The organism is Vreelandella neptunia, from assembly GCF_000712975.1.
Taxonomy (GTDB): Bacteria; Pseudomonadota; Gammaproteobacteria; order Pseudomonadales; family Halomonadaceae; genus Vreelandella; species Vreelandella qaidamensis.
In genome coordinates this window covers 1-57,671 of record NZ_JHQL01000003.1, presented here as the reverse complement: position 1 = coordinate 57,671, position 57,671 = coordinate 1, and the positions used below count along the sequence as shown (strand labels likewise).

Here is a 57,671-nt window from a genome sequence, read left to right as displayed (position 1 = left end):
CCCACACAGCTACTGCTGGCGCAGGCCCTATTGATAAAGGCACATCGCTTGGGCGCGGCTATCGCCACGTATTAGGACGCTTGTTGCAGCACCCTGCTTGGGTATTAGTATTTGCGGTGCTTTTCATTGTGCTGCTGTATACCGGCTATGCACGCTTCAATCATGGTGTTGATTTCTTTCCCAATGTAGAACCAGACAGCGCTCAAGTGCTGGTACGTGCCCGCGGCGATTTTTCCGCCGAAGAAACTGATGCCATCCTACAGCGGGTAGAAGCTCGCTTGGGCAGTATGGGAGAAGTTGAAGCCCTTTATGCACGCTCTTTCGCGGTACCCGACCAGCAAATAGGCAATGATGTCGTGGGGATACTGCAGTTTCAGTTTATCGACTGGTATCAACGTCGTCCGGCCCGCACTATTTTGGCGGATATGGCCGAGCGCACAGAGGACTTGCCAGGCATTACCCTAGAGTTTCGTGAACAGGAGATGGGGCCTGGCGGCGGTAAGCCGATTGTTCTGGAAGTCAGCGCTACTGATCCAGACATCGCCAACGCCGGCGTTGACCAAATTACTGCCCTAATGCGCGAGCTAGGCGGTTTTATCGACATACAGGATAACCGCAGCCTGCCGGGGGTGGAATGGCAAGTAAAGGTTAACCGAGAAGCCGCAGCCCGCATGGGCACCGACATCACCACTATTGGTAGTGCTGTGCAACTGCTAACCACTGGCCTTCAAGTCGCCAACTATCGCCCGCCCACGGTTACCGATGAGGTGGATATTCGCGTGCGCTTGCCTGAGCACTGGCGCACACTGAATCAGCTTGAGCGCCTGACGATTAACACGTCACGTGGTCAAGTGCCAATTGCTCACTTTGTGGAGATTACACCCGCCCCCAAAGTGGGCACCCTAAATCGAATTGATGGACGTCGCGCCATTACCGTTGAGGCAGATTTAGCACCTGGCTATTTAGCGGACGAGCGGTTGCGGGCACTACTGGATGCAGGACAAGGCCAGCTTGCCGATGGCTTGATGGTTAATGTGGCGGGTGAACAAGAGGATCAGCAGGAATCCATGCAGTTCTTGATTAGTGCTTTCTTGGTTGCGATTGGATTAATGGCGCTGATTCTGGTGACACAGTTCAATAGCTACTATCAAGCAGCACTAGTGCTATCGGCCATTGTGTTTTCCACCGCGGGCGTTTTGATGGGGCTACTTATTACTGGCCAAGCGTTTGGCATTGTCATGGTCGGCATGGGCGTTATCGCCTTGGCGGGTATTGTGGTGAATAACAATATCGTCTTGATCGACACCTATAACGAACTGCGCGGCCAGGGTATGACCCCAACAGAAGCAGCATTAGAAGCAGGCACCCTGCGCCTGCGTCCAGTGCTTCTCACCGCCATTACCACCGTGCTGGGATTAATGCCCATGGTGCTGGGCATCAACGTTAACCTCTTTGCCCCCGCATTAGGGTTTAACGCCCCTTCCGCCCAGTGGTGGACACAAATGTCCAGCGCGATTGCAGGAGGCCTTACTTTCGCCACTGCCCTGACACTCTTATTAACCCCCTGCATGCTAGTGATAGGCGGTAGGCTAAGGCGCGAGGTGTGAGACCAAATCGGGGGTTAGCAGCCTCCCGCGGCCGCTACGCAGGCGACTTCATCTGCTGAGGGCTGTGGGCGGCGTGAAGGCGGGCAATTAGCTGATCTTCCAGGGCGAAGCGTTCTGCTAAACCTTTCGCTAAGCGGTCAATCCAAGCAGGCAGACGCACTAGATTCTGTTGACAGCGCACCGGTGAGGCAAAGTCTTCATCAAACTCCAGCACCATGGCCGTTGACATTTCTAAACGCTCGAGAAGTTTTGCAGCAATATGCAATGCGTTCTCGTCGTCAAATGCCTTGGCTTCTTCAGCAAGCTGGGGATAAATTTCGAAGTGCCCAGCGCTGATGTAGTCCATCAGCAGTTCACTAAAGGTATCAATGCGTGCTTTGCTAATCACTTCTAGTTCGGCATCGCAGGCTTCCTTCAGTTCAATAAAACTGACCAGTAACGAGCGACGCTGATCAAGCCAGCGATCAATCAAATTGTGCACGCCTCCCCAGCGCTCCAGGGCATTTTTGCAATCTTCGAGCATGGGGCCTTCTCCTTGCTTGTAGCCGCCTTTAACAGGGTTAGACTCGCGCGTCCTTAGTCACCTGTCAATCCTGGCGGGTACGATTTACTTAATAAAAAGATACCAATCAACCGGCTCTAACCTTAGCACTTTTTTAATATTTCTTTACACCCCATAGAATACGTAGAGGTGCGATAGCAAGCAATAAAAAGCCGATTAAGGTCCAGGCAGGCAGTGACAGTCCCAGGAACATAAAGTCGATTTCAGCGCACTCTCCTGAGCCCGTAAGCACCATAGCAACCACTTCCTGCATGGGCAGTATATCCATCATATACTCAAGACCAGGCCCACACGTCGGCACTTCATCGGCGGGCAACCCCTGAAGCCATACATGCCTACCTGCAATAAAAGCGCCAGTGCCCGCTGCGGCTAGTCCAAGCACACCATAAATAGCTTTGCCTAGTGCACCGTTAGGGTTATGAAGGGCGGCAATAGCTAATACTAACCCAGTAGCTATGACCGCTACCCGCTGAAAAATACACAGCGGACAGGGTTCCAGGCCCATAATATGCTCAAGCCCTAAGGCAACTGCCATCATCAATACACAAAAGACAAACCCCGCTAACGCGATGGGGCGTACAGCTAATGAGGTCATTGACCATCCTCTGGTGAAATAGCCGACAGCACTCTGGATTCACGCGCTTTGGCAAAATAAGTGCTTAGAAACTCACTAAAGCTCTCTTGATCAGCCGCTTCAATATCGTGCTGCTGTTGGTGTGAGGTTTCGATTAACTGAGCAAGTAGTGCCTCACGAGAACGCAGCATGGGCGTAGATTTAAGCTTGTTGGCCTGCTCTTGAGCTAAGTGCAACAGCGTATCGCTAAGTGAGCCATTGCCCGCTTCAAGACGCGTCAGCAATTGCGCTGAGGGAGTCAGCGATGGATCTTTCAGCAGTGGTGCCAACCCAGCCAATGCCGCGGCATGAGGAGCGTCTTCTTCTACCGCGTCTAGCAGACGTGCTACCTCGGCCATTTCAGCAAAGATTTGCTCACCCCACTCGCGAACAGACGTTGCTTTGCCGTTGTGCACCAGGCTTAACGCAGGGTCACGCCCACGCTCTACCACTAAGCGACGATTGTCGTCTAAGCGGTCGCACTCTTCGTCTGAAATCCATGGGCTATCGCTTAATAGACACCACATTAAAAATGTATCCACAAAACGCATTTGGTCTTCAGTGACACCCAACGGATCAAATGGATTGAGATCCAGGCAGCGCACTTCGATGTACTCTACCCCTCGCGCTTCAAGCGCCTGACTGGGCGTTTCGTTATGCTTAGCAACTCGTTTGGGGCGGATATCGCTATAGTATTCGTTTTCAATCTGCAAAATATTGGCATTCAGCTGCTGCCACTCATCGCCGTTCTTCACGCCCAATTTTTCATAATCTGGCCACGGCGTTGAAATAGCGTGCCGCAACGTATTAACGTAATTAGACAGCGAGTTAAAGCAGATCTTAAGCTGTGACTGCACTTTGTTCTGGTAACCCAAATCCGACATACGCAACGTGGTCGCATAGGGGGCGTAATAAGTGTCATCGCTCAGCGACTGAAGTTTTTCTGGCACGTTGCCTGTCGGTAAAAAGCTTTTATCGATGGCGGGTGATGCACCGAATAGGTAAAGCAGCAGCCAGCTATGCCGACGAAAATGCCGAATCATGCCGAAGTAGCGCGTAGAGCGGTAATCGTTAAAAGGGATGTTGGTGGCTTTTTCAAGCTCACGTAAGGCGTGCCACATATCTTCTGGTAGCGATACGTTGTAATGCACTCCAGCAATAGCCTGCATAATACGGCCATAGCGCACATCTAGCCCTTTACGGTAAACATGCTTCATTGTGCCCACATTGGAGCTACCGTAGTCGGCAATCGGGACGCTATCGTTACCGGAAAGTCGCGACGGCATACTGCCTGGCCAGATCCACTCGTTTTCTAAGTGGTGATAAGTAAATGTGTGCAGGTCGGATAAAAAGGCCAATGCTTCCTTTGGCTCTGAATACACTGGCGTGATGTATTCCAGTAGTGCTTCGGAGTAGTCCGTAGTGATATGTGGGTGGGTTAATTTCGAACCCAGCGCGTACGGATGCGGTGTTTGAGCAATATGGCCGTTAGCGTCAACGCGTAGGCCCTCTTTTTCCAAACCGCGACGCAGGCGGCCTAAACGCCCTAAGCGCGCACTGGGAAGCAAACGGTCTACCTGAGCGGTCAGCGCAGATGGCACAGTGAGAGGTTCAGACAAGGTGAACACTCCTTGTTAGTAAGGCCTGCTTAAAGCAGGCCTTGTTGAATTCAGTTGGCTTCGCCATGTGGTTTATTACGTTTTTTACCGAGAATAGAAAGCAGGATATGGCGGCAACCGTTAAATATTCAAGACGCGCGACTATTTGCCCTGCTTTGCTTTAAGCAGGGCTGCGCCGAGCGCGCCCATGGCAGCAGGTGCTTCGCTGGGCTTTCCGCCTTGGCGTTGACCGCTCTGTCCGCGACCATTCTGCCCAGCACTAGCCGACCGTTGGCTACTACGCACAGGCTTGCGAGGCTCGTCGTTGGTGGAACTTGATGCTGTTTGCGCCTGCTCTGGCTCATCATCCAAACGCATTGAAAGGCCTACCCGCTTGCGGGGGATATCTACGCTCATCACCTTAACAGTAACGATATCGCCTGCTTTCACGATGCTACGTGGATCATCAATAAAACGATCCGACAGCGCTGAAATATGCACGAGTCCATCTTGGTGAACGCCCACATCGACGAAAGCTCCGAAGTGGGTCACGTTAGTAACCGTTCCTTCCAGCACCATGCCTAACGTCAGATCTTTAAGTGTTTCGACGCCTTCACGGAATTCAGCCGCTTTAAACTCAGGGCGCGGGTCACGGCCAGGCTTATCCAGTTCTTTGAGAATATCGCTGACGGTAGGAACACCAAAACGCTCATCGGCGAAATCGGCGGGTTTCAGTGCTTTTAGCGTCGCACTATCACCAATCAGCCCTTTAATATCACGGCTGTTCTGCTTGGCGATACGCTCTACCAAGGTGTAAGCCTCGGGGTGAACGGCACTGGCATCAAGCGGATTTTCGGCATTACTGATACGCAAAAAACCAGCACACTGCTCAAATGTTTTTGGCCCAAGACGACTAACTTCCAACAGCTCTTTACGGCTTTTGAAGGCCCCTTGAACGTTACGTTGGGCAACAATATTTTCAGCAATGGCAGCACTTAACCCAGCAACGCGAGAAAGCAGCGCACTAGAGGCAGTGTTGAGATCGACCCCCACCGCGTTAACACAATCTTCTATCACGACTTCTAGACTGCGTGAGAGCTGCACCTGGGAAACATCGTGCTGGTACTGACCAACGCCAATAGATTTCGGCTCAATCTTTACCAGCTCTGCCAGCGGGTCTTGCAGGCGTCGGGCAATAGAGACAGCACCACGTATGGTGACATCAAGATCCGGCAGCTCGCGAGAGGCGTATTCCGACGCTGAATAAACTGACGCCCCTGCCTCAGACACCATCACTTTACTTAACCGGTGCTCGGGTGCTAGTGCTTTCAGCAGATCGCCTGCTAGCTTGTCAGTTTCACGACTGGCCGTGCCATTGCCCACGGCAATCAGCTGAACACCGTGCTGCTTAACCAATTTAGCGAGCACATTAAGCGATTCATCCCAGCGATTCTGTGGCGCATGGGGGTAAATCGTCGCTTGGTCGATAAACTGCCCAGTCGCATCCACCACCGCCACTTTGCAGCCGGTTCTTAAGCCTGGGTCAATAGCTAAGGTGACCTTCTGCCCAGCAGGCGCTGCCAACAAAAGATCTTTCAAATTAGCAGCAAATACGTCGATAGCGGTTAGCTCTGCCTGCTCGCGCAGACGTCCCAGCAGCTCGGTTTCAAGCGCAGTGTAGAGTTTTACACGCCACGTCCAGCGCACAACTTCACTCAACCATTTGTCGGCGGGACGTCCTTCATCGCTAATTCCTACTTGTTTGGCAATAGCCACTTGGGCTGGGTGAATCGGCGCGTCCTCTTCACCAGGCAAGCGAATTGACAGGCTTAAAATGCCTTCATTGCGGCCACGGAACATGGCAAGCGCACGGTGTGAAGGTACTTTAGCGAGCTTTTCGTCATGTTCAAAGTAATCAGAAAACTTCGCACCCTCCTGCTGTTTGCCATCAAGCACGCGGGCGCTTAATTCGCCCTCTTGCCATAACCGTTCACGAAGACGACCGATTAGCTCGGGGTCTTCAGCGAAGCGCTCCATGAGAATTTGCTTAGCACCATCCAGGGCAGCTTTGGCATCTTCAATGGCGGGAATATCACCTTCGGCAGGACGCAGGTACTGCGCTGCTTCGCTTTCAGGGTTAAGCGCAGGGTTGTCCAGTAGGGCATCAGCCAGTGGCTCTAGCCCTGCTTCACGGGCGATTTGTGCTTTAGTGCGGCGCTTTTTCTTAAATGGCAGGTATAAATCTTCCAGGCGCTGCTTGGTTTCGGCTGCCTGAATGGACGCTTTTAGAGAGGCATCCAGCTTGCCTTGCTCATCAATAGCTGACAGTACAGCGTCACGGCGCTCTTCCAACTCGCGCAAATAGCGCAGTCGCTCATCTAACTGACGCAGCTGACTATCATCAAGGGCGCCTGTTACCTCTTTACGGTAACGGGCAATAAATGGCACGGTAGCGCCACCATCCAGAAGCTCTACCGTGGCGGAGACCTGTTCAGGTCGTACGTTTAGCTCAGTGGCTAAGCGTAAAATAATACGTTGTTTGACATCCATAACGTGCAACTAACTCATGCAGCATTCGAGGTGCCGACAAGGTACCACAATCGCACGTTACTGGCATGAATTGGCCACAGTGGGAAAGGCTGCCCGGAAATACACCCACCACCCTGGCAGCGCTACATGTTGCACCTGCGACTGTGCAGCCGCCACGTCGCACGCCAACCCACCCGGCACCGCAGCATTCGTGGGAGAGCCTTACGCGGGCACAAACCGTAATGCGTCGCCGTTGTTGCACCAGCGTAAGCCAGTGGGCTCTGGTCCATCACCAAAGACGTGGCCTTGGTGGCCGCCGCAGCGGGCGCAGTGGTATTCAGTGCGGGGCCATATCATTTTGAAATCTAATTTGGTCAGTAGGTGGCCTTCGACATGCTCAAAAAAGCTCGGCCAACCAGTGCGCGAGTCATACTTCATTGCACTAGTGAACAGCAGCAGATCGCACCCTGCACAGCGGTATTCGCCTTCCCTTTCTTCTTCATCAAGAGGGCTGGAAAACGCATACTCGGTCCTTTCTTTACGCAGCACGTTGAACGCTTCATCGGATAAGCGTTCACGCCATTCGTCTTCGCTTAACTCAAGCTTTTCAAGACCTGGAGCTGCCTCAAGATTCAAGCGAGGGAAGCCAAACGATACGCCAGGAATAACACCCACTAGCCCGGTCAAACCAGCAAGACCTAAAAAGTGTCGACGCTTCATCCATAACTCCCATCAAAAAAGTAAGGGGACTAAATAATAAAAATGGGGCAGCGCTTTCGCGCTGCCCCACTCTGACTACTTAGTTGTCCAAACGTTCGACAACTTCCCCTCAGATGTGCAAATTAGGTTAACTGCGGGCCTGCTTTGATAATTGCGTCATTAACACCTTCAAACTTCTTGAAGTTATCAACGAATTTGGTAGCAAGGTCTTGCAGGTGACGATCGTAAGCATCTTTGTCTGCCCACGTTTCGCGAGGATTGAGCAGGCTAGAGTCTACACCTGGCACCGCTACCGGCACTTGCAGGTTTAAACCTTCAACAAGCTTGGTTTCAACATCGCGCAGCATGCCAGACTGAATAGCGCTGATAATAGCGCGCGTCGTCGGGATAGAGAAACGCGAGCCACCTTCGCCGTAGGCACCACCTGTCCAACCGGTGTTGACGAGATAAACCTGAGCATCTTTCTTCTCAACCCGCTTGATAAGCAAGTCAGCGTATTCACGCGCCGGACGCGGGAAGAAGGGTGCACCAAAGCAAGTAGAGAACGTAGCGGCCAAGCCTTCTGAAGAGCCCATTTCAGTCGAGCCCACTTTCGCGGTGTAGCCAGACAAGAAGTGATACGCAGCGGCTTCTTTAGAAAGAACCGACACGGGCGGCAGAACACCGGACATATCGCAGGTCAGGAAAACAATGGCATTCGGCTCGCCGGCCAGATTTTCCGGTACGCGCTTCTCAACGTGCTCTAGTGGGTAAGCAGCACGGGAGTTCTGCGTCAGGCTGTCATCGGCGTAATCAGGCTCACGACGATCATCAAGAACAACGTTTTCCAGCACGGTACCAAACTTAATGGCGTTCCAAATAACCGGCTCGTTCTTCTCAGAAAGGTCGATACACTTGGCGTAGCAGCCGCCTTCCATGTTGAACACAATGCCATCGCCCCAGGCGTGCTCATCATCACCAATCAGGTAACGAGCCTGATCTGCAGACAGTGTGGTTTTACCAGTACCCGAGAGACCGAAGAACAGGCAGGTTTCACCGTCTTCACCCACGTTCGCAGAGCAGTGCATCGGCAATACGTCGGCTTCTGGCAACAGGTAATTCTGCACCGAGAACATGGCTTTCTTCATTTCACCAGCGTAGCGCATACCGGCAATCAGCACTTTGCGCTCGGCAAAGTTGATGATGACACAGCCATCAGAGTTGGTGCCGTCGCGACTTGGGTCACACTCAAAACCCGCTGCGTTCAGAATCGTCCACTCTTCTTTAGCCGCAGTGTTGTAAACCTGCGGACGCACGAACATAGTGCGGCCAAACAGATTTTGCCAAGCGGTTTCAGTGGACACACGGACGGGCAAGTAGTGCGTGTTATCGCTGCCTACATGCAGCTCAGCCACGAAATGCTCACGGCTACCCAGATAATCTTCTACACGAGCCCAAAGCGCTGAGAATTTTTCAGCATCAAACGGGCGATTCACGCTGCCCCAGTCGATGCTATCGCGAGTGGATGGCTCGTCGACGATATAGCGATCTTTAGGTGAACGCCCTGTGCGCAGGCCGGTGTTTACCACCAGCGCACCGTTAGCCGACAGGCGGCCTTCACCACGGGCCACGGCGCGCTCGATAAGTTCGGCGCTGCTAAGATTAACGTGGGCTTGGAGAGCGGCTTGAGTCGTGGTCATGTCGATTCCTGGGTCTCGAATTTACCGGGCGTCGCCGACGCCTTGAGAAATCATCTCAGCCCGGTATTGTTTCCAATAACTACGGGCTGAGTGCGCTGAAGTCCGGCGCATTATGGCAAAAAGAACGCCCACAGGAAACGGGGCTTTGACCAAATATCTTGTAGTTAAACTACTACACTGGCACTACATTTTGTGTTGCAGCGCAGTATTTATTTCAAACATACGTTTAACACGTAACTCATATGCTTTGCTATGACTAGTGCCGCGCGCGACACAGCCCAATTTCTTTGCGAACATCTACGACTACAGAATCAGTGAATCACCGGCGGTGGTGCGTCTGGGTTTTCTAATAAAATTTCAATATCCGCGGCCGTGTAGTGATATTTCGTGTGGCAAAAGTGGCATTGGGTATCGATTGCTCCCTCTTCACGCAAAATATCGCGCAGTTCCTCTTCTCCAAGCGTGTATAACGCATGGCTCATTCGCTCCCGCGAACAGGTGCAGCCAAAGCGCAGCGCCTTCGGCTCAAATACTCTCACTGTTTCTTCGTGATAAAGCCGATACAGCACCTCGCGCTGCTCCAGCCCTAAAAGCTCTTCCGCTTTAATGGTGTCGGCAAGATGCACGCTACGTTCCCAGGCATCGACATCTTGATTTTGTGACGCATCGGGCAAACGTTGCAGCAGCAACCCACCTGCACGGACACCATCAGCCGCCAGCCATAGGCGCGTGGGTAGCTGCTCTGACTGGGCGAAGTAGGCTTCCAGGCAGCCGCCTAGCGTATCGTGGTCAAGCGCAACAATACCCTGATAGCGATGCCCTTCCCGTGGGTCGAGAGTAATCATAATTTGGCCTTCGCCCACCAGCTCTTTAAAGTTGGCATGCTCGCTGGGCAATACCGCGTCTTCAGCAATGCGTGCAATGGCACGCAGCTCGCCCCCGGGGTTGGACTCTGCCATTAATAGTGCGAGCGACCCTTGGCCACGCACCTCAATGCTCAGCGTGCCATCTAGTTTTACAGTGTCGGTCAATAAAGCAACCGCAGCCAGTAACTCACCTAGCAGCTCATTAACCGCTGGCGGGTAGGCGTGGCGATCAAGCACTTCATGATAGGCCGTGCTAAGCGTGACGATTTCACCACGCACATTGGTTTGGTCAAACATAAAACGTTGGATTTGATCAGACATAAGGAAACCATCAGAGAAATAGGTCAAAGAAACAGGTCAAAGAAACAGGCCGAAGCAACGGTTCAAAACAATAGTTTAAAGCGACAGGTAGAAAAAGAGAGAGGAGAGCCTACCGGCATAACGCATAAGCGCGTGCTTAATCGCCTTGTTGGCGCTGAAAACGCTGGATATCACGGCGCTGTTTTTTATCAGGACGTTTAAGCGGGTGCTGCATTGCCTCATTGGTAAGGCGGCGCGCTTCGGTCTCTTTAGCACGACGCTGTACACTGTCTTCAGTTTCAGCGTAAAGCTTACGCGCTTCTGGTGCACCGCGACGCTGGTCAGAAAGCGAGACTACTTCCACCTCAAAAATGTCCCACCCCTGAGGAACACGAATGATCGCCCCTAGCTCAACATTTTTGCTAGTTTTTGCGCGGCCACCATCATAGTGAACTTTGCCACCTTCTATGGCTTTTTTAGCCAGGGCACGGGTTTTAAAAAACCGCGCGGCCCATAGCCACTTATCTAAGCGAACGCTCTCGCTCATTAACGCTCTCCTCGCTGCCCTGGCAGGTTGTTTGGCAGCAGTTGGGCAAATCGGTCTAGGGCGATAAACGCTTGCAGCTCTTTCTCAGGCCGCTGGCTATCGGGCTGCTTGATGCCTAGCAAGTGTTTGATACCAAATTCATGGGCACTTTCGAGCACGTTGGCGTTGTCATCGATGAATAGCGTACGCGCCGGGTCAAATGGCTCACGTTCTTGAAGCGCAAACCAAAAGGCTTGCTCTTCTTTGGCGGCCCCGACGTCTTCTGATGAGATGATGGCATCGAGATAGTTTTCCAACCCTGTCAGCGGCAATTTAAGCGCAAGGCTGGCACGGTCAGCGTTGGTGGCCAATACCACGCGGGGGTGGGCTTGCTTCAGCCAGGTTAAAAAGTCGAGTGCATCACTGCGCAGGCCAATAAGATGCTGCACTTCACGCTTCAGTGCCACAATATCGACGCCAAGCTCACGGCTCCAGTAGGCGAGGCTGTACCAGTTCAACGTCCCCTGCTCACCAATAATACGGGCACGCAGTGTTTCTTGGCTCGCGATATCCAGTTGATGAAGTTCAACATAGCGTTTTGGCAAGTGCTCTAGCCAGAAATGGCTATCGAAATGCAGATCCAGCAGCGTGCCGTCCATATCAAGTAGGACAGTATCGATCTCGCGCCAATCAATCATTGCCGCTCCAGTCTGAAAGAATAAGCATGCTATTGTAGCGTAACCCGTTTTTTGCAGCCACGGAGGCATGATGTCTAACTACGAATCATCACCTGACGACACCCATACCGGCTACCCACGAAAGCCACAGATTTTAGCGCGGGAGAGCGTCGCCAAGAGTCGTTTATTCCATATTGAATCGCTTGATTTACGCTTTTCTAATGGCGAAGAGCGCCAGTTTGAACGCTTAACTGGCGCTGATCGTGGTGCGGTTATGATCATTGCCATGCCCGATCCAGAACACGTGCTGCTTATTCGCGAATATGCCGCTGGCTTTGAAGATTATGTGCTGACGCTGCCGAAGGGTCTGGTTGATCCTGGTGAGGATGTTGTCACCGCTGCCAACCGTGAGCTGATGGAAGAGTGTGGCTTTGGCGCGCGCCGGATTGAACCACTGGTGGAGCTTTCGTTAGCGCCCAACTACATGCGCCACCGTATGCAGGTGCTGATGGCTACCGATCTTTACCCCAAGCGCCTGCCAGGCGACGAGCCAGAGCCATTAATAGTTGAAACCCACGCCATTGAAGAACTACCGGCACTGTTATTACGCGACGACTTCCACGAAGCCCGCGCCATCGCCGCACTCTATATCGCAAGAGATAAGCTACGCGAAGAGAAACGCGATAACGCAATGGATTTGTTGTAAAACCGCGCTGCCTTTGCGGGTACGCTGACGCTCACACCGCACTACAATACCTATAAATTCAGTGGGTTATGTAGCGCGTGGTAACGAAGATCGCGAGGAACGAGCGCAGGCGGCACCCGCAGAAGGCGGCGGAACGACGCCCAGTGGCAGAGAATTTCTCCCAACACTGGGCCGCCGCCGGTGCTTACAAATGGTGTTTACAAATGGTGCTTAAGCGGTATCCAACGCCGTTGGCGGTGGCTGTCTAGGCCAGCTTCTAACAGCACCATGCTGCGCAGCGCGTCTTCAATATCCACGGGCAGCGGTGTTTTATCGCGTATCGCCGCGGCCACGCCGTGATAATAAGCGAGATAGTCACCCGCCTGTGTGACGTGCTCGTGGCTTGCCAGCGGCGCATCTTCACCGTCGCCTTCGCGTAGGGTCAGCGTACCTGGCGAGTCCTCACCCCACTTAGACGTTGGTGTTTCTCCGGCTTTTAAGCGGTCCTCTTGAGGATCTAAGCCGTATTTAAGGTAGCTGCCTTTTGTTCCATGAATACGAAAACGGGGTGTTGATTCAGCCATCAGGGTGCCAGCACTGAGGCTGACGCGGCAACCGTCGTACTCCAACAGTGCCAGAAAATCATCATCAGCTTTAGCGCCGTCTCTGCGCACACCTAGGTCTAGTAGAATAGCGTTCGGCATTCCGAACAGCTCGCAGACTTGGTCAAGCAAATGCGGGCCTAGGTCATACCAAATACCACCACCGGGCATGGCTTTTTCGCGCCAGCGATCGCGCACCTCTGGCCGAAAACGATCAAAACGCGACTCAAACCCAGTGACACGTCCTAGCGTACCGGCTTCCAGCAGCGCTTTAACAGTGAGAAAGTCGCTATCCCAGCGGCGGTTATGAAATACAGATACCAAACGCTCTTTATCAATCGCTAGCGCTTTTAGCTGTTTGGCTTCTGAGAGCGTCACGGTAAAAGGCTTATCCACCACCACGTGTTTGCCCGCCATCAACGCGGTCTTAGCTAACGAAAAGTGGGTGTCGTTAGGCGTTGGAATAACGATAAGGTCAATATCGCTACGCTGACACAGCGCCAGCGCTTGGCGTTCAACCTCGACATCTAAATCAGCCTGCACTTTGGCGGCATTACTGGAGGATACTGCGACTAAATCAAGGCCTTCCGTTGCCTGAATGAGCGGCGCATGAAACGTTTTACTTGCAAATCCATAGCCAACGAGGCCAACGTTAATAATTGCCTTCATGGCATTCCTTAGTCGTGTTGACGGTTTGCATTTGGGTATGGCTCAGCCTGTGTAAGCGGTCACAGACTGAGCCAGCATAGCGACTAGTCGAGTTTGGAAAGATCGCGAACCGCACCTTTGTCCGCAGACGTTGCCAGTAGCGCATACGCTTTTAGAGCGGGTGTGACCTTACGCGGGCGCTGTTCAACGGGCTTCCAGGCGTCTTTGCCTTTGGCTTCCATGGCTTCACGGCGTTTTGCCAGCACGGAATCAGGTAGCTGCACATTAATCGTGCGATTCGGAATATCGATCAAAATGGTATCACCCTGCTCTACTAGACCAATCGCGCCACCCGCCGCAGCTTCAGGAGAGATATGGCCAATAGAAAGACCAGAAGTGCCGCCCGAAAAGCGGCCATCGGTCAGCAGTGCGCAGGCTTTACCCAGCCCTTTGGATTTTAAATAGGAGGTCGGATAGAGCATTTCCTGCATGCCCGGGCCGCCTTTAGGACCTTCGTAGCGAATCACCACGACATCGCCCTCTTTGACCTTACCATCCAATACGTTGGCTACGGCCTGGTCTTGGGACTCCACGACGTGGGCTTTGCCTTCAAACACGAGGATCGAGTCATCAACGCCTGCGGTTTTAACCACACAGCCATCGAGAGCGATATTGCCGTACAGTACCGCTAAGCCGCCTTCTGTTGAAAATGCATGGGCTAGGTCGCGAATACAGCCAGTAGCGCGATCACCATCGAGGCTTGGCCAGCGGGTGCTTTGCGAGAAAGCGGTTTGGGTCGGCACACCACCAGGGCCTGCTTTGAAGAACTCAACTACTTCAGCGCTTGGCGAGCGCATAATATCCCACTCTTCCAACGCTGCTTTTAAGCTATCGCCATAAACCGTTGGTACCGAGGTATCCAGTACTCCAGCACGATCTAACTCACCCAAAATCGCCATAATGCCACCGGCACGGTGAACGTCTTCGATATGGTATTTCTGGGTATTGGGGGCCACTTTACATAGCTGTGGCACTTCCCGGGAAAGGCGGTCGATATCCGACATAGTGAAGTCGACTTCTGCTTCCTGGGCTGCTGCCAGCAGGTGCAATATCGTATTCGTAGACCCCCCCATGGCGATATCTAACGTCATGGCATTTTTGAACGCAGCCTTATTGCCAATCGCACGTGGCAGTAGGTGGGTTTCTTCACCTTCGTAGTAGCGCTTGGCCAGTTCCACAATGCGGTGGCCAGCGTTTTCAAATAATCGCCGACGATCAGAATGGGTAGCCAGCACGGTACCGTTCCCCGGCAGCGCCAGCCCTAGCGCCTCCATCAAACAGTTCATCGAGTTGGCGGTAAACATACCCGAGCAGCTTCCACAGGTGGGGCACGCACTACGCTCAACTTCGGCAAGGGTTTCATCGTCAACGCTGTCGTCAGCCGCCATCACCATGGCGTCAACCAAGTCTAGACCGTGATCTAATAGCTTGGTTTTACCCGCTTCCATGGGTCCACCTGACACGAAAATCACCGGAATATTGAGACGCATAGCCGCCATCAACATTCCTGGGGTGATTTTGTCGCAGTTGGAAATACACACCAGCGCATCGGCACAGTGGGCATTACACATGTACTCAACGCTATCGGCGATGATGTCGCGGCTGGGCAATGAGTAGAGCATGCCATCGTGGCCCATCGCGATACCGTCATCTACCGCGATAGTATTGAACTCTTTCGCTACCCCACCTGCTTTTTCAATTTCACGTGCGACCAGCTGGCCCATATCTTTTAAGTGGACATGACCCGGCACAAACTGGGTAAACGAGTTCGCCACCGCAATAATGGGTTTGTGAAAATCGTCGTCTTTCATACCAGTGGCGCGCCACAAAGCGCGGGCACCGGCCATATTGCGGCCAGCGGTGGTCGTACGGGAGCGATACTCGGGCATGGTGTCCTCTACATCTTTATCATGGCCTACCGCATTCTTGGCGGCAGGCAAGTGAATCCAGCGGCCTTAGATTGTGGCATGAGCGCAACGCGTAGACTAGATGGTGAGGGCAACCGCAGCGCCCTGCTCAGCGGTTATCCACCAAAATCAAAACGTTTCCCATTGCTGTGAGTCATCTTGATTAGCCAGGCCTCGCGCTGCGGAGCTGTTGCGTGAAGGCAAGCGTAGCGATGCTTTACGCTGCGCTTGATTAACCTGCTGTAGCTTTTCCCGAGCAACCTGAATATTTTCTTCCTGCGCGCCTTCCAAACGGAAAGCACCCACCACATTCGCTAGCTCAAACGTTTCTAGGGCTAAATTATCAGCAGACGCTGCAATCGTTTGTACCTTGGTGGCATTTTGCTGAGTAACGCTGTCCATTTCCGCAATCGCTGAATTAATTTGACCAATACCGCTGCTTTGCTCGCTAGATGCGGTGCTAATCGACTCCATGAGCTCGCTAACACGACTAACCTGCTGCATGACATCGTCGATAGCACGTTCAGCCTGCTCGACAGCACCGCGACCACTACTAACTTCTTGGGTTGTGCTATCAATCATCTTACGAATTTCTTGGGCTGCTGTAGCACTACGGCTAGCCAAGTTGCGAACCTCGCTAGCTACAACGGCAAAACCACGACCATGCTCGCCAGCACGAGCGGCTTCAACAGAAGCGTTCAGCGCTAGAATATTGGTTTGGAAAGCAATTCCATCAATGACGCTGATCATTTCGGTCATTTTTTCAGCACTTTGGGCAATACGCTGCATTCTTGCCACCAACTGCTGCATTTGTTCACGGGTGTCGCGAGTGCTCGATGTATTCTGCATCGCTAACTCAGTTGCTTGACGGGCACTCTCGGTATTTTGTTGTACCGTCGAGGTCATCTCTTCCATGCTAGACGCCGTTTGCTGCAACGAGGAGGCTTGCTGTTCGGTGCGTGATGCTAGCTCCTCATTTTCTGCAGCAATTTGCTGAACTGCGGGAGTGACGACGGACACGCGATGCTCAACTTCCCCTACAATGCTGGCAAGGCTAAAACGCATGGTATCCAGCGAGTAAAGCAATGCGCCTAATTCATCTTTGCCTTCTCGACGTTCACGAGCAGCTAGATTACCTGCCGCAATTTGGAACGTAATATGACGTGCACCTTCTACGCTGCGCAGTACTGATCTTAAGATAATGCTGCTAAGCCCCACCATCAGTAATAAACCAATAGCCACCAGCACCACTTGGGCAATCAACATTTTCTGGCGGCCCTGCTGCGCCAGTTCAACCAGCGCCTGAGCATTGGCCCGCTCATTACTCACTAACTGGCTACTGCCTTCTCGCAGCTGCTCAGTGGTGGGCTGTACGCCATCATTAAAGGCTTCGAAAGCCGCAAAACCATTGGCGTCACGGATAGCGCTAAGCGTGGTGTTCACGCTGGCACTCCAGGCAGAAAGCGTGGACGCAAACGATTGCTGACGCTCGGTGCTAGCGTTGCTGTCGGTGCGGTAGCCATCCCAAAGCGTTTGGATTGACAGGGAGTACTCGTCAACAGACCCAGCAACCGCGTCTATGTCAACACGGCGAGGGTTGCGAACGGCGGGTTCTAACAGGGCCACCACCTGCCCTACTTGACGTTCAAGACGTTGAAGATTAGCAACCGCCTCAAGCCCCGTCCGATTTAGCGACTCCAAGCGCTCGCCAGAGACCATTAAACCGTACATGCCTAAGCCTCCGGCTAGCCCTAACAAAACCAGCGACGTGACCACCATACCGGTTAGCTTGGCTCTTAAACTGGTAAACTGAAAGCTTTTAAGAATGCCCCCTAATCCGCGACGTTTAAGTACGCCTTGCGCCAATACATAGTGGCGAGACTTACCCTTCTCTCGGATTTCTTTATAAACCGTTTCAGCTAGCGCAATACTGCTGGCCGTTGTCTTACGACGTACCGAGGTGTACCCCACAATGCGATCACCATCCCGGAGCGGAGCGACGGTAGCATTCACCCAATAGTAGTCACCATTTTTACGGCGGTTTTTAACCGTTCCTTGCCACGTCGCCCCTGACTGAATTGTTTTCCAGAAATCAGCATAGGCTGCTTCAGGCATATCAGGGTGGCGAATTAAACTATGGGGCGCTCCCATTAACTCATCACGGGTGTAGCCGCTTATCTCTACAAACGCCGCGTTCGCGTACGTTACATTGCCTTTTAAATCAGACCGTGAGATCAGTACAACTTCGTCATCAAGCGTGTACTCACGCTGAGTGACGGGTTGGTTATTGCGCATTCAGAAACTCCCAGGGGCTTTTTTAATTTTGATTTGCTTCTATTATCCCGTGTTGCAAGGGAATTTAACCACTAAATAACTATGCAAAAGCGCCGCACTCTTCGGTGCGGCGCCTTAACTAAACGGTTGTTTTTTTACGTTCGATTGAAGAACCTACGTGAAAACCACATTGGCAACATCACGATAGCGGTTCGCAAAATGCACCGTCATTCCCTCTTTCAAATAATCGGGAAGCTCTTCATAATCGCGTTTATTGGCTTCTGGAAGTATCACTTCAAAAATATCGCTGCGGCGTGCGGCGATAATTTTCTCCCGAATTCCCCCCACCGGTAAGACTTGACCGGTTAAGGTCAATTCACCCGTCATTGCCAAGGGGCGATTAATCGCCTGATGCTTAGCCAGCGAAAGCAATGCCGTGGTCATCGTGACCCCTGCCGACGGGCCGTCTTTGGGCGTTGCCCCTTCGGGCACGTGAAGATGCACAAACGCTGAGTCAAAGAAGTCGGCATCGGCACCATACTCTTGCAGGTGGCCCAGCGTGTAGCTGTAAGCAATATTGGCGGACTCTTTCATCACATCGCCAAGCTTGCCGGTAAGTTTAAAGCCACGATCCAGCGCATGGACTTTGCCCGCTTCAATAGGCAGTGTTGCGCCTCCCATGGAAGTCCAAGCAAGACCGGTAACAACGCCTTCGCCTTTCAGCACTTTCTCTTTGCGGAAAAGAGGTGCTCCCAGGAATTCTTCCAGGTTTTTAACCGAAATTTTTACCGTTTCTACCTGCTCTTCGAGAAGCTTCACTGCTGCCTTACGAACAATACGATGCAGCTGCTTTTCAAGCTGGCGAACGCCTGCCTCACGGGCATAGCCATCAATCACCTGCTTGAGCGCGGCATCCGTTAAGTTAATACGTTTTTTCGGCAAATTGTCGCGTTTCAGAAGCTTTGGCCATAGATGATGCTTAGCGATCTGTAGCTTTTCTTCTGTGATATAACCTGACAGACGGATCTGCTCCATACGATCAAGCAGCGGCCCTGGGATCGAGTCCAGCGTATTGGCGGTGCACAAGAACAGTACTTTGGAAAGATCCATGCGCACATCGAGATAGTGATCCAGAAAGTCGACATTTTGTTCGGGATCTAGCACCTCAAGCAGTGCTGATGCAGGATCACCCTGGAACGATTGGCCTAACTTATCAATCTCATCGAGCATGATCACTGGGTTTTCGACTTCAACTTCTTTAAACGCCTGCACTAGCTTGCCGGGCATTGCGCCCACGTAAGTACGGCGATGCCCTTTAATTTCAGCCTCATCGCGCATGCCACCTACCGAAAACCGATAGAACTCACGGCCTAATGCTTCAGCAATAGAGCGTCCAATCGAGGTTTTACCGACCCCAGGCGGGCCAACCAGCAGTACAATCGAGCCACCCACGTCGCCTTTAAAAGTTCCTTCGGCCAGAAACTCAATAATCCGCTCTTTCACGTCTTGTAAGCCATCGTGATCGCGGTTGAGGACTTCCCTGGCATGGGCCAAATCGAGCTTATCCTGGCTGGTAACGCCCCAAGGTAACGAGGTTAGCCAGTCAAGATAGTTACGAGTAGTGCCGTACTCTGGCGAGCCGGTTTCTAGCACGCTGAGTTTATTAAGCTCATCATCGATACGCGCTTGAACGCGCTCCGGTACCACCAGCGACTCTAGGCGGTTCCTAAACGTATCGACATCGTTTTCGCGGTCGTCTTTTGAAATCCCCAGCTCTCGCTGAATAACTTTAAGCTGCTCACGCAAGAAGAATTCGCGCTGCCGTTCCTGCATTTGAGCATTGACTTGCTCGCTGATTTCACTTTGCAACTGGGCAACATCGATTTCTTTGCGTAGCAGGGGGAGTACTTTATGCATTCGCTCAGCCACTGACAGCGTGGCCAATACATCCTGCAACTCAGGGCCTTTGGCAGACGTTATAGCAGCTGCGAAGTCTGTCAGAGGGCCAGGTTCATGTGGGCTGAAGCGGTTCAAGTAATGCTTTAGCTCTTCGCCATAAAGAGGATTAATCGGCAACAGCTCTTTGATGCCATTAATGATCGCCATTGCATAGGCACGGGTTTCTTCATTTTCAGCATCTACTGGCTCTTTAGGATAGCTGACTTCCACCAGATACGGCGGCTCTTTAGACAGCCAACGCTGAATTTTAAAACGCTTAACCCCTTGCGCGATAAACTGGATTTGTTGATCTTCGCTTTGGAGTTTATGCACTTTAACTGCTGTGCCAATCTCGGGAAAATCATCATGATTTAGAGAATCAACGCCCTGCTCGCCAACAAAGGCAACACCAATGGTGTGATGAGGTGTGTTACCCACGCGGCGCATGGTTTCTTCCCAGCGCTCGCGGTTGATAACCAGCGGCTGTACCTGAGCAGGGAAAAATGGTCGATTATGAATCGGCAACAGATAGATACGCTCTGGAAGCATATCGCTGGCGGGCACTAGCGAATTAACTTTCTCACCGTCTGAACGATGATCTTCACTACCATCATTAGTACGCGGATCGTCAGTACGTGGTTCTTCACCGTGCTCTTGATGCGCGTCGGACTCTTCATCCGTCAGCCAATCTAAGTGCTCGTGATCGCGGTCGTAGTCCTGGTCGCTCATGCGCCTCTCCCATAACAATAGCTAGCGGATCAGTCCGCTTAATAATGTTTAAGGGATGTGGGCACACAGTAGAAACTTCAACCCTTAACACCATTAGAGAGGGCTGATAGAGAGGGCTGATACAAAGCTATAAAGCAAAGAGACTAGAGACTTATTGAGGCCAAAGTTGAGGCATAGGACGCCCATTAACACGCAATTCACCACGAATCACGTCAAACTCCAATTCTCGCGTACCAAGGGGAAGCCCTAGCCAAAGAGCTGCCACGGTAGGTGCATCGTACCAGGTAAAATCACCATCAACACGATCTAGCCAGCGGGCGCGCTCTTCTGGTGTAGTCAACTCTGTTATAGTCAGCTCATCAAGCCGACGCGCATCAAAAAAGAGTGCGCCATCCGCATTAACAGTGATGCCTAGGAGTGGGCTCTCGATCGCCACTGTTGTAATGTCTAAGCGAGGTGAGTCATGTAACACCCCCATCAAATTGGGGGCCAAACGAACCAATAACCCTTCCGCCATGGGAAGACTGGCATCACCCCACGCGGCTTCCTGGCGCAGTTGTAAGAACGTTTCGCGCACGGCATCTGCATTTAAACGTGAAAGTTCCGCGTGTATTCGGCCACTTAATAGCGGCGTATCAGGAGCCTCACTAGGAACGCTAACTTCGCCAATGATTAGCTCGCCATTGAGACGAAGCTCTTGTTCATCGAGCACCATGTGGCTGTGAACATCGAGTGGCGAAAGGTGAATATCATAAGCAGGATAGTGAAGCGATAACGACTCAACATGCAGGTGGTCGCGTTGAGCAAAATGATAGGCATCGTCAATATAGGTATAACGGCTTTCAAGGGAGGAAGGCCCCATCGTCAGCTGAGCGGGGCCATCGGTTAACGTGAGCTGATCAAGCAGCGCGCGCAACCGCCAATCACCAAATACGCCCTCCAGACGCATTCTGGCTCCACGGACCGATAATTCACGGCCGTTTTGTTGAATCACAAAGGGAGCCAGCGCTAAACGCAGTTCGCTATGGCCGCTTACCGTGTGGTAGCGCCCTTGCCAACGTGGAATGGACGGTGCAGAGACTTCGCCCACGGCTTTTTGCAAAACGCTGTCTAAACGGGGCAGAAGCGTTCCTTCAACATCAGTACTTAATGCGCCATGACGCGCACGGTAAGTGAGTTCTAGTCGCCATGGCCGCCCTAACAAGGGCGATAAAAGCAGCTTTCCCTGAGACGTTAGCCACCCTTGGCGGCTCTCCGTCCGACTAACTCGCCACTCGCCTCGTGCTTCTAAATCTTCTAATGCTTGGCGAAGGCTGCGTTCAAACAAAATACTCGATAGCAGTTGCGCCACCATCCACGCCACCGCCAGGGCCGCGAGAATAGGGACGATCAGTCGTTCCTTGCGCATGCGATCTCCTTGAACACCCCCTCGATTGGAGACGTTCGCCACCGACGTTGCGTAATCAGTTTTTAGTAATTATCCGAATCCATTCATTATTATATAAGTAATTCATCTGCTTTCTTGTACTGCCTGCTTATACTGATAGATTTTTTAATGCAGCCAAAACCATAAATGCATCGTACTCCACGCATAGATACCGGCCATGACATCATCAATCATAATGCCAAATCCACCGGCAACACGCCGATCAGCCCAGCGGATAGGCCATGGCTTGAACACGTCGAAGATACGAAAAACAATGAACCCCCAGAGCGCTGCTTCCCATGAAAAGGGTACGGCCGCCATGGTGATCCAGTAGCCAACAAATTCATCCCAAACAATACCAGAGTGATCGTGCACACCTAAGTCATGGGAGGTTTTATCGCATAACCAAACCCCAACGACAAAGGCGGCAAATACAATGCCGAGATACCAGCTCAAGGGCAGGTCGGCCATCATCCAGTAGAAAGGAATAGCCGCTAGCGTCCCGAAGGTGCCTGGTGCCCAGGGCACTGCACCACTGCCCAGACCAAAGGCAAAAAAATGGGTTGGCCGACGCCAAACGCTCGCTGGTGCTCGGTTCATGGCGCTTCCCCGCTAAAATGCTGCCATCCTTCGTAGTCACTGGCATCAACACCAGTCACGCCTAGCGTTTCTGTACAGCGGCCTATTACAGTTAGTGACAGGCCAAGGTCAGAGAGTCGCTGCTGAGCAATAGCGATATTGCGTGGTGAAAGTGTCACCAGTAGCTCGTAGTCGTCCCCCCCCGTTAGCGCGGCTTTTATCGCACCATCGTGGCCTAACGTCTCATGTAACCCATTCGCTAACGGCAGTGCATCTAGCGCTAGTGCACAACCCACTTCAGACGCGTTGCGTAAGTGCGACAAATCTGCCAGCAAGCCATCCGAAACATCTAATGCTGCGGTTGCAAGACCGCGTAATGCCACACCTGCTGCTAAACGAGGTTGTGGCAACAAGTAGCGGGTTAGCAGCGGGTGCGAAAGATCGCGTTCACCCTGGCGCCAAAGGGCTAGGCCACCGGCTCCCCCGCCAAGCGCACCCGTCACCGCAATGACATCTCCCACGCTTGCGCCTGAACGGGTCAACGCATCACCTGTTGGCACTTCGCCCATCACCGTGACACCAATGGTCAATGCCCCAGAGGTGACATCCCCTCCAACCAGGGCGGTGGAATGTTGCTGGCAAAGCGCATGAAATCCTTTCGCGTACCCTGCTAACCACTGCTCAGCAGCATCGCGATCAACAAAGGCACTCTTATCCAGCGTTAGCGCCATCAGACACCACCGGGACGTTGCTCCCATCGCGGCTAAGTCGCTGAGTGCCACTGCCAAAGCACGGTGCCCTATCGCATGTGCTGGGGCATCGTGGGGGAAATGGACATTACTCACCGATGTATCAACGCTAACCACAAGCTGCTGACCTGCTTGGGGCACTAAAAGCGCTGCATCGTCGCCATTTTCAAGCGCTATACCGGCTGTCGCGTGCGCCTCCTGCGGCGACATGAAGTAGCGCTGAATCAGTTCAAATTCGCCAAGCACAAAGGCCCCTTAAACGTATTATCAGAAGGCTTGCCTTACAGACGGCGAGCACTGACCTCGGCACTTCGTAAGCGATTTGCCAGCTTATCGAGAATACCGTTTACGTATTTATGGCCGTCGGTGGCACCAAAAGATTTGGCCAGCTCAACGCCTTCGTTAATCACTACGCGATAGGGCACTTCCATCCGCCGAGACAGCTCGTAGGCGCCCAAACGAAGGATAGCTAACTCAACGGCGTCAAGATCTTCTAGGCGACGGTCGAGCAATGGGGCAATTTCACGGTCTAACTCTGCTTTGAAACTGACCGTATTATGCAGTAATTCATGGAAAAGCGCTTTGTCAGCGATTTCCATTACTTTTACCCAGTTTTCGTAATCTTCTAGGTCATCATCCGCTACTTGGCTGCGAAACTCAGCTTCGATAGTGGTGATTGATTTACCCGTCATTTGCCACTGGTAAATCCCTTGAACCGCCAGCTCACGTGCGGCGTGGCGCCCTAGCTGTGCAGCAGAAGGCTTACGCTCACGACGTTCACTCATTGGTTATCTCCTAACGGCAATGCGCGCAGCAACGATACCATTTCCATCGCTGCCATTGCCGCTTCCGTACCTTTATTACCTGCTTTGGTGCCCGCTCGCTCGATTGCTTGTTCGATTGACTCAACGGTCAACACCCCGTTTGCCACCGGTGTATCAAACTCAAGCTGGAGGTGGTTAATGGCGGTATTACAGCCACCAGCCACATATTCAAAATGCGGCGTGCCTCCACGAATAACCGCGCCCAGCGCGATAACAGCATCGGGCTTCATGACTTTAAGCACGCGCTTTACTGCCAGCGGTAGCTCCCAAGCACCGGGGACGTGGACAAGGTGAATATTGTCCGCATCAACGCCATGGCGCGTCAGGCTATCGATAGCGCCTTCCACCAGGCTATCCACCACATGGTGATTGAAACGACCTACAACGATGACATAACGGCCATCGACATCTACAAAAGTACCTTCAACTTGCGAAAGGGATTGCATCAATTTATTCCTGCTGAGAAGTTGGCTCATACGCCGTGTCATTAGGTCCCAAGCGCTCAACCACTTCGAGATCAAAACCAGAGAGCGCCGAGAATTTCCACGGTGAGCTGAGTAGCCGCATTTTACCTACCCCTAGGTAGCGTAGGATTTGCGAGCCAGTACCAATCGTTAAATAATTACCTGAACCGTCTGAATCGCTGGTGCGCGGTTGACGCACGCGGTCCAGAAAAATATCCAGTTGATCTTTTAAATCCTGATGGGGACGACCATCATCAATCAGCACAAAGACACCCGAAGGTGCATCCGCGATCTCTTTCAGGGCACGATGAGCATCCCAACGGCACTGCTCACCTTTCATTAACCCCACAATATCACGTAGCGTATCCGCTAAGTGAACACGCACAGTAGTGGGCTGTTCTGGGGTCGGTTGCCCCTTAACCAAGGCTAAATGATGAGCGCCCTGTATGCGGTCACGGAACACATGCAGCGCCAGCTCCCCATGGGCCGTCATCACGCTGGTGGTTTCGACCGGGTCAACGGTTTGCTCATTAACGATACGATAGTGGATTAAATCGGCAATTGTGCCAATTTTAATACCATGCTTTTTGGCGAACACTTCAAGCTCAGGACGACGTGCCATACTGCCATCGTCATTCATGATTTCACAAATGACGCCGCTGGGGTCACATCCGGCTAGCGATGCCAAATCACAGGCGGCTTCGGTATGCCCTGCCCGGCGCAAAACACCACCCGGCTCGGCCATCAGCGGAAAAATATGGCCGGGCTGTACAATATCTGTCGGCTTGGCATTTGCTGCCACTGCGGCTTGTACCGTGCGGGCACGATCGGCTGCGGAGATGCCGGTGGTCACCCCTTCGGTCGCTTCAATGGAGAGCGTAAACTTAGTGCCAAACCCAGAGCCATTGTCACGCACCATCAGCGGAAGGTTAAGCTGTTCGCAGCGCTCACGCGTCATGGGCATGCAGATAAGTCCGCAGGCATAGCGTGCCATAAAGTTGATATGCTCGGCCTGCACTTTTTCGGCCGCCATGATGATATCACCTTCGTTTTCGCGATCCTCATCATCCATGAGAATCACCATTTTGCCCTGGCGGATATCTTCCACCAGCTCAGCGATAGGGGACAAACCCTCTGAAGAGGAATGCGCCATGGAATCTCCAAAATAAGTGGTCGCAATACATGCGATTTCGCGCGTCAGGGTACCTTGCTCTGGCCCTGTGCGCTAGTCAGTGCGAGGTTCAGCGATTATTCGCCAATCACTCCCAACGGCGCGAATTTCTTTAATAGTCAAACGTTTTTGGTCAGCCATACGGGTCATACCGGGCAACGCAAATAGTGGTCGAGCTTCACCCCCCAACAGCGTTGGCGCGACAAACAACTGCAGCTCATCCACCGCGTTCGCCTCTAACAGCGCGCCTGCTAAAGTAGCACCGGTTTCAACGAGCAGTTCGTTTATCTGCTCATGCTCAGCTAGCCAGCTCAGCATGTTGGCGAGGTCGATTCGACCTTCTTGATCCGCAGGCATTACCTTAATAAGCGCACCCGCAGCTTCCAGCTTTTGACGTTTTTCGTCACTGTGATGTTCGGTGGTAATAATCAACGTGCGCCCTGGTTCACGAAGGCAGGCTGCCGCTAGCGGTAGACGCAGGCGTGAATCTAAGATGACACGCAGCGGCTGGCGCTGACTGACCGCCTCTGCATTATCAAGCGCCAGCTGTTCCGCGCGCACTGTCAGCCGTGAATCATCCATAATAACGGACTCAACGCCACTTAAAATAGCGCTTGATCGAGCGCGCAGACGCTGCACTTGGCTACGCGCCTCTGGCCCAGTAATCCACTGCGACTCTCCTGACCCCATGGCAGTACGACCATCAAGACTCATGGCCATTTTTAAGCGTACAAAAGGACGTTTGCGCTGCATACGCGAAATAAAACCAGGGTTTAATCCACGTGCATCCTGCTCTAACAGGCCAAACTCCACCTGGATACCCTCATCCCGTAGCCGCTGGATACCGCTACCGCTAACGCGGGGGTTAGGATCAACCATGGCCACGACCACTCGTGCAACGCGAGCATCCGCTAACGCAACAGCACAAGGGCCTGTGCGTCCCGTATGGGAGCAAGGCTCCAACGTGACGTAGGCAGTGGCACCTTCCGCTTTTATACCCGCTGCGTTAAGCGCATGAATTTCTGCATGAGGCTCTCCGGTACGCAGATGGAACCCCTCACCCACCACTTGCCCTTCAGTGTGTTGATCGTAACGGACAATAACGCAGCCCACTCGAGGGTTAGGGTCGGTTGTATAAAGACCCTTAGCCGCTAGTTGCAAGGCACGCGCCATAAAGTGATAGTCAGCGCTAGTGAACCCTTCTTCCATCGGCTCTTTTATCGACTCTTTCATCAACCCTCTCCGCGATGTGGGTCGCTGGGGGCGGATGCAAGATGATCACCAGGATCTTGAGAAAGGCGGTCTATCTCAGCGCGAAATTCGTCTAAATCTTGAAATTTACGGTATACCGATGCAAAGCGGATATAGGCGACCTGGTCGAGCTTGCTTAACGCTTTCATGACGGCTTCACCGATATCCCGCGCGTTGACTTCGCGATCTCCACGGGCACGAAGCGATTGGCGAATACGCTCAACGGCAGCTTCTATTGCCTCGGCACTGACTGGGCGCTTTTCAAGCGCACGCAACATGCCTGCCCGCAGCTTACTCTCGTTAAACGTTTCCCGTGAGCCATCGGATTTCACAACTCTCGGCATGATGAGTTCTGCGGTTTCATAGGTAGTAAAGCGTTCTTGACAGCTAGCGCATTGGCGACGACGGCGCACCTGGTCACCGTCGGCTACCAGCCGCGAGTCGGTCACTCGAGTATCATTAGCACCACAAAAAGGGCAATGCATGGCAGTCAACCTGTTGTCAGTACGTGCAGCGTGTCAGCCTGTGCAGAGAACGGCACTTATCGGCATATTATGAACTATTGTTAGCAGTAAAGTCGCCACGCGCTACAACGATATGCAGTAAAGAGGCACTTGCAAGCAAAAATAGTCGCTTTATTAAACGCGGCGTTAACCTAGCATTGTAACGATTTGGCACACAAGCTGCAGCGTTTGTCGTAGGTTGTTTAAGAGGACACTCCATGACCCCATTTGAGCAGACGGTCTACCACTTCCTTTCGCACCTCTACGGCCCCCGCGCCAGCGAGGTACAGCGCCGCCTTGGACAGCACATTGAGCACTTTCGTCACGTATCAACGGCTCCACCCGTAACAGAAATTACCGCGGGAGAAGAGGATCATGCACCAACGTGGAGCGAAAAAGATCAGTGGATCATTAGTTACGGTGATTCCATTGTGGCAGATGAAGCTCCCCCTCTTGCGGTACTGAATGAATTTCTTCAACGCTATCTGGGTGAGCGCATTAGCGGCGTGCATGTGCTGCCCTTCTTTCCATGGAGCAGCGACGACGGCTTCTCAGTTATTCATTACCGAGAGGTTAATCCAGAGCTGGGTAACTGGGAGCACATACGCGAACTGGCCAGCCACTACGACGTGATGGCAGATTTAGTGCTTAACCACGTGTCTCGCGAATCGCTCTGGTTTGTTGATTATTTAACCGGCAGCCTGCCAGGCCGCGATTACTTTATTGAGGTTGAACCGGAAACTGATGTTTCCCAGGTAATTAGACCACGCAGCAGCCCCTTGCTCGTGCCTATTTCTACGCGTCGGGGAACCCGCCATGTATGGGCAACCTTCTCGGAAGATCAGATCGACTTAAATTTTGAAAATCCTGACGTATTGCTAGAATTTGTTGGCATTTTGCTGTTTTACCTCCAACAGGGCGTGCGTATCATTCGCCTGGATGCTGTGGCATTTTTATGGAAACGTTTGGGAACATCGTGCATTCATCTTCCAGAGACACACACCGTCGTGCGTTTACTGCGCGCCATTGTCGATGAAATATCACCGGGCACGCTGCTAATTACCGAGACCAATGTTCCTCACGCAGAAAACATCAGTTACTTTGGCCTGGAGCGACTTGCCAATGGCGCACCCGACGAAGCCCATATGGTTTATCAGTTCGCATTGCCACCGCTGCTGCTACATACGCTCACGCGCGGTGAAGCGACCACTCTGCAGTCCTGGCTTGCTAGCCTGCCGGTACTGCCTAAGCAGTGTACTTATTTAAATTTCACTGCCAGTCATGATGGTATTGGCGTGCGTCCTTTAGAGGGCTTGCTTCCTGACCATGAGCGAGATGCGCTGCTAGAACTGATGCATCGCTTTGGTGGCTTTGTCAGTATGCGTAGCAATCCTGATGGCAGCGATACGCCTTACGAAATCAATATCACCTGGTTTGAAGCCATGCGCGGCACACGTCGAGGGCCAGACCCTTGGCAAATTGCCCGCTTCCTTTGCAGCCAAGCCATCATGCTTACGCTTCAGGGCATTCCCGCCCTTTATATCCATACCTTGACAGGCACCCTTAACGATGTCGAAGGGGTAGAGCGCAGCGGCCGCTTACGTTCAATTAATCGCCGCCGCTGGCAGCGTGATGAGCTAGCGCTATTACTCGAAAGCCCCTCAACACCGACCCACGATGTGTTTCATGCACTTAGTCGTCTGCTCGAACAACGCCGGTCAGAACCCTGCTTCCATCCCCATGCTGCGCAGCGCGTGCTGCCCACGCCCCCAGAGTTACTTGCTATTGAGCGAGGCCCCCTCAGTGACGGCCGCCGTTTATTAGCCCTATTTAACGTAACCGATACACTGCTGCCATTAGATAAGGTGGGAGAGGCGCTTGAACGAGCGCTTAGCCATCATGCGTGGCGTGCTTTAGACCAACAAAACGCTGGTGAAGAGACTGCGTTACCACCTTACGCCATACGATGGATGGTAACGGATGCTTGAAACATGCGTTGCGGCATAACGTCTCAGCAGCGGGCAATATAATCGTCAAATAATCTACGGCTGAGATACTGCAGCATTAATCATTAACTAAAACGGTTAACTATGCTGCAGCAGAGTATCGCCATTGGCCCCCTGGGGTTCAGTCTTCATCAGCTTGTGTTGGTCATGGCTTTTTTGATGGCACTTTTAGTGGGGGCGCTACTAGGGCGGCGGCACAATGTCGCGGTGAGCGACACACTCATAACGGTGTTTTTTATCGCCTTTATTGCCGCGCGAGTAGTATTTGTTGTGCGGTACTGGGGCGCATATGATGGCATTATTGCTCGGTTTGACATTCGAGACGGTGGCTTTGATTTAACAGGCGGTATAATTGCCGGTCTTGGCTATGCCAGCTGGGTGCTGTGGCGCTCTTCTCGTCAGCGCAGGCCTTTAAGTGGCGCTTTGCTGGCGGGCGGCCTAACCTGGGGTCTTATCGTTGGTAGCACCGCCTTAATTGAGCAACAGTCGCGCCCTCTCCCAAACACGCCGCTAGTCGACCTAAGTGGCCAATCTACCAATCTACCTCAACTTGCTCACCAGACGCAGCAGCCTATCGTGGTTAATCTTTGGGCAAGTTGGTGCCCCCCTTGTATTCGTGAAATGCCTGTTTTTGAAGAAGCGCAGAACGCCGAACAAGGCATTACCTTTGTATTCGTAAACCAAGGGGAAGATGCCCAACACATCGAAGCGTTTATGCACCAGCATGATCTTTCACTGGATAATGTGTGGCTTGACCAACGCAATGCACTGGGAGAAGCGACGGGGGCTCATGCCATGCCGACCACCCTTTTTTACAGCGCGGAAGGAAAGTTGCTTAACACCCATTTTGGTGAACTCTCCCGAGCCACCCTTCACCAAGGTTTGGAACGTTTACGTTGAGACACCCTCTTACATGGGCCCATTTCATCAGCGGTTTACCTTGCTTAATTTTTATATAAGGACCTCCCCATGAACTACTTTTCCCTGACACGTTTAAGCAGCTTGTTACTATTAACAAGTATTGGCGCCACATCGGTTGGCTATGCCGAAGAACTACCTGCACCAGTGCAAGCGTTAGCCAACCAAGGTTTAACAATTCACGGTCAGTTTGAGGCACCAGGGGGCATGCGCGGTTACGGTGCTAGCGTCCAGGGTCAGGATATGGCGATTTATTTAACCCCTGATGGCGAACATGCCGTTGTCGGTACGCTGATGGACAGTCAAGGCAACGACCTTACCGAAGCACAGTTAGACGAACACGTTCGAGCTCCTTTAGAAGCGCAAACCTGGGAACTGCTAGAAGAGAGTCACTGGATCCAAGATGGTGATAAGGATGCTCCGCGGGTGATCTACACGTTTACTGATGCCAACTGCCCCTACTGCCGCCAACTTTGGGAACAAAGCCGCCCCTGGGTAGAAGCAGGTGACGTGCAACTGCGTCATATTATGGTCGGTATTTTAGCGCCAAATAGCCCTGCCCTAGCAGCCACGCTGCTAGGCGCAGACGACCCTTCAACCGCGCTACATAACCATAGCAAAGGCGATTCGCTTTCAGCGAGCGCACAGCCAAGAGATATTGAAGAGCAGGTATATGCCAATAACCAGCTGTTTGAGGAGTTAGGCCTTTACGCTACGCCTACCAGCGCATTCCTACGCGAAACAGACAACGGTGATGTACGTATTGATAGGATTCAAGGCCTGCCAAGCGAAGAGCGCATGATTGAAATGATGGGTAGTGAAGCGCCTTAGTACCGTCCATGACACCGTCTTAGGGCTGCGGCTAGGTACGGCTGCTTCCACTCAACGTTCTCTTCGTAACCAGTAGCCCGTGGTGTTATCACACCACGGGCTACTGGTTTCCCTGATACGCGTATTGCGATGCTTAGAGCGCAGCCCGTCAGGCCGATTATTCGTCAGCTAAGCTTTCGAAACGGGGCATGCCTACGTTCCAAGGCTCGATGTCGCCTTTCTCGCCGAAATTGTCATGGTCACCAAGTACATGACCATCATTTTCACGGGTTTGCCCGTAGAGCGAGCGTTTGTGGAAAGTAGGCCCGAAGCGCTCAGCGGTTTCGACAATATCTCCCGTATAGCGAGGGTCTTGCGGGCGCTCTTGGCTACTCATGTAATAGGCAATATCCCAAGCATCTTGATCGCTTAGCGAGCGCGGTTGACCGAGCGGCATATTGTTGTAAATGAACCCTGCGGCAGTATCTACCCTAACAATGCCTGCGCCCCAGTTATTAGAGCCATCCCCCCAAGGCGCTGGAAAAACGTACTCGCCGTTTTCATAGTGCCCAGAGCCGTCTTCTTGGTGGCAAATGGCACAGTTTTCCTGATATGCGACTTCGCCACGCGCGTAATCAGGGGCTTCAGCTGGCTCATCTGGCGCAGGAAAGCCACGGCCATAAATTGGCTGACTGGGGTACATAGGCGCTCCCGTAGCCAGCCATTGATGATAAGCACTCAGCGCAAGCATCTCGTCACTGCCGTACTCAGGCGGCGTACCATTCATCGAGTAAGCAAAGCAGCCAGCAATGCGCTCTTCAAGGTTGTTAACGTGTTGGTTTTTACCCCTGAAGTCAGGAAGCGTGACCGCTGCTGCCCACACCGGTGCACTAAACGGTTGACGCCCTTCACCTAAGTGACAGCTAGAGCAGTTCATATCGTTATAAACATTTTCACCACGCAGTTGCTGGGTATTGGTGAATAAGTCGTAGCCATAACGAATGACTTTTTTCAGCTCTGGGTGAATATCAGCCTCTTCCAGGTCTGCCATGGTCGGTGGAACGTGAACTAGCTCGCCTTCTTGCGGGGCAGGAAAGCCAAGCTCCACTAACCCTTGGTAAGGCATTTCATCCGTTGTGGCTGCCTCATTGGCAGCGAAGGCACTGACCACGATACCTGTGGCTAATGAACAGCCTGTTAGCGCTAACACGAGACGCTTTTTATGCAAATTCATTGTGCTGTCTCCCCTTCTTCACTGTCGGTTTGAGCGCTAACATCCTGGGTGGCATACCATGCAGACACCGCTTGGATATCCTCATCACTCATACGCTTAGCAATAGCCCCCATCAAATTCTGAGGATCATTACTGCGCTCATCATTTTGCCAAGCATGCAGCTGGTTGCTTATATAGCCTGCATGCTGGCTTGCAATGCCGGGGAACTCTTCACCAACGCCCGTGCCACCCGGTCCGTGACAGCTTTTACATGACACAATATAAGCATCCCAATCTCCACGCTCAGCCAGTTGTTCGCCACGAGCTAATAAAGCCTCATCAGCATCATCCCCCCCTTGGCCTGGCGTTATGGGCATTTGGCTATAGTAAGCGGCAACATCCGCTATTTGCTGGTCATTGAGCATGTTAGCAAAGGGCATCATGGTAGCGTTTTGGCGCCGCCCCTCTTTAAAATCATGTAGCTGCTTAGCGATGTAATCAGCATTAAGCCCTGCCAAACGCGGCCATGACTCACCACCAGGTATATTCATTCCGCTGCCGTTAGCTTGGTGGCAGGCAATACACGTCGCCGCGGCAGCTTGGCCGCGTTCTGCATCACCCGTTTCGGCAAAAACGCTGCCAGCAACGGTGCTGGCACCGACAAAGCTGGCCCCTATCAGCAAGCTAAACTTGCCCCACTGTTTTTTATTCATATTTCCCCCTGACTGCCGGTCGTTATTTGTTTATCTCGTGGTTATTTCCATGCTCACTTACTACGTTCTGGCTGTTATGGCTAAGCGAACGCTATCCAATCGCCTCTTCCTGTCCCCTCAGTCACCGCCAGTAGGGGTAGGCAACGAAGAGGTGAATAAAATAGGGTCAGGCAAAATAGGGATAGATAGGTGAGCGCTAAAGCCGCCGCTCTCAACGTTTTCAAAGCTCACCCAGCCACCAAAACGCTCAACAATTGCCGCCACAATCGCCAAACCCAAACCACTCCCTTGCTGCTTGCTGACACGCCAAAAGCGTTGGGTTAATTGTTTCAGTGTAGCCTCATCTACACCGCTTCCCTGATCATGCACGGTGAACGTTACGTGACGCTGATCAGGGGAAGGCTGCACGGTGAGCACCACAGGCAAATCATCTGCGCCATGGTGCAGCGCGTTATCCAGTAGGTTACGCAGGGCGGTTATTGCTAATTCTCTCGGCATGGCTACGCACACATGGGGAACGTGAGCGGGAGGCTGGCACTGTCCTGCGGTTGCTACACTGTCGGCGATAGCGAACTCTACAATCTCTGCCACCTGGCTTGGTTCGCCGTCGTCAAAGCGCATACGCCCCTCAACTCTTGCCAATGTCAGCAGCTGATCCAGCGTATGCGCTAGACGAACAACCCCCGCCTCGGCACAACGGAGCGCTTCTTTGGCGACGTCACCTTCTGCACGCTGCGCGACCTGGAGATGAGTTTTAATCGCGGTCAAAGGAGTACGCAGCTCATGTGCGGCATCATTGGTAAAACGCTGCTCGCGAACGATGGTTTGCTGGATTCTCACCAGCAGGCCATTGAGCGTATCGATCAGCGGTTTGATCTCTTTCGGTACGCCATAGGTAGACACTGGTGCCAATGCTTCCGGATGACGACTGGCAAGCGATTCACGCAGCCTTGATAGCGGGGCCAATCCACGCCAGACCACTACCCACAGCGCAATCAAACTGCCTGTCAACGCCACGACAAACGGCACAACAGCGACGCGAAACACATCGCTAAGCAGCATGTCCCGCTCATCCATTCGATCGGCGGTAGTAATGACGAGATCGCCTCGCTCATAAGTAAAGACACGCCATGTCGTATCGCCTTCTTGACGATATGCATGACCACGCTCACCCGGTGCCAGTATGGTGTCCATATTGGCATGGGTGCGGGCGATAATATCGCCACGCGGTGAGTGAACCTGGCAGGCTAACCCCTCAATAGGGGGAATAGACAGTGAGCGCGTCTGACTCTGTTCCCAAACATCTTCAGGCAGTTGAAGCACCAAGCCCGCTACCATTCGAGCGGATTGGGCAAGGCGCTGGTCTAGTGTTTCCACAAACTTTTTTTCTAAATCACTGAGCAACCAAGCGGCGGCAACGCCCCACAGCAACGCTAGCGACACCCCCAGGGTGAGTAATAGGCGAGCACGCAAACTCATTGCTGCCCCTTATGGGGTGAGCCTGGAAGATGAACCGCCTCAGGTTTGCCTAACCGATAGCCCAACCCTCGCACCGTTTCAATAACTCCACTGCCGAGTTTTTTACGCAGATGGTGGATATGCACGTTTAGCGCATTGCTCTCTACATCATCACTCAGCCCATAAAGACTATCTTTAAGCTGATCGGCAGAGAGCACGCTACGCGGCGAATGCAAAAAGGCCTCCAAAAGCACCAGCTCTCGCCGCGATAGCGTTACTAGATGACCAGAAACTTTTACTTCACGCGCATTAGGATCTAGCGTTAACGCGCCATGGACCGTTAGGCCCTGGCTACGACCAGATACTCGCCTAAGCAACGCATGGAGGCGTGCCACTAACTCATCAAGATCAAAGGGCTTTACCAAGTAGTCGTCGGCCCCGCACTGCAATCCATCGACGCGGTCTCGTATCGCATCGCGCGCTGTCAACATTAATACCGGAGTGGCAATACCCTGCTCGCGCCACGATTGCAGTAACTGAAGACCATCACCATCGGGAAGGCCACGATCAAGAATGACTAGATCGCTGGTAACTGACTGCATGGTTTGTCGCGCGGCTTGAATCGTGGAAACATGATCGACGACAAAGTCGTACATCATCAAACCGGAACGTATTCCTGATGCGACAAGCGGGTCATCTTCAATGAGCAAGACGTGCATAAGCGGTTTTCCTTTTATTGCAGCTAGCATGGCAAATACACATTAACCCAGCATTAAGCTAGCGGGCTGTGTCATCAATCTGTTTATAAAAACCAGCTATAAAAACCAGTTATAAAAACCAGCTATAAAAACGCCCTTGTCTGGGCAGACAAGGGCGATAGTAACGGACGATATGTGATGCTTTAGCTGATACGTTTTGCGATAAACCAGCCTGCTACCATCGCAATCAATAACGCCAGTAGAGGTATAGACAACCCACCTACAGACGCAATAGCAGGGCCAGGACAATAGCCAGAAAGGCCCCAGCCGATGCCAAACAGCGCTGCGCCGCCCAACAATTTACCATCGAGTGTTTGCTTCGTAGGCAATTGAAAACTGCCGCTAAATAATGGCTCACCACGAGCAAAGACAACCCGGTAACCCACGAATGCGGTAACGACCGCCCCCCCTAGCACAAACATCAGTGTGGGGTCCCAAGCGCCAGCCACATCTAAAAAGCCAATCACTCGCGCTGGGTCCGTCATGCCAGAGATCGCAAGCCCAAGTCCAAAAAGCAACCCCGCGAGGTAGCCAGCCGCAATTTTCACGACACCCCTGTTTTTCACGGCATGAGTACGCTTACTTATCTCGCTCATGCGCCACCTCCGATCACATGGTGCGTTACATAAACGGTCGCTATCGCGACAAGTAGGAATACGCCGGTGGCGGCCATGGAACGGGTTGATAGACGTGCCAAGCCACAAACGCCATGCCCACTGGTACAGCCGCTACCAAGCCCAGTACCGAGGCCTACTAGCAGCCCTGCCACCAGCATCAGCGGTACACCCCCTGCTGGTGCACCAATCACTGAACCGGGGGCATCGGCTACATTACCTAACCCACCACCTAGTGCCATGACTAGCAACGGACCACTGATCAGTCCAACCAAAAAGGCCAGCCGCCAAGCGCTGTCGCCCAGAGGGCGCTGGGTTATTAAGTTTCCGATGATGCCGCTAATGCCAGCGATGCGCCCTAAGGCTCCCATCAGCCATACCGCTGATAGCCCTATCAACACACCACCAACGAGCCCTTGCAGGCTTGCCATCCAGTCCACGGCTTACACTCCTTGCCTGTAATTAATGCTTGTTTTTGCAGGTTGAGATACCCAGCAAAGGATACAGCGGGCAAAAATTAAATAGCCCTGTGGCAAGCGGCACAATGCCAACCCACCCCCACACGCCAATAGTGCCGGTGATTGCCAGCACAATTAGCACTAGACCGACAACGATTCGCGCCACTTTATCGATACCGCCAACATTTGCTTTCATCTTTAGCTCCTTAATAATAAAAATTAGTTTATAAATCAGTTAAAAGCGGTTGATGGGTACTTTCAGGTAGACCTCGCCGTTATCCTCGGCAGGCGGCATTTCGCCTGCGCGCATATTGACCTGTACTGACGGGATAATGAGCCTAGGCATACCCAGCGTGGCATCCCGTTCTGTGCGCATTTTTACGAATTCGTCTTCGCTGATGCCTTCGTGCACATGAACATTCGCCTCACGCTGCTCTTCAACACTGGTTTCGTGTTGGTAAACGTCTCGACCTGGTGCTTTATAGTCATGGCATAAAAACAGCCGTGTTTGCGCCGGTAGCGCCAGCACTTTTTGGATAGAGCGGTATAGCGTGCGTGCATCACCGCCGGGAAAGTCACAGCGGGCGGTACCATAATCTGGCATAAACAGTGTGTCGCCAACGAAAGCCGCATCGCCTATTACATACGTTAGGCAGGCAGGCGTATGGCCCGGAGTATGCAGAACGTAGCCCTGAAGATTGCCAATAGTGAAGGTGTCACCTTCATTGAATAGGGCATCAAACTGGCTGCCGTCTCGAGCAAACTCGGTGCCCGCATTAAACGCTTTACCAAAAATTTCCTGCACATCGACAATACGTGCGCCAATCCCCGTTTTTCCACCCAGCGTTTGGTGCAAATAGGGCGCTGCTGAGAGGTGATCAGCATGCACATGGGTTTCTAAAATCCATGCCACTTCAAGACGGTTATCGCGAATAAATTCAATAATGTCATCTGCAGAACGTACATCTGTACGCCCTGCGGCGTAGTCGAAATCCAGCACCGAATCTAGGATAGCGCAGGCATGACTATCGGGATCCTGCACCACATAACTAAAGGTGTTGGTGGGTTCATCAAAAAAATGGGTAACGATCGGGCGTTGCATGCTATGCCTCCAACTAATGGCAAGTAGTGATGCTGCTGTGCACTCATCATAGACCATAAATGGTTATATGTTTATACTTCTTTGGAATTTAAGACTGTTTCTTGAGTGTGGTCAAGGTTGCGCATCGCTAAGTTGCATAGTGAGATATAAAAGCACTATTGAAAGAATCGATTTTGCAAAAAAAAACAGCACCCCGCTGCCTGCGAGGTGCTGTTACTCTCTAATGCTAATCTATGGAATGACGAACTAGGCGATTTAAGACGTTACACTTTACCTTGGTTATCAAGCTCAACTGCTTCATGCATGCGAGCTAGTACGTCAGGCATAGCCGCCTGCACACGGTTCCAGCTGGGAATAAAAGGACGCTCGCGGGGGTTGTCTAAAAACAGGTTGCCTGCTTCCAGCAAATTACTGGCAAATAACTCTACCGCCTGTTCTTCACAATGGCGGTCCAAACTTAGCCCATTCATCGTCGCGTCGTGATCGTAGGCTTCAATGAGGTCTAATGCTAACCGGTAGTAAGTCGCTTTAAGGGTTCTAAAATCTTCACTGCTAAAGCTAATCCCTTGGGTAGCCAACTTCCGGTACAGCGCTTTAGCGATATCCAGACTCATTCGGTTCAAACCGCCCGTTGCATCCTCTTCGCTAATGGGCTGATGCTTGTGATCATAGGCGTCAGCAATATCAACCTGGCACAGCTGACGATGCGAGTAGTTGCGCTGCAGCTCAGACAAAACGCCGATTTCTAATCCCCAATCAGCGGGAATGCGTATACCTTCAAGTACGTCACTGCGCATAGCAAACTCGCCGGACAAGGGGTAACGGAAACTGTCTAGATAATCCAAATAAGGCAGCGGTCCACAGACGGTTTTCAAAGCCCGTAACAGCGGCGTCACCATTAACCTAGAAACGCGCCCATTGAGCTTTCCTTCAGCGATACGCGGGTAGTAGCCTTTACAAAAACTGTAATTGAACCGGGGGTTCGCGACGGGATACATAAGCCTTGCCAGAAGGCCTCGGTCGTAGGTAAGAATATCGCAATCGTGAAGACCAATAGCGCTGGAACGGCCTGAACTCAGCACATAACCAGCGCAATACCATACGTTCCTTCCTTTCCCTGGCTCTAAAGCCCCTAAGCCGTGGCTCTCTAATTCTTGGTCGATGGCGCGTAAACGCGGGCCGTCATTCCATAAAATGCGAGTGTGCTGGGGTAAGCGTGAAAAGAACTCGCGCGCATATAAAAACTGGTCACGATCTGCCCTGTCTAAACCAATGACAATTTCATTGAGATAAGGCACTTTCACCAGCTCATCCACAATGGCCGACAGTGCTGGTCCTTCCAGTTCAGAAAAAAGCGAGGGTAATATCAGCCCCATTGGGCGGCGCTTGGCAAACTGGCAAAGCTCCTGTTCAAGCGCTTCAACCGGCCGACGGGTTAAGTTGTGAAAATCGGTAATCACACCATTTTGATGAAAATCACTCATACGTTAGCCTCCCGTGGCTTGTTAAACTGATGCAGCGGCTTCATTGGTGGGTGCTATTTTTAGCCCACCCTCATCTTGCCCCCACCAGTGGTCTATTCCCTCAGCCCAGCCAGTTGGCCCGGTTGCATGTGTCCGATATAGCACGCTATTTTGCGGCTCGACGTTGAGCGCGTGACAGCCTCGAATGACTACGGCTTGATCAACAGTTTCCAGCATCGTGATGTCGTTTGGGCCATCGCCCAGACCTAATGTAAGCGGCTGACTGCCTCGTAAAGCAGTAAATCGTTTGATGAGCCACTCTACTGCACCGCCTTTATCAGACAGCCGCCCCATCACATGCCAAAAGCGCCCGCCCTGGGTGAGTTCAAGGCCATCGCCTTGCAGCGCAATGCGGAACGTTTCAAGTGCAGCCTCACTGTCCTCCCAAATAAGCGGTTCACTCCCCTCTCGCTGCCGCGCAGCTTTCGCGCGGGTTTTATCAAGCCCGGTCAATTCCATCACTTGCTGCAGGCTTAAGTCCCCCATGCGAGTAAAACGAATGTTTAAGCGCTTACGCCAAACGTTCAAGCGCGCTCTAATGAAGCCGCTATCGACACCCGTTTGTTTAATAACCACCCCGTCTAGGCCATTACCAGGCCGGTCTAGTCGTGCATGACACCAGCCGGGCGGTAAACCAATGACGGCACCATTCTCAGCAATAAAGGGAGTCGCTGTTAGCCCAAGGGCTTCACGCAGGGGTATAAGTTCGGCGCGGGTTTTGCTAGTGACCGGTATGACCGGTACACCTAGCTGTTTAAGACGGGCAAGCCAAGGTTTAGCAGGTGAAAAGTCATAGCTGTGGTGATCTAACAGTGAACCGTCTAAATCAGTGACTACCAAACGCGGCTGAAGCGCGGGGTCCATGTCACTGGGTGACTGAGCATTACTGGGTAACGCAGTACGCGTGTGTTCGGTCATAGCACCACCTTTTGCAAATCTTAAATGTCGTTACGCACGCTCACTTGTAGACAAGCAACTAAGCAGTTTATATGCCAATACCATTTTAATTTTAAAAATCATTAAGTTAAGCCATCAATAACAGCCATCTTTTTGCAAGCACCAAAACAACGCAATCTAAGCGCACTAAAACAGTGCATATAAAAAAACAAAAAAATGCGACAAACCCTTGGCAAAAGCTCACAAATAGCTATACTCGAATTGTACCCACTGACAACCTTGTACACCCCTCACCTGATGTCAGTGGGCTGCAGTGAGCCAAGCCCTTTCATGCCCGCCTCCCCCGGCGGGCTTTTTTTGCTAAATACTTACGTAAATGTTTACCCCAAAGCATATTCGACTATAGAGAACATTAGACTATGGAGAACATTCATCTATAAAGAACATTAGTCCACGTGGATAACAACCTCAACGCGCCGGTTTCGCGCTCGCCCTTCAACCGTAGCGTTATCTTCCAATGGTTGGGTTGCGGCTAACCCTACCGCTCGTAAACGCTCTGGGGCGACGCCTGCGGCTTCTAGTGCTTCAACAATCGCAATCGCCCGCGCACTCGAAAGCGCCCAGTTGGATGAAAATTCAGGCGTATTAATAGACTGACTATCGGAGTGCCCTTCCACCCAGACTTCGCCCTCAAAGCGCTGAATGGTTTCCATCAGCGACCCTACTAGCGAGGTGCCACCCTCTGTTAACTGAGCATCGGCAGAGGGGAATAGCAGCCGATCTTGCACTCGCAAGCTGATACCCTCAGCAACCCTGGAAACTTCCACGCCTTCTAAGTTAGGTAGATACGTCGATGCTTCCACACGCTCCTTCAATCGCTCATCAAGCGCTAATGCACTACTGATCGCGTTATCTGATACTGCTTGTACATTGACAGGGGGACGGTCAGTGAGCACGACCATGTAATCCGCGAACGGCGAAGCTGACTGACGCTCATCAGAACGCAGCAACAACTGCGGAAGCCCACTAGCAACCATCGATGGCGCTAAGTCTGATGGCGCTGTATCTATTGATGCTTCTTCAATTGCCGACACTTCTTTAGCTCGCGCTAATAGGGGCGGCACGCCCTCAACAACAGCGCGCGCCTTAGGTAAACCTGCTACGCCTAACGCAGCACTGATCGCAAGCGGACTGAGCGCATCGCTAGGCAGCACGCCCATTATCGCGCGCTGCTCACGACGCTCAGCAAGTGCGGCAGGCAATGGCACTTCTATGGCTGGCGCTGCCTCGTAGCTGTACTCATCAGAAGCTTCCTGTTGAAACCATGATGGGTTAGTAACATCAGCCGCCGCAATAATGATGACAAACAGCGCTACCAGTAGCGTCATGATGTCGATATAGCTAATCATCCAACCGCTATTACTTTCATCTTCTGGATAGGCGGTTAGCAATGAATCATGACGCGGACCAGCGCGGTGGTCTTCAAGCATGGGTGTTTTCACTCATTCAAGTTTTTAACCTCGTGGCCGATCTAGGGTAAGCATGGCAAACTAGTCTATCAAAAGCCGTTTCGTAGCGAGAAGGAACTATCAGGTGCGCATCCGACCTATCCCATCAATAACCGTGGCATCGAGGGCCAGGCCTTCAAAAACGGTATCTTCAATAACGATGTCTTTAAAAACGATGCCCTCTGAAACGCTGTCATTACCAACAAGGTCATCATCCATGGTTCAACTATTGCGCCCTGCCTTTATCGGACTGGCGAGCCTAATGTTAAGTGGCTGCTTCTATGCCAACACATCACAAGCTCCCATTGCGACCACCTATCCTTATAGTGAGCAGCAGCGTATGCAGGCAGCTCAACACTGGGAAGTACTCGCTCAGCACGAAGCAGCTGGCATTCTACGCAGTGAGCACGTTCGCTTTAGGGATCTGCATATCCCGGCGCAAGAGCACGCGTCAATGAATGCTTACTACGGTGGCGAGTTTGAGCGCGGTTTTCGTACGCTATTAACAAGCGAACTGGTATCGCGAGGCGGTAGCGTAATGACCCAGCCCAACGCTGGCGGCGCTACTGTGCAAGTAGATGTAGAAGTCGTTGAACATCGTGATCGCGGTTATATACGCCCGCCTTTTGGTGCTTACACCGCTTTGGCGGGTGGTGTTACCGTGGCTAGCATGGCACTTGGAAACTGGAGCGAACCTGCACTGGCATTAATCCCCGCGGCGATGGTGGCGGATACAACCAGCGGCAGTTGGACATATGAGGGCAAAGAAGAGGTTATCATCACTACCCAGATTGTTGATAATGACCGTATTCTCTACTCCTCATCTAATATTTATTACATTAATGCGGGTGACCGACGCCACTATGCCCCACATCGCGTCCCTCAAGCGCCTGCAACCCCAACTGTTTCTATCACCGATACTTGGTAATTACATGCTTTCACTTTTTGCCCCACTTAAACTGCGCGGTTTAACCGCAAGTTTTCGCCTGTTTATTGCTGCGCTGCTTATGCTGTTCTTGGCAGGCTGTGCTGCGCTTGGCAATAACAATAGCGTGAGAAATGCCGAGCCCCAGCCAGACCTTTCCGAGCTAGCCCATGAAGCCGCCGCTCAAATGGTCGCCAGCAATCCAGACCTTACACGCCATAGCCCCATGATTGCAGCTACCTTCGTGAGTATTGATAACTTAAGCCAGTCGTCTACGTTTGGCCGTATTAGCTCAGAAATTATGGCGTCCGCCCTCGCAAGGCAAGGTATGCAAGTACGCGAAGTCAAAATGCGTGACAGCATGTTTATCGAAGAGACTGTTGGCGAATTAATTTTATCCCGCCAAGTCCAACGTCTTAGCGCCCAGCACAATGCACGCTCCATACTGATGGGTACTTACGCACAAGGCCAGGACTATCTCTATGTGAGCGCACGAGTAGTCCGCGCTGGTGATGCGATGGTGCTTGGCAGCGCTGACTTTAAACTGCCGCTGGATAATAACACCCGAAGCCTATTGGAAGGCCAAGGCGGCTGGTAGTCGACTCACCTCTTGCCGCGACACGAATGAAAAGGATGAACATGCCCACCCGCACAAGCAAACCACTTATTGTGGCCACTAGTCGCTTGATAAAGCTATGCGCAAACATTACTAAGCTGCTTAGCTATATTTTTCATGCCGTGCTGCCGAACAAACGCTTCACCCTGCCAGCCCATGCCGCGCCTTGGCTAGCACCTAAAGACCATTCGTCTATCCCACGTATTATTTGGCAGACTAACTTTACTAATAAGGTGACGCTGCCGGTTTATCTGAACTATTTGTTTAATCGGCTCATGGCGCCCCGTTTCGAATATCGCTTCATGATTACCGAGGCCCGGAGTGACTTCATTAAAGAGAATTTCGACGACGCCCTATTCACCAGCTATTCAAAGTTGCAAATTGGCGCAGCACAGGCGGATTTTTGGCGCCTCATGGTGCTCTACAAGTACGGTGGCGTTTACCTAGATATTGACGCACATGCCATTTGGCCACTTGCCCGCGTTGTTCCTGCCGATATTGACGAACTCTATGTCACGACCCGTAAGGGTGAGCTGAGCAACTACTTTATCGCCAGCAAACCAGGCAACCCCAACCTACGCAGGCTGATTGATCGAGTGCAACATAACATTGAAGAGAACACGCTCACCAACGTGTTTGAACTCACTGGTCCTGGCGTATTTATTCAGTTGCTCGATCAAAACGCGGTACCCACGGTGTCATATCGCCATGCCTGCAACCAGGGCAATTTCACTAACGAGTACTTTCAGTACGTTGATAAAAAAGCAGGCAAATGGACGAAGGAGCAGAAAAAAGTCAGCATTATTCGCCAAAAAGAGCCTTGATCTTAAGATCGTCTTTCATACCAACAAAAAAGCGCTAACCGTGAAGGTTAGCGCTTTTTTTATCGCTTTCTGCGTTGCCATACCGCGACTAGACGATCTAGAAAGGTTTATACGGCATGGCAAAACGCATTTCGATTACTTGTAAACCGGGAAGCGACCACACACCTGTGCCACTTTATCAAGCACTTGGGCTTCGATAGCGCTGGTGTCATCGCCCTTAGCCAGCACATCTAGGATATCGCAAATCCAGCCAGCCAGTTGGGTGCACTCCTCTTCACCAAAGCCACGAGTGGTCACCGCCGGCGTACCAATGCGCAAGCCAGAGGTTACGAACGGGCTTTGCGGATCGTTAGGCACTGCGTTTTTGTTCACGGTGATGTGCGCACGGCCAAGAGCGGCGTCAGCATCTTTACCGGTCACGCCTTGCTTGATCAGAGACAATAGGAACAAGTGGTCTTCAGTGCCGCCAGACACGATATCGTAGCCACGATCGATAAACACCTTGGCCATCGCCTGGGCGTTTTTCACCACCTGCTGCTGGTAGGTTTTGAACTCAGGTGCCATAGCTTCTTTGAAGCAAATCGCTTTAGCAGCGATAACATGCATCAACGGGCCACCTTGGCCACCCGGGAAGACCGCTGACTGCAGCTTCTTCTCGATATCTGCATCGTTTTCCGCAGAAAGAATGACGCCGCTGCGTGGACCACGCAGGGTTTTATGGGTAGTAGAGGTCACCACATGGGCATGGGGCAGCGGGCTGGGGTAAACGCCTGCAGCGACCAAACCAGAGACGTGTGCCATATCCACCAGCAGGTAGGCACCTACTTCGTCAGCGATCTCACGGAACTTAGCCCAATCAACAATTTGTGAATAGGCCGAGAAACCAGCAATGATCATTTTGGGCTTGTGCTCGCGAGCAAGCTCGGCCACCTGTTCATAATCAATGAAGCCCTGCTCGTTCAGCCCATACTGAATAGCATTGTAGTGCTTGCCAGAGAAGTTAGGCTTGGCACCATGGGTTAAGTGACCGCCCGCATCCAGGCTCATACCCAAGATAGTGTCACCCGGTTTTACCAGCGCTTGGAAAACCGCGCTATTGGCCTGAGAACCAGAGTGAGGCTGAACATTCACGTAGGTCGCGCCGAACAGCTGCTTGGCGTAGTCGATCGCAAGATTTTCAGCGATATCGACAAATTCACAGCCGCCATAGTAGCGCTTACCTGGATAGCCTTCGGCGTATTTATTGGTCAGCTGGCTGCCTTGCGCTTCCAATACGCGGGGGCTGGCGTAGTTTTCAGAAGCAATCAATTCAATGTGAGCTTCCTGGCGTGCAACTTCTTTTTGCATCGCGTCAAAAAGCACATCATCGAATCCGGCAATTGTCATATCGCGGCTGAACATCGGCGGGAACCTCGTTACGAAAGGATCATCATGGAGAATCTAGGGCGTTATCATAACGCAGCCTGACGCGACTTTCATCGCATCCGCGTCAGGTCGTGCATGAGCGTATTTCATGTTGAAGCAATCAGTAAAAACTGACTAACTGGTCAACCACGCTACTTCAGCTCAAAGGTGAACGTAAACTGTTCGGTATTCCCCATAGGATTCATTATGAATTGGTTAATAATAAACGGGTTGGGCAAGGCCACATTAACCGTTAAGGCTTGGGAATGACCCGCCATAATATCGACTAACCCTGTCATTAATTTAGTTATTTGGGGGCCTAATAATGGCTCAAGCTGACGAGCTTGGCCCAACGCCTGAGAAACGGCTTGTGCTTCGGTAATGTTCTCGTTTGCCGCAATTTCAGTGGTTAATCGTGGTAATAACCCTTCATCGGTATACGCCACGTTCACCTCACCACCCTGCAACGTTGCTGATTCAAACAGTGAGGGAGTTTGCATTGCCTGCTCAATGGAAACATTTTTTGGCAACATGATCGGCAAATCAAGACTGTATTCAACGCCTGCAGCACCACTCAAGCGCAAATAGCCATCAGCAATCAGCCGATCACTCTCCCCCTCTTCTTCCCAACGGGAATGGCTGCGCCCTTCAGCTCCGAACTGACCACTACCACCGGTGAGTACCTTGTTGAAGGTTTCGAACTCTTGTCGTTGCTCAGGTGGCAGTAGAGGCAGCAGCCCCCCAATGTCAAAAAATGCACCTTCGAAGCCTGCATCGCCCACATAGGCATTGCCTTCTACCCAGGCACTATCCAACACTATGCTCCAATTATCTCCGGACAGGTTCACGCCATTTAATACGGCGTGCTCGACACTCTCTTCCCCAGGCGTATCGATCCCGGTTAGCTGCTCAATTCGCAAATTAGCGAGCGAAAAAACCGAATTAACCCCACTTTCCAAGTCGTTAAAATCAGCAATAACTCCCTGCAAATCAAACAAGCCAATGGCGCTACTGCTGACTTCTTCAAGCGTGAGCGTTTCAATATGCAACTGTCCCTCGAAGGGAGGTGAATCTAGCTCACTAAAAAACTCATCTGCTGCCTCACCTTGTAAATTTAGCGTGATGTCACGTGCATTCAGCGCCTTCCATACCACGTCAGACGCACTCATTTCATCAAACGAGGGCACTGCTTGCGAAGCGTCTGGCAATTCAATGAAAGCAACACTGAAAAAAGGCTGAGAGTTGCCTGCCTCGCTAACGGCCATACCATCAATGACTACGTTATCGGGACGATGGTAGTCCCCTTCAACGCGGTAACGTTTGATAGTAAACACGTCACCATTGGCATAAGTAATCGCTATGTCTTCCGCGATCGTAGCCTCAGACTGCTCATAGACCTCGGCAACCTCGAAGGCGCTCGCCTCACCACCCAGCCGCTCGCGAAGATCTGCTTCAAACTGCTGGGGTGAAGCGCCCACCCCACCGGAAAGAAGCAGTAATGAAAAACCAGCCGTAAACTGGCGACAACCTAGAGACACAGGCATCTCATGACCTCCTTGTGAGAAGCGCTAAGCATAGCATTTGGAAACGTGCTGTTAAGCTTCACCAAGCAACCCTAAGCTAGCCGCAGGCGCTTGACGCCGCAGGCTGTAAGAGAGGGCATGTCCGATAATGCCAATTAGCAACGCACCTCCAAAAGGTAGAACAAGCCACAGGCCCATATGCAGGCGCGGTGTTAAATCAAGCCAATAAAGATAAAGTGCGGCAGTGGCAAATTCTGCAAGGAAGGCCCCCATTAAACCACTGGCAAAACCAAGCAGCGCATATTCAGCACCTTGTACCCGTGAAATCATTCGGTTACCTGCACCAAATACACGCAGCAAGCCACTCTCATGGGCGCGTACGGGGCGGCTAGCCGTCAGTGCAGCATAAAGCACGCTAACCCCTGCCATCAGCACTAGGATAAGCACCAGCTCTACTGCCCGAGTAACCTGGGTAAGCACCTCACGCACTTGGCCTAAAATGGCATCCACATTAAGCAATGATACACCTGGGAAATCACTGACCAACTGCCGGATTAAGCCTTGCTCTTGTTCTGGCAAATGAAACGCCGTGATAAAGCTATGACCGAACGCTTCGAGCACGCCAGGGGGGAAAATGACGAAGAAGTTCGGGTTGAAGCTATCCCAGTTAAGGCTACGCAGGCTCTCAATGCGGGTAGTAATGGTATCACCGCCTACAGAGAACGTTAGCTCGTCGCCCAACCCAAGGCCAAGGCGCTCTGCTAATCCATCTTCCACTGAGATGGGCACAACGTTAGAGGTTTCCTGAGGCGTGGCGTCCACCTCGCTCATCCATCCCTGTGGCTCACTCGGTTGTACAAACCACTCTCCGGCGACGACCTGATTACCTTCGGGCAACGCTGATTGCCAGGTAAGATTCAGTTCACGACGCAGCGAGTTATCGCCTCTGGCATCGGGTGGAACGGCTTCTATCGGTGGTTGACCGTTGATCGCGCTGATGCGACCACGCACCATCGGATATAGCGTACTTTGGGTTTCCACCCGTGGAGCAACCGCATCTTCGAAGGCATCTCGCTCACTGGGCTGAATATTAATAGCAAAGTAATTAGGGGTATTTTCCGGCAACTGATCTTGCCACGTGGTCAGTAAATCACCCCGTACCAGCACGATCATCGCCATGGCAAAGAAGGTGACCGAAAACGCCAACAGCTGCCCAAGCCCAGCCTGCTTTCGGCGAGCCAGTTGCCTGCCGCCCAAGCGAAACGCTTGACCCCACTCGCTCCCACCGGAAAGCCGCTGAACAGCTTTCAACAGGCCGTTTAGCAACAGCGTGCTAGCCATCCACAATAGTCCTAATAGGGCTGCACCACCGATGAGTAGCGCCAGAGCAAGCGAAAAGCTACCCGAGTAAAGCCATAACAGACCACCAAATACTAAGCTCGCCACACCCACCACTAACCAAGCAGACGGTGGTAGGGGATCAAGCTCACGGCGTAACACTTTTAACGCACTAACACGCTTAATGCGTAACAGGGTGGGCCCAGCAAAACCAACCAGTACCGCAAGTGCAGTAAAAATGCCCAGCCACAGCGGCATAATGCCAGGAGGCGGCAGTGTCATCGGCAGAAAACTTGTTAACAGCCAAAGCAGCACAGCCTGACCAATAAGCCCCAACAGCGCGCCAATAATCGCAGCCATTAGTGCGAGACCCATTAATTGCAGGGTAAAAATAGTCACTAATTGATATTGGCTAGCGCCAAAGCAACGCAGCAATGCAGCGGTGTCTAGATGGCGCTCAACATAACGGCGGGTCGACATTGCCACCGCCACGCCCGCTAACAAGACGGCTGCCAAGCCGGCAAGCCCCAGATAACTCTCAGCGCGTTGAAGCGCGTTGCCTAACTGAGGACGGTCAACACGCACATCACGTACGTCCACCCCATCACGCCTTAGTTCGGCCAGCAAGCCCTGCACTTGCTCCAATGCCGCAGGCGGCCCCGCAGCAAGCAGCTCAAACTCAAGGCGTGAACCCAACTGCACCAACCCTGTTGCTTCCAGGTCAGCAGTATTGAGCATTAAGCGTGGGTTGAAATTACCAAAACCGGCAGACTGATCAGCCTCACGCTCGATAATCCCACTAATCAGCAGTTCCGTTTGACCTACTTGAACACGGTCGCCTATCGCAATATCAATCAGTTCTGCTAACCGCGGGTCTGCCCAGGCTTCCCCTGATGGAGGGCCTGATGCAACCTGCTCAACCCCGTCCCCGCGATCCACATGGGAAACGCCATAATGAGGATAGACATCATCCACCGCTTTCAAACTAGCTGGCTGGAAACGCTCGCCACGACTAATCATCGACACCAGATCCACCTGGTCACTCAGCGTAAAACCCGCTTGCTCTAGCGTCGTGCGTAGTTCTTCCGAGAACGGTTCGCGCTGCTCTAAAACTAAATCCCCCCCCAGCATTTGACCGGCTTGGCGCTCTAATCCACGCTCTAAGCGATCTAGAAAAAAGGCGATCATGGTAGAAGCAGCTACCGCCAATACCAGCGCGACAAACAGCGCGCGAACATCGGCTGCACGTAGGTCACGCTTCAAACTACGCGCCGCAAGCCGCCAGTTTAGTTCACTCATCGCCACCCCCGCTGGCAACAGCCGTTGGCTCAAACGCCATTAACTGCCCGTTCGCCAGGCGCAAACATCGGTCGCAACGGCGCGCAAGTGCGTGGTCATGAGTTACTAAAATAAGGGTGGTGCCCGCTTCACGGTTCAGTGTGAAAAGCAGGTCAATAATTTGTGCCCCTGTTTCGGGGTCAAGGTTACCGGTTGGCTCGTCGGCAAAGACTAGTTCAGGGTCGGTAACAAACGCCCGTGCAATGGCAACGCGCTGCTGCTCACCCCCTGAAAGCTGCTTAGGCAGATGCCCTACGCGCTCGCCAAGCCCAACTCGCTCAAGCCACTGCGCCGCTGCCTGAGTCTCTCCTGCTCGGGGAGACAACTCTAATGGTAATAGCACATTTTCCAGTGCGCTTAACGTCGGTAACAGCTGAAAGTTTTGAAATACAAAACCGACTCTTCCGGCACGCAACGCCGCCCGCCCATCTTCATCCATTTGGCTTAGCGGCTGGCCAAACAGTGTCAGTTCCCCATCACTGGGCGTGTCTAACCCCGCCAACAACCCTAGCAAGGTCGACTTACCAGCACCGCTTTTACCAAGAATGGCAACACTTTCTCCCGCTGCCACGCTCAACGAAAGGTCGTGTAAGATAGTTAACGAACGCTCCCCGCTTCTCACCCGTTTAGACAGTTTTTCAGCATGCAGGACTGGCTGGTGAGCTTGCTTGTGAGGAACATTGCTGGCGATGATGGTGTCGGTGGTGGGCTGATTCGAAGTGGCATCACCGGTTGGCAAATTGGTTTGTGGATCCAAATTGGCTTGTGGATTAGAGGAGTAAGACATGAAGCATGGCATCCCTGTAGCGTGGCAAAGACTGAACCGCATGGTAACCGGAGGGTTGCTGGCACTGATAGTCATCTTTAACGCGTCTGCACTCAACGCTGACCAACGCCCAACACTTTTAGTCATGGGCGATAGTCTTAGTGCCGCCTATGGTATAGAGCAAGAGCTGGGTTGGGTCACGTTATTGGCCGAGAGGCTAGATGGTGAAGCCCAAGTCATCAATGCCAGTATCAGCGGTGAAACTACGTCCGGCGGTGCACAACGATTGGCTAATATTATCGGACAACGACAGCCTGATATCGTTCTGCTTGAACTAGGCGGCAACGATGGCTTACGTGGCCTCCCACCGACTCAAATGCGCTCCAACCTAGCCAACATGATTGAGCAAAGCCAACAGGCAGGAGCCGATGTATTACTGCTCGGCATTGATATTCCACCTAACTACGGCCAAGCCTACCGCGATGCCTTTACGAGTGTTTTTCATTCGTTAGCTGATGAGTATGACGTACCGCTCGTACCTTTCTTGTTGGAAGATATCGCACTTAATGAACAACTGATGCAAGACGACGGCATACACCCCACCGCCGAGGCCCAGCCGATTATTTTAGACAACGTCTGGCCAGCCCTGGAACCACTGCTCGACAGCGTGTTTCAAGCATCCGCTGAATGACACAACGATAGCCCTTTATCCTCATCCCATACCCACCCAATCTAATGAGGCGCTGCTAAATAGATAGCACTAAGGAAATAGTGCACTTCAACGCCGTAGCTTGTAGGCTTAATGCTTATTAACTATTACTCATGGCGTTTATGCCTGCATCCACTCGCCCTCCGCTTAAACCGCTTTCGCGCCGACAGTTTTTAGCCACTGTCGGCGCAGTTGTGCTGGGCGCAGGGTTAGGTTTTCATGCCTCGCCTGCCACTGCTTTCAACCCCCAACGCTTACGGCAGAGCATGCAACAGCAGCACGGCCAAAGCGGGCTTGCTGTTTTAGAAGAGTGGTTTGCCCTGTTGGAACGTTTGCGTGGTCAAGAGGTGCAAACGCAACTTCGCGAGGTCAACGACTTTTTTAACCGCCGAATACGCTGGGTGGATGATATTCACGTATGGGGGCAAGAAGACTTCTGGGCAACGCCATTAGAGGCCATGGGTAAAGCACAGGGCGATTGTGAAGATTACTCTATTGCTAAGTACATCACCCTGAAGCAGCTCAACGTTCCCGGTGAACGCCTGCGTATGATTTATGTACGAGCGCGCATTGGCCGCAGTCAAATCACTCAAGCACACATGGTACTTGGCTACTATTCAACGCCCAGCGCCGAGCCCTTGGTATTGGATAATATATCACCGTCTATTTCCCCTGCTTCTCAACGTACCGACCTAGACCCCGTGTTCAGTTTTAATAGTGAAGGGCTGTGGGCCGGTGGCACAACGCAATCACGTGCGGACCCGTTAGCGCGGCTATCGCGCTGGCGTAACGTCGTTGAACGGATGCAATCACAAGGTTTTATTTAAGAGGATTAAGCACTATGTCGCTGATTAAACAGCTTTGGCTGGCCATTATTGCGCTACTGTTGCTTTCATTTGTCGGCAGCCTTGCGATCAGCATTACCTCGGGCCGCGACTATATTGAGCAGGAAGTGCGCATTAAAAATGAGGACAATGCAACGGCATTAGCACTTTCCATGAGCCAGCTCGAAAAGGACATAGTGACGCTCGAACTGTTAATTTCCGCACAGTTCGATACCGGCTATTACCGCCGTATTACCCTACGTGACACCGAAGGTCAGGTGCTTATTGAACGCTCCGCCAGCGAATACCGCGGCGATGTACCCGCATGGTTCCGCAACGTTATTCACTTCGATGTACCCATTGGCACCGCAACGATACAAGACGGCTGGCGGCAATTCGGTACGCTTGAACTCGAAAGTCAGCACAGTTTCGCCTATGCCTCTTTGTGGCGCATTATGCTTGAGCTCGCTGGCTGGTTCTTGCTGGCTGGAGCGATCAGCCTCGCCATCGCCACAGTGGTGGTACGCGGTATCAAGCACCCTCTTGTGCGGGTGGTCGCCCAAGCAAAAGATATCAGCGCCCGGCGCTTTACCACCATTAAAGAACCCCGCACATTAGAGCTACGTGAAGTGGCCCAAGCAATGAACGTTTTATCTGCCAATGTGCGCCAAATGCTCAGCCAGGAAAGCCAAAAACTGGATGAACTGCGTCGCCATCTGCAGCATGACCGTGTCACAGGGGCGCTCAATCGCGACGTGTTTATGGGCCGTTTATCATCATTACTAGGGAGTGAAGACGCCCGTGCCACGGGGCTAATGATAATGACCCGAGTGGAGTCACTTGAAACGCTTAATGAGCAGCTAGGCCACCAAGCCACTGACCAGTTACTCAGTGAGTTAGTGACACAACTCTCCCAGCTGGCCCCCACGCCAGAAGAAGCACTGGTTGGGCGCTTAAACGGCAGCGATTTTATCCTGATGCTACCGCTAGAAGCTGACACTGGCGCACTCATACCGCGCCTACGCCAAGCGCTAGATACCATCGCGCTCAAGGCACCCAATATCGGCATGCGTTTACCGACCGCTGTGGTTGCCTACACGCCCCATGATGACCGAGGTGGTTTACTGGCTACCTTAGACGATGCCCTTGCTGAAGCCGAAAGTGCAAGCGCCCACACCACCGTAGCTGTACGGGAGCACCAACATAACTCGCTCTTTGGTAACCACGCTGAATGGCGTTCAGCGCTAAATGCTGCCATTACGTTAGGGCCGCAGCTCGCTTATTTCCCCGTTATTGATGCCCACCATAACGTACTGCATTATGAATGCCCTGCTCGCCTAGAGCTTGCCAATAACTGGCAAACCGCTGGCATGTTTATTCCCTGGATTTCGCGCTTTCACTTAGAACCTGCACTCGATATTGCCGTGGTTAAAAAAGCCCTTGAGCAACTGACTAGCAACCCCGCACAAACCCTTGGTATTAATCTTTCAATTGCCTCCATCACCAATGCTGAATTTGTGATTGAGTTAAGACGACTGCTCGAAAAACAACCCCAACTTGCCAAACAGCTATGCTTCGAAGTACCTGCTATTTTGAATACCCATGCTATTGGCAGCCTTCGCGGCTTATGTACAGCGCTCAGACCGTTAGGCTGTCAGTTTGGCATTGAGCATGTCGGGGCAGAATTCACCAAACTTGCCGATTTACACGACATCGGGCTTGCCTACCTAAAAATAGACAGCAGCTTGATTGGAGGGATTCATACCTCTCATGAACAGCAAACCATCGTGCGAGGTATGGCCACGCTATGCCACTCCCTCGGCATTCAGGTGATCGCAGAAGGGGTGACTGAACAAGCCGAATTGGAAAGTCTCTTCAAAGTAGGCGTTGACGGAGCCACCGGACCAGGCGTGCGCCTGAATTAAAGAGTAGTCGTTTTTCGAAGGTCAGGTAACTGCCAGCAAACAGCGCGTCTAACGACGCGCCGTATTAAATCAATTCGTCTTCATCGCCTAGCAAATTAATATCATTCTTCGACCGCAACGACTTACGCTCCATCACCTTTTTTTGTGCCGCCGCAGGCAAGTCCGTAAAACTCAGCAAGCCTTTCTCTAGCAGCACTTCCAGCATATCTTCCACCACTCGTACAAAGGCCAAGTCAGAGGCAATAAACTGCGCCGACTGCCCCGTTTGCTCAGCTAAAAAAGCGAACACCTCCGGCGAATCTTCATTAATAGTGTCATTACACTCCGGCGATGGCTCTTTACTGAGCATCACGATCTCCCCTTCGGCATTGCGTTTGATGTAAAGCATAGCGGGTTCCTCTATAAGTAAAAGCGCCTAAGTATAGCGAAATGACATTCGAGAGTGGATATAACAAGGCCGCCCGTAGGCGGCCTGTTTGGGTGGGTGAAGGTTACTCGATATCTAGCTTGCCTGTATTAAGCAGGTGCTGGATGACATCGTCTGGGCTTCCACCGTCAAAGTCCGCGAAGCTCTTACCTTCTAAGCGAATAACTTGATCAGCGTTATCTTTGTCACCCGCTAAATCACCTTTAGAGTTAAGGTACAGCACTGTGTCGTCACCATCCTCTTCTGCAACAATATAAGCATCTAGCGAGTCACCGTTTTCATAATCCAATAACTCACCAATATCCAGTTTATCGCCTTCACCTGAGTTGAAGTCCATCACTGTATCAATCGCAGGACTATCCGAAGTACCTTGGTCATTCAATTCCCACTTGAAGGTGTCAGCGCCAAGGCCACCGAAGAGCAGATCGTTACCTTCGCCACCAACCAGCAGATCATCACCGCCTTGGCCGTAGAGAATATCGTTTCCTTTACCACCATACAGCTCATCATTTCCGCCGCGCGTATCGCTCTCGACATTGAACTCAGCGTGACTGGCCTTGATATAGTCATACAACTGCTGTTCGGTGGGCGCCTCCCCACCATTAGTGACTTTTAAATATTCTCTTAATGCAGCCATGCCTGAGCCAGCAGGTAACTCTCGACCCTCCCAATCCAAGGCATCGGTGTTAATCGCGTCGCCAAAGATGATGTCGTTGCCATCGCCACCATTCACAACGTCATCGCCCAACTCGGCCAGTTCTGTGTTGGTCGAGCCACTTACTAGAGCAGCATTTAGCTCGTCGGCACTATTGACAATATTTACTTCGCCTTGCGGCACATAAGGCGTGAGTTTTATGTCGTCAATATAAAGCGTGGCATCACCATATGTAGTCGCGTTATTGACGCTATACACAATACGGTATTCGCCTTGCTCTAGCGCGCCGCTCGCAGCTGATCTCCAACTATATGAGAAACCTAACTCTCCCCCCTGGCCTTCAACATCAGTCCAGTTATTACCATTCAGCTTTTGCAGTTTCCAAACCACGCTATCGTCATTCCAAATGCTGGCGAGGTAGGTGAAAGAAATACCTGCATACTCCCCTGCACCAATATCAAACTGAGGGGTAGAAACGACATAAGCAGTATTATTTACCGACGTGTCAGAAATGCTCATGACGTCGAAACGTCCAGAGCGGGTCAAACTTCCGCCTGATGAAGGCGTGCTCCAGCTGTTGGCGTTATTCCAACCACCATTATTACTAAAATCGGCTAATACCTCCTCCGGAATCCCGTAAGGTGCCTTAACTAAGCTCACCTTTTCCGTGTTATCGAAGTACTTAAGATTATTAACGGTAACGCCATCGCCAATACCAATGGCATGTATCGAGCTTACCCCACTTAATGAACTAAAGGCTTCGATTGCATCCCGCATGTCCTTCGCGTCTGTGACATTTCCTCTGCCATTGTCACCACTATTACTGAATGTTGGATCGCCATCCGTCAGGAAGTAGGTCAAATTTTTATAACCATCACTCTCGCCTGGTTGCACCGCAAACCAGTTAGAAGCCTCAATGAATGCTCCCTCGTAATTAGTGCCACCAAGACCTTGTAAACCCTCGGTTTTGGTACGGCCAATTGCAGCCAACAGCTCGTCAATGTTTTGCTCTGTCAGATTCTGAATGTTCGCTTTCAGCTCGATATTTGACTCAAAAGCAATCAGCGAAACATTAATGTCTCCATCATGATTTTTAAGCTGTTCAGCAAGCTGCAACAGCGAGTCCTTAACCAATTTCATTCTTGAAGCAGAGTAAACACTGTCATTAATCCCATCAGGATTACTGTTAACGCTGCCTCGTCCATTCAAGTCGTATTGCATAGAACCTGACGTATCGACAACAAGCGCGACATTGTAGTTTTTTCCAGGCTGAACATTGACATCCGCCCCGCCTTCGTCAGCTACAATTATGTCGTCGCCTTGACCACCTTCAACGGTGTTATCTCCGTTATTGCCGGTCTCAAGCCCACCTTTATACAGAGTGAGGCTAGTGGGAACGTCTACGTTCTCGAAGTTACCATTAACCTCGATAACTTCAGCAGTAAGATCAGTGTCACCATCAGTTGTAATGCTAACCGACCCCTTACCGTTCACATCCAATTTGACTACGTGTTCCTGACCATCAATTAATACTATTGCTGTCGGGAAGTCATCGCCAGTGAAGGTATATTGACTTGGATCTGGGCGATTAGATGTCTCGATATCAAAGGTAACATCCGACGGACCACTGATACTGATCGCCTCACCATTCATTACTTCTTTGTAGGCAATCGAGTGAACCAAATAGTCATCATCAAAACCAACTGCAGTGAACTCAGCTCTGCTAAACGTTTCTTCACTTCCAGGCTTGAAGGTATATGAGTTATCAACCCGATCAGACCCACCTGGTGCACTCTCACTTTTCGTGAAGTTGCCCGCAGCGTCGTAGTAAGTCACTAACGCATCCGTTGACGTGCCACCACCCGATACAACTGCCGAGCCAACCGAGTTTCCATCCTTATCGAAGAATTCAACCTTGGCTTTTTCGTTGTTGTTTCTCCAAGCAAACTGAACATCAAAGCTTTTCACTTCGTTGTTAAAGTCAACGACGATAGCTTCACTTCCAACACCAGTAACATAGCCAAGCTCGGTTTCAGCGGCACCACCAGAAGTCCTGCCAGCCACGCCAAACCCGTCATGGTTTGTGTTGATAACTTTTGTCAGCGTTCCTAATTCACCATCCGCTTTATAAGCAGTCACGGTGAAGCTATCAGTGTTATCAACGTTCCCAACATTGATCACAGAGGTTTTAGTCACAGTGGCATTAATACTGACGGTGGTGGTGTCAATGGTGTCCTTCACCGTCACGGTGGCGGTGTCATCCACGTTGAGGTTTTCGAACTCGTCGCCACCGCTTTGCACACTGGCGTTGACGGTAATGCTTTCACCGTCGATATAAACATCGTCGCCCTGAACAGCGAACTCCGTCGAGGTCGCCGTGGTCATGCCGACACCAAAGGTCAGCGTGGCGCCGTTATCCAGCGCAATCACGAGCGGCTCGTCGGTCGGGGCGCTGCTCAGCGTGCCGCTGAGTGTGGCGGTGCCGGTGCCTTCATTAACCGTGACGTCGTTAAGCGTCAGGGTGGTCTCGGTGTCGTTGTCGGTGACCGTCGTGGTGACGTTGGTGTCGCCGGCCACCTTCAGGTTTTCGAACGCATCGGCTTCGCCGGCATTCGCTTCGCTGACGGTGTCGATGCTGTTGGTGATCGCGTCCGTGACGTAGGCGTCATCGGCCGGCGCAGCAACGGTGATCTCGCCCTCACTGTTGTTGGCCGCAATGGTGATGACTTCCCCATTGGTCAGGGTCACGGTGATGGCGTTATTCGTCGTGACCGGATCGCCGTTGGCGTCGGTCAGGGTCGCGGTGTAGGTGATCTGGCCGCCTTCGGCGACAGAGCCCGTGGCCGTTAGACCCACGGTCACGATGTCGACGGTGTCCTTCACCGTCACGGTGGCGGTGTCATCCACGTTGAGGTTTTCGAACTCGTCGCCA

Annotated in this window: 50 protein-coding genes (1 of these 50 running past the window's edge); 11 read left to right on the top strand and 39 right to left on the bottom strand. The window is 52.1% G+C overall.

Going from position 1 to position 57,671, the window contains the following annotated elements:
- A protein-coding gene (locus CR46_RS0108435; RefSeq protein WP_030071848.1) for an efflux RND transporter permease subunit crosses the window boundary here: on the top strand, positions 1-1,607 show its 3' portion. Its footprint begins 1,468 nt before the window's first position; only the last 1,607 of its 3,075 coding nucleotides appear in the window; the start codon falls outside the window, past its left edge; it ends in the stop codon at positions 1,605-1,607.
- A 34-nt stretch (positions 1,608-1,641) separates the two neighbouring features.
- On the opposite strand, the gene rsd is transcribed toward CR46_RS0108435, so the two are convergent.
- The 9 genes from rsd to yrfG form a co-directional block, all read right to left on the bottom strand.
- A complete protein-coding gene (gene rsd / locus CR46_RS0108430) occupies positions 1,642-2,130 on the bottom strand; it encodes a sigma D regulator (RefSeq protein WP_030071846.1) in 489 nt (162 codons plus the stop codon).
- A 133-nt stretch (positions 2,131-2,263) separates the two neighbouring features.
- Complete coding sequence (locus CR46_RS0108425; RefSeq protein ID WP_030071844.1) at positions 2,264-2,764, bottom strand: disulfide bond formation protein B; 501 nt, start codon at positions 2,762-2,764, stop codon at positions 2,264-2,266.
- Positions 2,761-4,401, bottom strand: a complete 1,641-nt coding sequence (gene gshA / locus CR46_RS0108420) for a glutamate--cysteine ligase (protein WP_030071843.1) — start codon at positions 4,399-4,401, stop codon at positions 2,761-2,763. Before gshA ends, CR46_RS0108425 begins: the two co-directional genes overlap by 4 nt.
- Before the next feature lie 141 nt (positions 4,402-4,542).
- Complete coding sequence (locus CR46_RS0108415; RefSeq protein ID WP_030071842.1) at positions 4,543-6,930, bottom strand: Tex family protein; 2,388 nt, start codon at positions 6,928-6,930, stop codon at positions 4,543-4,545.
- A 201-nt stretch (positions 6,931-7,131) separates the two neighbouring features.
- Positions 7,132-7,629, bottom strand: a complete 498-nt coding sequence (msrB, locus tag CR46_RS0108410) for a peptide-methionine (R)-S-oxide reductase MsrB (RefSeq protein WP_030071840.1) — start codon at positions 7,627-7,629, stop codon at positions 7,132-7,134.
- Between the two features lie 122 nt (positions 7,630-7,751).
- A complete protein-coding gene (locus CR46_RS0108405; protein WP_030071838.1) occupies positions 7,752-9,308 on the bottom strand; it encodes a phosphoenolpyruvate carboxykinase in 1,557 nt (518 codons plus the stop codon).
- 311 nt (positions 9,309-9,619) lie between these two features.
- Positions 9,620-10,495: an Hsp33 family molecular chaperone HslO gene (gene hslO, locus CR46_RS0108400; RefSeq protein ID WP_030071836.1), complete on the bottom strand. Its 876-nt coding sequence runs from the start codon at positions 10,493-10,495 to the stop codon at positions 9,620-9,622.
- 136 nt (positions 10,496-10,631) lie between these two features.
- Complete coding sequence (gene hslR, locus CR46_RS0108395) at positions 10,632-11,021, bottom strand: ribosome-associated heat shock protein Hsp15 (RefSeq protein WP_030071834.1); 390 nt, start codon at positions 11,019-11,021, stop codon at positions 10,632-10,634.
- A complete protein-coding gene (gene yrfG / locus CR46_RS0108390) occupies positions 11,021-11,698 on the bottom strand; it encodes a GMP/IMP nucleotidase (protein ID WP_030071832.1) in 678 nt (225 codons plus the stop codon). The genes hslR and yrfG overlap by 1 nt, the downstream gene beginning before the upstream one ends.
- Before the next feature lie 70 nt (positions 11,699-11,768).
- Between yrfG and nudE the strand changes: the two genes are divergently transcribed.
- Positions 11,769-12,383 (top strand): ADP compounds hydrolase NudE, encoded by a 615-nt coding sequence (gene nudE, locus CR46_RS0108385; protein WP_030071830.1) that lies wholly within the window; start codon positions 11,769-11,771, stop codon positions 12,381-12,383.
- A gap of 197 nt (positions 12,384-12,580) precedes the next feature.
- On the opposite strand, the gene CR46_RS0108380 is transcribed toward nudE, so the two are convergent.
- The 12 genes from CR46_RS0108380 to nrdR form a co-directional block, all read right to left on the bottom strand.
- Entirely contained in the window at positions 12,581-13,633 is a 1,053-nt protein-coding gene (locus CR46_RS0108380) for an oxidoreductase (protein WP_030071827.1), read from the bottom strand.
- 83 nt (positions 13,634-13,716) lie between these two features.
- Positions 13,717-15,561 (bottom strand): dihydroxy-acid dehydratase, encoded by a 1,845-nt coding sequence (gene ilvD / locus CR46_RS0108375; protein ID WP_030071825.1) that lies wholly within the window; start codon positions 15,559-15,561, stop codon positions 13,717-13,719.
- Positions 15,562-15,708: 147 nt separating this feature from the next.
- A complete protein-coding gene (locus tag CR46_RS0108370; RefSeq protein ID WP_030071822.1) occupies positions 15,709-17,874 on the bottom strand; it encodes a methyl-accepting chemotaxis protein in 2,166 nt (721 codons plus the stop codon).
- Between the two features lie 153 nt (positions 17,875-18,027).
- Entirely contained in the window at positions 18,028-20,520 is a 2,493-nt protein-coding gene (gene lon, locus CR46_RS0108365; protein ID WP_030071820.1) for an endopeptidase La, read from the bottom strand.
- A 151-nt stretch (positions 20,521-20,671) separates the two neighbouring features.
- Positions 20,672-21,928: a DUF945 family protein gene (locus tag CR46_RS0108360; protein ID WP_030071818.1), complete on the bottom strand. Its 1,257-nt coding sequence runs from the start codon at positions 21,926-21,928 to the stop codon at positions 20,672-20,674.
- A 144-nt stretch (positions 21,929-22,072) separates the two neighbouring features.
- Positions 22,073-22,546, bottom strand: coding sequence for a phosphatidylglycerophosphatase A family protein (locus CR46_RS0108355; RefSeq protein WP_009721756.1), 474 nt, complete (start codon positions 22,544-22,546; stop codon positions 22,073-22,075).
- Positions 22,543-23,520, bottom strand: coding sequence for a thiamine-phosphate kinase (gene thiL / locus CR46_RS0108350; protein WP_030071814.1), 978 nt, complete (start codon positions 23,518-23,520; stop codon positions 22,543-22,545). Before thiL ends, CR46_RS0108355 begins: the two co-directional genes overlap by 4 nt.
- A 35-nt stretch (positions 23,521-23,555) precedes the next feature.
- Positions 23,556-24,059 carry a transcription antitermination factor NusB gene (gene nusB, locus CR46_RS0108345; RefSeq protein ID WP_030071812.1) on the bottom strand — a complete coding sequence of 168 codons (504 nt, stop codon included), beginning with the start codon at positions 24,057-24,059 and terminating at the stop codon, positions 23,556-23,558.
- Positions 24,056-24,544 (bottom strand): 6,7-dimethyl-8-ribityllumazine synthase, encoded by a 489-nt coding sequence (gene ribH, locus CR46_RS0108340; protein WP_030071810.1) that lies wholly within the window; start codon positions 24,542-24,544, stop codon positions 24,056-24,058. Before ribH ends, nusB begins: the two co-directional genes overlap by 4 nt.
- A gap of 4 nt (positions 24,545-24,548) precedes the next feature.
- On the bottom strand, positions 24,549-25,715 hold the full coding sequence (gene ribBA / locus CR46_RS0108335) for a bifunctional 3,4-dihydroxy-2-butanone-4-phosphate synthase/GTP cyclohydrolase II (protein WP_030071808.1): 1,167 nt from the start codon (positions 25,713-25,715) through the stop codon (positions 24,549-24,551).
- A gap of 72 nt (positions 25,716-25,787) precedes the next feature.
- Positions 25,788-26,966, bottom strand: a complete 1,179-nt coding sequence (ribD, locus tag CR46_RS0108330) for a bifunctional diaminohydroxyphosphoribosylaminopyrimidine deaminase/5-amino-6-(5-phosphoribosylamino)uracil reductase RibD (RefSeq protein WP_232222361.1) — start codon at positions 26,964-26,966, stop codon at positions 25,788-25,790.
- A complete protein-coding gene (gene nrdR / locus CR46_RS0108325) occupies positions 26,966-27,469 on the bottom strand; it encodes a transcriptional regulator NrdR (protein WP_030071806.1) in 504 nt (167 codons plus the stop codon). The genes ribD and nrdR overlap by 1 nt, the downstream gene beginning before the upstream one ends.
- 236 nt (positions 27,470-27,705) lie before the next feature.
- Here nrdR and CR46_RS0108320 point away from each other — a divergent pair, with 236 nt between their 5' ends.
- From CR46_RS0108320 to dsbG, 3 genes are all read left to right on the top strand, one after another.
- Positions 27,706-29,475, top strand: coding sequence for a sugar phosphorylase (locus tag CR46_RS0108320; protein WP_030071805.1), 1,770 nt, complete (start codon positions 27,706-27,708; stop codon positions 29,473-29,475).
- Between the two features lie 102 nt (positions 29,476-29,577).
- Positions 29,578-30,393 (top strand): TlpA disulfide reductase family protein, encoded by an 816-nt coding sequence (locus tag CR46_RS0108315; protein ID WP_030071804.1) that lies wholly within the window; start codon positions 29,578-29,580, stop codon positions 30,391-30,393.
- A 69-nt stretch (positions 30,394-30,462) separates the two neighbouring features.
- Positions 30,463-31,242 carry a thiol:disulfide interchange protein DsbG gene (gene dsbG, locus CR46_RS0108310; RefSeq protein WP_030071802.1) on the top strand — a complete coding sequence of 260 codons (780 nt, stop codon included), beginning with the start codon at positions 30,463-30,465 and terminating at the stop codon, positions 31,240-31,242.
- A 157-nt stretch (positions 31,243-31,399) separates the two neighbouring features.
- Here dsbG and CR46_RS0108305 read toward each other — a convergent pair whose 3' ends face one another.
- From CR46_RS0108305 to CR46_RS18310, 12 genes are all read right to left on the bottom strand, one after another.
- Positions 31,400-32,455, bottom strand: coding sequence for a c-type cytochrome (locus CR46_RS0108305; protein ID WP_030071800.1), 1,056 nt, complete (start codon positions 32,453-32,455; stop codon positions 31,400-31,402).
- On the bottom strand, positions 32,452-33,147 hold the full coding sequence (locus CR46_RS0108300; protein WP_030071798.1) for a c-type cytochrome: 696 nt from the start codon (positions 33,145-33,147) through the stop codon (positions 32,452-32,454). Before CR46_RS0108300 ends, CR46_RS0108305 begins: the two co-directional genes overlap by 4 nt.
- 117 nt (positions 33,148-33,264) lie before the next feature.
- On the bottom strand, positions 33,265-34,626 hold the full coding sequence (locus CR46_RS0108295; protein ID WP_030071795.1) for an ATP-binding protein: 1,362 nt from the start codon (positions 34,624-34,626) through the stop codon (positions 33,265-33,267).
- On the bottom strand, positions 34,623-35,324 hold the full coding sequence (locus CR46_RS0108290; RefSeq protein WP_030071794.1) for a response regulator: 702 nt from the start codon (positions 35,322-35,324) through the stop codon (positions 34,623-34,625). Before CR46_RS0108290 ends, CR46_RS0108295 begins: the two co-directional genes overlap by 4 nt.
- Positions 35,325-35,506: 182 nt before the next feature.
- Entirely contained in the window at positions 35,507-35,959 is a 453-nt protein-coding gene (locus CR46_RS0108285) for a DUF6691 family protein (protein WP_051690147.1), read from the bottom strand.
- Positions 35,956-36,417, bottom strand: a complete 462-nt coding sequence (locus CR46_RS0108280; RefSeq protein WP_030071790.1) for a YeeE/YedE family protein — start codon at positions 36,415-36,417, stop codon at positions 35,956-35,958. The genes CR46_RS0108285 and CR46_RS0108280 overlap by 4 nt, the downstream gene beginning before the upstream one ends.
- A 22-nt stretch (positions 36,418-36,439) precedes the next feature.
- Complete coding sequence (locus tag CR46_RS0108275) at positions 36,440-36,631, bottom strand: YgaP family membrane protein (RefSeq protein WP_030071788.1); 192 nt, start codon at positions 36,629-36,631, stop codon at positions 36,440-36,442.
- A gap of 39 nt (positions 36,632-36,670) precedes the next feature.
- Positions 36,671-37,537: an MBL fold metallo-hydrolase gene (locus CR46_RS0108270; RefSeq protein WP_030071786.1), complete on the bottom strand. Its 867-nt coding sequence runs from the start codon at positions 37,535-37,537 to the stop codon at positions 36,671-36,673.
- A gap of 263 nt (positions 37,538-37,800) precedes the next feature.
- On the bottom strand, positions 37,801-39,021 hold the full coding sequence (locus CR46_RS0108265; RefSeq protein WP_030071784.1) for a glycosyltransferase family protein: 1,221 nt from the start codon (positions 39,019-39,021) through the stop codon (positions 37,801-37,803).
- A 21-nt stretch (positions 39,022-39,042) separates the two neighbouring features.
- Positions 39,043-39,978 carry an HAD-IIB family hydrolase gene (locus CR46_RS0108260; RefSeq protein ID WP_030071782.1) on the bottom strand — a complete coding sequence of 312 codons (936 nt, stop codon included), beginning with the start codon at positions 39,976-39,978 and terminating at the stop codon, positions 39,043-39,045.
- A 425-nt stretch (positions 39,979-40,403) separates the two neighbouring features.
- Positions 40,404-41,447 carry an OmpA family protein gene (locus CR46_RS0108255; RefSeq protein ID WP_030071780.1) on the bottom strand — a complete coding sequence of 348 codons (1,044 nt, stop codon included), beginning with the start codon at positions 41,445-41,447 and terminating at the stop codon, positions 40,404-40,406.
- Between the two features lie 99 nt (positions 41,448-41,546).
- On the bottom strand, positions 41,547-41,684 hold the full coding sequence (locus CR46_RS18310) for a hypothetical protein (protein ID WP_156963054.1): 138 nt from the start codon (positions 41,682-41,684) through the stop codon (positions 41,547-41,549).
- On the opposite strand from CR46_RS18310, the gene CR46_RS0108245 reads away from it, so the two are divergent.
- From CR46_RS0108245 to CR46_RS0108235, 3 genes are read left to right on the top strand one after another with little or no spacing between them, the layout of a single operon-like run.
- Entirely contained in the window at positions 41,683-42,393 is a 711-nt protein-coding gene (locus CR46_RS0108245) for a hypothetical protein (protein WP_030071779.1), read from the top strand. The two genes, CR46_RS18310 and CR46_RS0108245, sit on opposite strands and share 2 nt — an antisense overlap.
- A gap of 4 nt (positions 42,394-42,397) precedes the next feature.
- Positions 42,398-42,988: a FlgO family outer membrane protein gene (locus tag CR46_RS0108240; RefSeq protein ID WP_030071775.1), complete on the top strand. Its 591-nt coding sequence runs from the start codon at positions 42,398-42,400 to the stop codon at positions 42,986-42,988.
- A gap of 41 nt (positions 42,989-43,029) precedes the next feature.
- Complete coding sequence (locus CR46_RS0108235; RefSeq protein ID WP_030071773.1) at positions 43,030-43,830, top strand: glycosyltransferase family 32 protein; 801 nt, start codon at positions 43,030-43,032, stop codon at positions 43,828-43,830.
- Positions 43,831-43,965: 135 nt separating this feature from the next.
- Here the strand turns inward: CR46_RS0108235 and glyA are convergent, their stop codons facing one another.
- The 4 genes from glyA to CR46_RS0108215 form a co-directional block, all read right to left on the bottom strand.
- Complete coding sequence (gene glyA / locus CR46_RS0108230) at positions 43,966-45,231, bottom strand: serine hydroxymethyltransferase (RefSeq protein WP_030071771.1); 1,266 nt, start codon at positions 45,229-45,231, stop codon at positions 43,966-43,968.
- Positions 45,232-45,386: 155 nt separating this feature from the next.
- Positions 45,387-46,778 (bottom strand): hypothetical protein, encoded by a 1,392-nt coding sequence (locus tag CR46_RS0108225; RefSeq protein WP_030071769.1) that lies wholly within the window; start codon positions 46,776-46,778, stop codon positions 45,387-45,389.
- A 51-nt stretch (positions 46,779-46,829) separates the two neighbouring features.
- Positions 46,830-49,394 carry an ABC transporter permease gene (locus CR46_RS0108220; RefSeq protein WP_030071767.1) on the bottom strand — a complete coding sequence of 855 codons (2,565 nt, stop codon included), beginning with the start codon at positions 49,392-49,394 and terminating at the stop codon, positions 46,830-46,832.
- A complete protein-coding gene (locus CR46_RS0108215) occupies positions 49,387-50,220 on the bottom strand; it encodes an ABC transporter ATP-binding protein (protein WP_030071765.1) in 834 nt (277 codons plus the stop codon). Before CR46_RS0108215 ends, CR46_RS0108220 begins: the two co-directional genes overlap by 8 nt.
- Here CR46_RS0108215 and CR46_RS0108210 point away from each other — a divergent pair.
- The 3 genes from CR46_RS0108210 to CR46_RS0108200 all read left to right on the top strand — a co-directional run bounded on the left by CR46_RS0108210 (position 50,219) and on the right by CR46_RS0108200 (position 53,657).
- Positions 50,219-50,890, top strand: a complete 672-nt coding sequence (locus tag CR46_RS0108210; protein WP_030071763.1) for an arylesterase — start codon at positions 50,219-50,221, stop codon at positions 50,888-50,890. The genes CR46_RS0108215 and CR46_RS0108210 overlap by 2 nt on opposite strands.
- A gap of 131 nt (positions 50,891-51,021) precedes the next feature.
- Positions 51,022-51,735, top strand: coding sequence for a transglutaminase-like cysteine peptidase (locus CR46_RS0108205; protein ID WP_030071761.1), 714 nt, complete (start codon positions 51,022-51,024; stop codon positions 51,733-51,735).
- A 14-nt stretch (positions 51,736-51,749) separates the two neighbouring features.
- Positions 51,750-53,657, top strand: a complete 1,908-nt coding sequence (locus CR46_RS0108200; RefSeq protein ID WP_030071759.1) for an EAL domain-containing protein — start codon at positions 51,750-51,752, stop codon at positions 53,655-53,657.
- A gap of 64 nt (positions 53,658-53,721) precedes the next feature.
- On the opposite strand, the gene CR46_RS0108195 is transcribed toward CR46_RS0108200, so the two are convergent.
- Together CR46_RS0108195 and CR46_RS0108190 are read right to left on the bottom strand one after the other, a co-directional pair.
- Complete coding sequence (locus tag CR46_RS0108195) at positions 53,722-54,045, bottom strand: hypothetical protein (RefSeq protein WP_030071757.1); 324 nt, start codon at positions 54,043-54,045, stop codon at positions 53,722-53,724.
- A gap of 103 nt (positions 54,046-54,148) precedes the next feature.
- The coding region (locus CR46_RS0108190; protein WP_332245072.1) for an immunoglobulin-like domain-containing protein at positions 54,149-57,671 on the bottom strand (3,523 nt) is incomplete at its 5' end.

What these genes read in the sequence shown, in the direction of transcription:
- rsd (WP_030071846.1), bottom strand. Translation starts at nt 2,130, where the DNA reads ATGCTCGAAGATTGCAAAAATGCCCTGGAGCGCTGGGGAGGCGTGCAC.
- CR46_RS0108425 (WP_030071844.1), bottom strand. Translation starts at nt 2,764, where the DNA reads ATGACCTCATTAGCTGTACGCCCCATCGCGTTAGCGGGGTTTGTCTTT.
- CR46_RS0108415 (WP_030071842.1), bottom strand. Translation starts at nt 6,930, where the DNA reads ATGGATGTCAAACAACGTATTATTTTACGCTTAGCCACTGAGCTAAAC.
- msrB (WP_030071840.1), bottom strand. Translation starts at nt 7,629, where the DNA reads ATGAAGCGTCGACACTTTTTAGGTCTTGCTGGTTTGACCGGGCTAGTG.
- CR46_RS0108405 (WP_030071838.1), bottom strand. Translation starts at nt 9,308, where the DNA reads ATGACCACGACTCAAGCCGCTCTCCAAGCCCACGTTAATCTTAGCAGC.
- hslO (WP_030071836.1), bottom strand. Translation starts at nt 10,495, where the DNA reads ATGTCTGATCAAATCCAACGTTTTATGTTTGACCAAACCAATGTGCGT.
- hslR (WP_030071834.1), bottom strand. Translation starts at nt 11,021, where the DNA reads ATGAGCGAGAGCGTTCGCTTAGATAAGTGGCTATGGGCCGCGCGGTTT.
- yrfG (WP_030071832.1), bottom strand. Translation starts at nt 11,698, where the DNA reads ATGATTGATTGGCGCGAGATCGATACTGTCCTACTTGATATGGACGGC.
- nudE (WP_030071830.1), top strand. Translation starts at nt 11,769, where the DNA reads ATGTCTAACTACGAATCATCACCTGACGACACCCATACCGGCTACCCA.
- CR46_RS0108380 (WP_030071827.1), bottom strand. Translation starts at nt 13,633, where the DNA reads ATGAAGGCAATTATTAACGTTGGCCTCGTTGGCTATGGATTTGCAAGT.
- ilvD (WP_030071825.1), bottom strand. Translation starts at nt 15,561, where the DNA reads ATGCCCGAGTATCGCTCCCGTACGACCACCGCTGGCCGCAATATGGCC.
- CR46_RS0108370 (WP_030071822.1), bottom strand. Translation starts at nt 17,874, where the DNA reads ATGCGCAATAACCAACCCGTCACTCAGCGTGAGTACACGCTTGATGAC.
- lon (WP_030071820.1), bottom strand. Translation starts at nt 20,520, where the DNA reads ATGAGCGACCAGGACTACGACCGCGATCACGAGCACTTAGATTGGCTG.
- CR46_RS0108360 (WP_030071818.1), bottom strand. Translation starts at nt 21,928, where the DNA reads ATGCGCAAGGAACGACTGATCGTCCCTATTCTCGCGGCCCTGGCGGTG.
- CR46_RS0108355 (WP_009721756.1), bottom strand. Translation starts at nt 22,546, where the DNA reads ATGAACCGAGCACCAGCGAGCGTTTGGCGTCGGCCAACCCATTTTTTT.
- nusB (WP_030071812.1), bottom strand. Translation starts at nt 24,059, where the DNA reads ATGAGTGAACGTCGTGAGCGTAAGCCTTCTGCTGCACAGCTAGGGCGC.
- ribH (WP_030071810.1), bottom strand. Translation starts at nt 24,544, where the DNA reads ATGCAATCCCTTTCGCAAGTTGAAGGTACTTTTGTAGATGTCGATGGC.
- ribBA (WP_030071808.1), bottom strand. Translation starts at nt 25,715, where the DNA reads ATGGCGCATTCCTCTTCAGAGGGTTTGTCCCCTATCGCTGAGCTGGTG.
- ribD (WP_232222361.1), bottom strand. Translation starts at nt 26,966, where the DNA reads ATGAAAGAGTCGATAAAAGAGCCGATGGAAGAAGGGTTCACTAGCGCT.
- nrdR (WP_030071806.1), bottom strand. Translation starts at nt 27,469, where the DNA reads ATGCATTGCCCTTTTTGTGGTGCTAATGATACTCGAGTGACCGACTCG.
- CR46_RS0108320 (WP_030071805.1), top strand. Translation starts at nt 27,706, where the DNA reads ATGACCCCATTTGAGCAGACGGTCTACCACTTCCTTTCGCACCTCTAC.
- CR46_RS0108315 (WP_030071804.1), top strand. Translation starts at nt 29,578, where the DNA reads ATGCTGCAGCAGAGTATCGCCATTGGCCCCCTGGGGTTCAGTCTTCAT.
- dsbG (WP_030071802.1), top strand. Translation starts at nt 30,463, where the DNA reads ATGAACTACTTTTCCCTGACACGTTTAAGCAGCTTGTTACTATTAACA.
- CR46_RS0108305 (WP_030071800.1), bottom strand. Translation starts at nt 32,455, where the DNA reads ATGAATTTGCATAAAAAGCGTCTCGTGTTAGCGCTAACAGGCTGTTCA.
- CR46_RS0108300 (WP_030071798.1), bottom strand. Translation starts at nt 33,147, where the DNA reads ATGAATAAAAAACAGTGGGGCAAGTTTAGCTTGCTGATAGGGGCCAGC.
- CR46_RS0108295 (WP_030071795.1), bottom strand. Translation starts at nt 34,626, where the DNA reads ATGAGTTTGCGTGCTCGCCTATTACTCACCCTGGGGGTGTCGCTAGCG.
- CR46_RS0108290 (WP_030071794.1), bottom strand. Translation starts at nt 35,324, where the DNA reads ATGCACGTCTTGCTCATTGAAGATGACCCGCTTGTCGCATCAGGAATA.
- CR46_RS0108285 (WP_051690147.1), bottom strand. Translation starts at nt 35,959, where the DNA reads ATGAGCGAGATAAGTAAGCGTACTCATGCCGTGAAAAACAGGGGTGTC.
- CR46_RS0108275 (WP_030071788.1), bottom strand. Translation starts at nt 36,631, where the DNA reads ATGAAAGCAAATGTTGGCGGTATCGATAAAGTGGCGCGAATCGTTGTC.
- CR46_RS0108270 (WP_030071786.1), bottom strand. Translation starts at nt 37,537, where the DNA reads ATGCAACGCCCGATCGTTACCCATTTTTTTGATGAACCCACCAACACC.
- CR46_RS0108265 (WP_030071784.1), bottom strand. Translation starts at nt 39,021, where the DNA reads ATGAGTGATTTTCATCAAAATGGTGTGATTACCGATTTTCACAACTTA.
- CR46_RS0108260 (WP_030071782.1), bottom strand. Translation starts at nt 39,978, where the DNA reads ATGACCGAACACACGCGTACTGCGTTACCCAGTAATGCTCAGTCACCC.
- CR46_RS0108255 (WP_030071780.1), bottom strand. Translation starts at nt 41,447, where the DNA reads ATGCTTGAAGACCACCGCGCTGGTCCGCGTCATGATTCATTGCTAACC.
- CR46_RS0108245 (WP_030071779.1), top strand. Translation starts at nt 41,683, where the DNA reads ATGGTTCAACTATTGCGCCCTGCCTTTATCGGACTGGCGAGCCTAATG.
- CR46_RS18310 (WP_156963054.1), bottom strand. Translation starts at nt 41,684, where the DNA reads ATGGATGATGACCTTGTTGGTAATGACAGCGTTTCAGAGGGCATCGTT.
- CR46_RS0108240 (WP_030071775.1), top strand. Translation starts at nt 42,398, where the DNA reads ATGCTTTCACTTTTTGCCCCACTTAAACTGCGCGGTTTAACCGCAAGT.
- CR46_RS0108235 (WP_030071773.1), top strand. Translation starts at nt 43,030, where the DNA reads ATGCCCACCCGCACAAGCAAACCACTTATTGTGGCCACTAGTCGCTTG.
- glyA (WP_030071771.1), bottom strand. Translation starts at nt 45,231, where the DNA reads ATGTTCAGCCGCGATATGACAATTGCCGGATTCGATGATGTGCTTTTT.
- CR46_RS0108225 (WP_030071769.1), bottom strand. Translation starts at nt 46,778, where the DNA reads ATGCCTGTGTCTCTAGGTTGTCGCCAGTTTACGGCTGGTTTTTCATTA.
- CR46_RS0108220 (WP_030071767.1), bottom strand. Translation starts at nt 49,394, where the DNA reads ATGAGTGAACTAAACTGGCGGCTTGCGGCGCGTAGTTTGAAGCGTGAC.
- CR46_RS0108210 (WP_030071763.1), top strand. Translation starts at nt 50,219, where the DNA reads ATGAAGCATGGCATCCCTGTAGCGTGGCAAAGACTGAACCGCATGGTA.
- CR46_RS0108215 (WP_030071765.1), bottom strand. Translation starts at nt 50,220, where the DNA reads ATGTCTTACTCCTCTAATCCACAAGCCAATTTGGATCCACAAACCAAT.
- CR46_RS0108205 (WP_030071761.1), top strand. Translation starts at nt 51,022, where the DNA reads ATGGCGTTTATGCCTGCATCCACTCGCCCTCCGCTTAAACCGCTTTCG.
- CR46_RS0108200 (WP_030071759.1), top strand. Translation starts at nt 51,750, where the DNA reads ATGTCGCTGATTAAACAGCTTTGGCTGGCCATTATTGCGCTACTGTTG.
- CR46_RS0108195 (WP_030071757.1), bottom strand. Translation starts at nt 54,045, where the DNA reads ATGCTTTACATCAAACGCAATGCCGAAGGGGAGATCGTGATGCTCAGT.